This window comes from uncultured Lactobacillus sp. (assembly GCF_948948975.1).
Classification (GTDB): Bacteria; Bacillota; Bacilli; order Lactobacillales; family Lactobacillaceae; genus Lactobacillus.
Map to the genome: position 1 here is coordinate 1 of NZ_CARBVX010000004.1, position 57671 is coordinate 57671.

Consider the following 57671-nt stretch of genomic DNA (forward strand, 5'->3'; position numbering starts at 1 on the left):
TTTAGACATAATAAAAACCTCGAAATTCTTGTCCGAATTTCGGGGTTCATATCAAAACTCCTTTAAATCTATTTTTGTTTAATCATCCAATTATTAATTGAATCCCCAATTTTGGCTAGATCGACATCTTCTTCACTAACCATTGCCATAGTATAAGTCTTCCCATCTTCTTGAATTATAGCTGCTCCTTGTTTTTTATCAGCTATTTTATAAACCACACCATTAATATTTTTCGCTAAGCCTTTTTCAGGAAAATTAGCTAATTGTCCTAAAATTTGATTATCCACATTAGTTCCTAAAATTTTCCCCTGATAAAGCTTTTGCATAGTATTAACTAAATCACTACTACTGGTTTTTCCAACAAAATCTTTACCAAAATTCTCAGTAATCTCTGTATGGGTTGCACCAAATTCTTTTGCAGTTTGATTTACCTTTTCTTTTCCAATTTTATTTAAAATAATATTAGCCGCATTATTATTTTGCTGACGCATCATTAAATCAAGTAAATAGGTGTAGGAATAAGCCATATCAGTCTTTAGTACCTTATCTCCACCACTTAAGTCACTTGATTTAACTTTATAAGGAGTTGCCGAGTTTAAGCTTTTATCTTGAACTGCCTTGTAATAAGCCAGCAACACAAATAACTTTAAAACATTCCCAGCATTTAAATTATCTTGACTAGTATTTGTTAAATCAACAAATATTTTAGGATTATTCAAGTCTTTTACACTCACTTGATAACTTCCTTGAACATTTGAACTAGCTTTAACAATGGCTTTAGCCAAATTCTTATTACTATTTTTTGAAATAGCGGCCTCTCCAATCTCGTTTTCTCCACTAGTAATACGAGTTTGTTTAGTGCCCTCTTTCATTTTACTTTTTTGAGCTACTTTGGCTGTTGAGTTTCCATAAATTTCTAAAGTTTGTGTCTTCATACGATTAATACTAGTCATATAAAAAGCTAATGCACAAAAAGAGGATAAAATCGCCCCTAAAAATATTTTATTTTTCATTAAAAATCTCCTTAATCACATATTTTTATTTTATCATGCTAATACCTAAAAAAGTTTAAAGACTAAGGATTATTCTATTTTTTAAGATTATCTTTTCTTTATATAGGATTTGCTGAATGCGTTCACAAATTGTTCTTTTTTTAGTACAATAATTCCAGTATTAATATTTACAGTGAGGGATTATTATTTATGTTGAAATATATGATCGGTATTGACGCAGGTGGTACACACTCTACGGCAATCGCTTATGACGAAAATGGTAAAGAATTAGGTCGTGCTGAATCTGGCCCAGGTCAAATCAACAATGACTACGAACTCGGTATCAAAAATATTGCTCAAGCAGTTAATGAATTGCGTGACAAGATTGATGGCGATTGTATTAAGGTTTTAGCCGGAATTGCTGGTTTATCTGTTGTTGGTAATGCACCAGAAGTCGCAGCAACTATTTCTTCAATGGTTGGTAACATTCCAACTCGTGCTATTACTGACTCACTTCTTGCTCTTTACAATGGTCTTGAAGGAGCAGATGGTGCTTTAGTTATTGCAGGTACTGGATCCGTTGTTAACGGCCGTCAAAACGGTTCTTTAATCGCTGTTGGTGGTTACGGTTCTTTACTTGGAGACGAAGGTAGTGGTTATGCTATTACCAAGGCTGCTCTTCAATCCGCTCTTCTTAGCTGGGACAAGCGTGAAAAGAATTCTTTAATTGATTTATTCGTTAAAGAATTCAATGTTGATAACATGGGCGAAGTTCCTGCTAAATTCTACAACTTAACTAGTCCAGAAGTTGCTTCAAAGGCTGTTAAAGTTGCTAAGTTAGCAGATAACGGTGATGAAGATGCTCGTAAGATCATTGCAGATCAAGCACATCTTTTGGCTCGTGACATTATCATGTGCTTAGACCGTTATGAAGATCCTAAGCCAATGCGCGTTGCTTTAACTGGTTCAGTTCTTTCAAACAACGCTATGATGCGTTCATACATGGAAGCAGAAGTTAAAGAAAAATACCCAGACGCAGTATTTAGCGTTTCAAACGGTGAAAACGCACGTGGTGTAATTTTTGATAAGAGCAAAGATTACCGCTACTTCACTAATCATAACGATGATGAATAATTAAATTAAACACTATAAAAGCACCTCGATCTCCGAGGTGCTTTTTTTATCTATAGATCCTTATACATTAATACGTGTTCTATACCACCCTCATCAAATGTCTCGCCTTTAACTTGATAACCAAGATGATCATAGAAAGGCTTGGCCGTCATTTGCGCATGGCAGTATAACCTATTAATATCTTTTTCTTTTAGATACTCATGAACTTCTTTTATCATTTTACTTCCAAGATGCATTCCCCGTGCATCTTTTGAGACCACAACTCGACCTAAATACCAATCTCCATTTTCATCTTTAAAAATTCGACAAGTAGCTAAAGCATCATCTTTTCCGTCATTTAAACTAAAAACATGAATTGCATGAAAATCTTCATCATCTATTTCAGGTAAGGTAATTTTTTGTTCACTAACAAAAACTTCATTTCTTAGCCTTTCGACGCAAAAAGCCTCATATCCAGTCATTTCATCAATTGTCTTAAAACAAAATTTCATTACTTCAACCTCTTAACTAAAATCAAATCCGTCTGTGGATCTTCTCCAACTACAAAAGTGTGTTGACTAACTCTTTTAAAACTATCTTTTTCATAGAAAGTCTGAGCCTGATAATTTTTCTCCCAAACTCCAAGCCACATATTGTCCTTATCTTTTTCTTTAGCTATTTTCTCAGCTAATTTGATTAGCACTAATCCTAAACCTTGATGTTGAAAATCTTGCTTCAAGTATATTCTTTCGACTTCTAAAGCATTAGGAACCACCTGCTCTGTTTGCGCATCTCCCTCATTCACCTTTAAATAGCCAGCCACTTTATTATCTACAGTTAAAAAGTAAAAACTACTATTCGCATTTTCAACTTCATCTTTTAATTTTTCTTCTGCATATGCTGTATCCAAAAATTTTCTCATATCTTCGGTACTATTTTGTGATCCAAACGTTTCTAAAAATGTTTGTCTTGAAATTTGTTGTAATTCTCTAATATTATCTGCTAGTACTTCTTTAATCTCATATTTTACTGTTATATTAATACTTCCTCTTTCCACCATTCTTTACAAAATTCCAATTTTCACGTGCATTTTTCTCGAGAACACTTAGATATTTTTGTAACCGAGCCTGTTCAACTTTAGTTAAGCCTTTTGTTACTAACGTATTTGAATAGACATTTTCTCTTTCTATTTCTTTAGCTAATTTTTTACCTGTGTCGGTTACAAATAAATGTTTGATTTTCTTATTAGTTTCATCATCTTCTTTAAAAATAAGTCCCGCTCGTTCAAGTTTTCTAATTCCACGAGCAGTCGTTGTACGATCAATATTTAATGATGTAGCTAAGTGATCAGAAATAATACCTGGGTGTTCAAAAATGCGAGTTAAATATAAGTATTGACCACGATTTAATTCCAAATCTTTAAACTCAATATTAGCAATCGAATCCAAGGCTCGTGAAATTGAACCAATTTCTCTCAAAATATCTTCTGCCATCTTTATGTCTATCCCTCCTATTTGTTCTAGTATATGTGACTATTGTTGCAAATGCGACAATAATAAAAATGATTATTACTCTATTTGATTTCTATGTTAACAATAAGTAAAATCTATCTGAATAGTTAAATAAAGGAGCTTATAAAATGATTTTAAGAAATATTGGAATTCTTCTAACAATTATTGTTGGAATCGAGCATATTGGAATTATGTGGTTAGAAATTTTTGGTAAGCCCGATTTACAAGCTAAGTCGTTTGACATGGATGTAGATTTTGTTAAACAGCCTGCCGCAAAAACAGCTTTAGCTAATCAAGGTATCTATAATGGAATGCTAGGCCTTTTAATCTTAATTGTATTTTTCTTTTTCAGAATGCCAACTTTAATTACTGTATGGCAACTGTTACTTGCCTTTGTTGTAGTTGTTGCTATTTTTGGTGGTTTTACAGCAAGTAAAAAGATTTTTATTGTTCAAATGCTACCTGCATTAATTGCCTTCATTCTACTTTTCTTCTAAAAAATCTATAAAAAATGAGGATTGTCATAATGACAGTCCTCATTTTTTTACTTAATATTCTGTTTTTATTGATTCCAAGCACTTTCGAACTTAGTCTTACCAGCATCAATTTGTGAATTCCAGTTTTGGCCCTTCTTTGCTTGTGCAAAGATGTTTTGCATAATTGAATTCAACTGAGTGTATGCGGCATTACTGTTCTTAACTACAGGAACACTGTATAAGTTCTTCATTGCCTTATCTAATTGAGCAGGAACCTTAGACTTAGTTGAGTCCTTGTAAGCACTAGAGTTAATTACATTGTTAGTTACAGGGATGTATCCAGTTTGATCAGCCCAAGTCAATTGTTGATTCTTACCTAACAAGTACTTAATGTACATGAAGGCAGCTGCCTTTTGCTCTGCAGTACCCTTGTTGAACATGTAGATATCAGTACCTTGTTGCATGTTGTACTTAGAAGGACGAGGGGCAACACCGTATTGGAACTTATTACCAACACCCATCTTAACAAATCCTTCACCAGCACTAGTACCTACAAACATTGCAACCTTTTGGTTAGAGAAGTCACCAGAAAGGTAACCAGCTGAACCAGCAGTCTTGAAGTAACCAGCCTTAATACCATCAGCGTAGTAGTTGATTACTTTCTTAGATTTAGAACCAGTAAAGTTGATGTTCTTAGAGAAGTTTACGCCTTCATCCTTCATACCTAAAACGTAGTAGTTTGAAAGTGAGTCGAATCCAGCACCAACAACCTTGTGGTTACTTTTTTCGTAAATCTTCTTAGATGCTGCTTTTAATTCAGCCATTGTCTTTGGTACTTTAACACCATATTTATCTAATAAATCTTTGTTATAAGTTAACATTTCAACAGATTTATTAAATGGAATACCATATTGAGTCCCCTTAATTTGTGCACCCTTTAATAATTCTTCACGGATGTCACTCTTTTTAGCTGAACCCCAACCAATCTTACTATTGTTAATGTAAGGCGTCATGTCAACTAAACGTTTGCTATTAGCGGCATTTAAAAGCCAGCCAGGATAAGCTTGAGTAATTGTAGGCAAGTTATTTGGTGATTGCAAAGTTGAGTTAATCTTTGCTTGTAAGTCATTATACTTACCTTGGTTTTCAAGTTTAACAGTAATGTTAGGATTCTTCTTTTCAAAATCCTTAGTCAAGCTTTGTAAAGTCTTTTCTTGAGTTCCAGTCATACCATGCCAGAAAACTACAGTAGTTTTCTTGGTAATCTTAGTTGGAATATCAGCTGACTTACTACTTGAGCTATCATTACTCTTAGAATTTGAGCAAGCAGTAGTGCCTACAAGGGCTAAAGCAGCAACTGCAACTGCTGCAAATTTTTTAGTGAACTTCATATGTTCCTCCCAATAAAAACAAACAACAAAATAAAATTTTAATTTTAACTAAGCGTAAATACCTCTCCGCGCTTAGGTAAAATCCTTTCTCCAAATGGGTTTTCTTCTAATTCTGGATGCAATGTGTGCACAGGAGCTAAAATTTTTGGCTCAAAACCCGCAATAATCTCTTTTAATTCAGCTACGTCCGCATGTCCTGAGCAACGTAGAGTTATCAATTCAATTCCACGCTTTTCAATATTTTCAATAAACGGAGCATAAGCTGGATCAAAATCTCCAAGAGGCTCAGCATTACTATGAATGTATAAGCCACCTTTTTGTAGTTGATCATAATGACCCACTACTTGCCAGAAATATTGATGATCGTCTTTTAGAAGATCTTGATAACTGATTTCAAGATTTGGATCGAGCGCATCAATCTTTTCATCTTCTGGCATGTAGTAGTAAGGAACATCCTGCTGTAATGCCAATTTTAATAATTCAGCACGTTTAGCATGAAGGACTACTTTTCGAGGAGAATCTGAAATAATTCTCAAAATTCGCTCTACATTTGTAGGATAAGTATTAAAAGTCAACTGACGCTTTGGATTATCTTTTTGGTATTTAACTACTCCTTCAGTAAGCTCAACCTCATTCTTAACGCCTTTGAACTCTTCACTATCCTCTTCACTACGTTCTGGCCATGAAACACCAGTACCTTCGATAATTAGCATATCACATCCTTTACCCGTCGCCATAAATTGACGCACCCAATCGGGATGATAACCATGCAAACGAATATCTCCAGTATGAACGATTGTTTTATCAGGTGTTTCGACGATTAACCCAGTTGCTCCGTAAGCATCATGGTCACTCGGAACAACTGTTAAAGTTATATCTCCAACTTTAATTGGTTGGTTTAATTTAGCTGCAATTATAGGACGAGTATAATTCTTTGGTTTATCAGCTGCTGGTAATAAAAATTCTCCATCCCGATTCAACACTGGTAACAATACCGCAGTTAATGGACCAGCATATAATGGAATCTCTGGCGCTAAAAGATTCATAGCTTTACTATGATCTAGATGAAGGTGAGAAATATAAGCTGCGCTGTGTTGCCAACGTTCATGATCTATTTCTTTTCCCGTAATCTTTGGATCATAGAAATTCGGTACATCACCAATCAATTGATATTTAAGAAGAGTTGAAAAATCTTCATCTTCCATTTTTAGTCCCAGTTCTGGACGGTACACTTCTCCTAAATCAAATAATACATGTGACTTATCATAAGCTACTTCAATCATTGGGCCGCCAATAGTCGTTAACCCATTATAAAAAGTAACTGTAGTTTTAGGCTTTGAGGTCATTACGTACTACTCCTCGAATAATTTGCTTTCTAAAAATGAAGTAAACAATTAAAACAGGTACTACTGTTAAAGTCGCTGCTGCTAGTTGAAGTTGCGTTTGAGCACCCGCATCAGAAGCAAAAGCAGCTAAACCATTATTCAATAAGCGCATCTTGTCTTCATTTGTTACCAATAATGGCCATAAGAAGGAGTTCCATCCTGAAATAAAACTAAGCAACGCAACAGTAATTAATCCACCTTTAGACATTGGAACTAGAATTTTCCAAATATATTCCCAGTCAGAAGCTCCATCAATCATGGCTGCTTTATAGATTGTTGGTGAAATTGCTGTGAAGTAGCTTTGTAAATAGTACATATAAAAGATAGATGTTAAGAACGGTAAAACCAATCCTAAATATGTATTCAATAAGCCTAAATGAGCAATTGTATTGTAGTTGGTAAAAATTATTGCTTCTCCCGGAACCATTAAGAGTGAAAGAAAAATTAACTGAATAAATCCTTTTCCCTTAAATTTTAAGTTGGTCATTGCAAATGCACCGAGAATTGAAGTAAACAATGTAACAATTGTTGTAGTTGCCGCTGTAATAAATGTGTTTAAGAAGTATCTTGCAAATGGTGCTTGCTCAAATACTTTTTGATAGTTACTCCACCGCAAAGTCTTTGGGATTAAAGTTGGTGGAATAGTAGTGGTTTCTTGATAGGACATCAATCCACCTAAGATCATATAAATAAATGGGAAAACAGTTATAATGCCAAAAATTCCAATGAATAGATAGACAAAAATCATTCCCCAACGTAGTTTTTTCTTCTTCATTCTAACTGTTCACCTTTTTCATTAATTTTCTTTGTAAGAAAGTTACGAACAATATAAATAGGAACAAGACTACTGTTGCAGCCATTGCTACACCAGGCGTACCAACAATTTGGAATTTATTATAGATATAGTAAACTGCCGTCATTGCCGAATTACCTACACCAGCTTGTCCATTAAATAATGCATAAACTTGGGTATAGATCTTAAATGCCCCAATTAAGTTTACAGTTAAAAGAAATGCTAAAGTTGGAACTAACTGTGGCACGGTTATGCGCCAGAACTTTTCCCTACTTGTTGCACCATACATATCAGCTAAAACATAGTAATTTGGTTCAATGTTTCTTAACGCACCCATCAAGATAACGATATTAAATGCCAAAGATGACCAAACACCAAAGATAATCAATGAAACAAGACTTAGACTCGGATTATCTAACCAATCAGGTTGTGGTAAATGAACAAGTTTTAATAAGAAGTTCAATAAACCGTATTCACCATTAAAGATATAGCGAAATACAATTCCAATTGCGATTGTACTGGTAACATATGGCATAAAAAACATAGTTTCAAAGAAGGCAGTATGTTTAATCTTTGAAAAGATAAACCATGCTAACGCAACAGAAATTATTAAGGCAATTGGCACGGCTAAAAATGCATAAATAGCCGTATTCATAATTGCACGCCAGAATTCTGGATCGCTAAAAATATACTGATAGTTAGAGAGTCCATTAAATTGAAGATCAATTAATGGACCACCCTGAAAACTCATCGTAAAAGCACGTAGAATTGGCCAAATGCTAAATACAGTAACGCAAATAATGGCCGGTGCTAAAAATAACCAAGCTTTTTTCTGATTATCTTTCATTAATAGATTCGCTCCCCATCTGGCTTAAATAAGTAAACACGGTCTAAGTTCATCTTGAATTTTACGCTATCTCCAGGTTTTATTTCTTGCTCTAAATTAATCAATGCACGCTGATTTGTTCCAGCATGAGTAAATTTCAATACTCGTTCGCGTCCAATCAATTCGACATCATCAATTACTTCGGAAAGTTCGCCTTCATCACTTAATTTTAAGTTTTCAGGACGAATACTCAATGTATAGTCTCCGGCTACTAAGTCGCCTCTAAATTTTGCACTATCTAATTTTTCAACTGGAATCTCAAAGTCTGTCCCAATAATCTTATTGTCTGCTACCTTTACATCAAAATTATCAATCACTGGATTACCAATAAAGTTAGCGACAAATTGGTTATTAGGCTCAAGATAAAGATCTTGACCCTTATCATCTTGTTGAATCACTCCATTATGGAAAAGAATAATCTTATCACCAATTGAGAGAGCTTCCTCTTGATCGTGCGTAACGAATAAAGTAGTAATTCCTACTTCTTTAACCAAATTACGAATCTCTTCACGAATCTTTAAACGTAAGCGGGCATCTAGGTTACTTAATGGTTCATCCATTAATAAAATTTGTGGCTCTTGCACTAATGCACGCGCAATCGAAACACGCTGTTGCTGTCCACCGGAAAGATTACCTGGTTTTTGATCAGCCAATTCCTCAATATGAGTCAATTTCATAAATTTTTGAGCAATTTTTTCAGCTTCATCTTTTGGCTTCTTGTTCTTTCCTACTGTCATTGGAAACATTACATTCTGTAAAACAGTCATATGTGGGTACAAGGCATAATTCTGGAATACATAGCCAATATTACGATCTTTTGGCGCAACATTAAGAAGAGACTTACCATTTACAATGATGTCTCCACCGGTCGGATTCAATAGTCCGGCAATCATATTTAAAGTTGTAGTTTTTCCACAACCACTAGGACCCAACAAGCACACTAAGTCGCCCTTTTTTACAGAAAAGCTAACAGACTTAATCGCTTGGTAACCATTCTCATAAGTTTTTTCTAGGTTATTTACCTGAATGAATTTATCTTCGTTCATATATCTCTCACTACTACATTTAGATTTAAATCATATTACATCACAAATTTTATGATAAAAGCAACAAAATCACAAATATTTTTTCAATAAATAATTCGTACTTTGTGAATTTTTGTTGCTTTTTTGTGGATAAGATGTGGATAATAATATTATTCCAGGAACAATTTTTCTATAAAAGTAAAAATAAATCGTATTTTACATCTTGCATTTTTTTAGATGTGCCCTTGGGATCTATTTTACCAACATACAAGATAGAGAAAGTCGAACAATAAAAAAACACTACATCTTGTGCAGTGTTTTTCAAAAATTACAAATTGTCGCCACGTTCAAATTGAAATTTAGAAGAATTTAATGCTTGTCTCGTCAAATCACTTATCAATTTCTTGGTTTCATTAGTAATATACGCAGCAGTTTCAGCATTAGCAGCAGTTAAATATTTAGTTTGTTCTTTTCCAGACAATTCGCCTGCTTTCTCATCGGTTGCTGAAATGCGGCTAACAGCGTAACTTTGACATTCATCTCTAAAGTTCTCAACTTGGTAAATAAACTGATGATATCTTGGCTCCACCAAAACTTGCAAACTCTTATACAACCAATATGCACTAGACTCTGGAGTAACCATATGACTAGCCGTTTGATAATTTAATGGTGTGTCATCAATATTTGTATAGAAAGGTACATAAGGACTATAGGCATAAAAACCAAAGTTAACCCATTGAATACCTGCTATTTTTTTAGGAACATCATTTCTAATTTGAAGAATACAACTAGATTGATTTCTGTCTAAAGCAATTGATCTAAACATCTTTTGCTTCTTATCATCCCCTGAAGCAAAAGATCCCATTGGGTCGTATTCAGTACCGTTATAGTGACTAGATAAGAAAAATTCTACATCTTCAACGCCAATCTTCTTTTCTGGCTTTCTAATAAATGGCATTTCTTGACTTAACGGATCTTGCTCAATACTTGGATTAAAAAGCTTTTGCCCATACCAAGTTCTTGGAGTGTTATAGTAACTATCTGCTTCTGCTTTAGTACCAAAAATATCTCTAAAACTCCATTTACCATTAGTACTTGGATTTAAGTGATTCTTTTCTACAAAATCACGAATAGTTGATGCATACATAAAATTATCATGATCATCAAAATCAATATCTTGAATCACCATGATATTAGGACAAATTGCATAGGAATCTTCGGGAATTCTTTGTGCTACCCATTGATGGCCAGCACCAGTTTCAAAATACCAAACTTCATCGTGGTCAGAAAAAGCGATACCGTTACTTTCACCAGTACCATATTTTTCAATTAATTTACCTAAACGCTCTACTCCTTCACGTGCAGTTTTAACAAATGGTAAAACAAGGTAAACCATTGAATCTTCATCTATTCCATCCTCTACTAATGGATCATGACCTAAGCAGCGAGCATTTGTGGCCTCTGTTTCAGTAGCCGACATAGCAACGTTATATTCATTAATTCCTTGTTCATCCCAGCGACCTTCTGATTCATCAGCCGTTGGAGTGGCAGTCCACTTACAACCATGTCCCTTTAAATAAAGCTTTAAACCATTATATTTTGAAACATATTCTTCATCATAATCTTTTGCTTCATGGACAACAAAAGTCTTTTCATTAATGCCGCCATAACCGTCCTCATCACGAGCAATAATAGTTGAACCATCAATTGTAGCCTTTTTTCCGACAATCATTGCCGTACAGTTATCCTTGCTTTTGTTCATTATTTTCTGCTATATAAAACATGGAAATATGTAGAAGAATACGAATTTTCTACATATCAGAAAGATATATTTTTCCCTTCTTTGTTTCATTTACTGTCGTCTGCACTAGTATTCTGATATTCCAAATAGGAGTAATCACATTGACCAGCTCCTACAGTTTAAGGGCTTAGCCAGCCCCGTTATCATTTATCTTTTTTATTCTGCTAAAGCTAAAAGGTTTAAAACTGCATTTTCATCTCGATCATTACTATAGCCGCACTGATAACAAATATACTCATTATGCTTTGTACCATGCTTTTGATTGCCTTGCAAAGTGATTTTTTCATCACCTTTTTTGACATAACCGCACTGAGCGCATCTTTGAGTTGATGGGTATGTTTTATTAGCTAAGATTAATTCTTTGCCATACCAATCACACTTATAAGTTAATATCAGCCTAAATTTGCTAAATAACGATCTCTGCATTCCTTTGGAGGCTACGTGCGTCATCATCATTTCTTTAACCGCTAAGTCTTCAATTACAATTTGGTCGTAATTATCTATAAGCTTAGTAGTGAACTTTTGTAAAAGATCATTTTGGATATTAGCCACTTTACGATAATCCCTTTGCAGTTTGGTTCTCACCGCAAAGTAATTATTTGATTTGGTAGCCAATTTACCGTTAACTTCTCTTTTACGTGCCAACATTCTTTGATAATGCTTAATGCGCTTATACAGTTTTTGCAATTTAGCTGGCAAAACATTGATTTGCCCCTCGGTATAGTTAAAATGACCAACATTAATATCAACTGCTGTCTTTTGATGAGTTTTAGCTTTACTTGAAATCTCTTCTTCATAAGTCAAAGCCGCATAATAGCTCCCTTTTTCTTTGAAGATACTTACTACTTTGACTTCACTCATCTTTAAAGACTCATAACTTACTAGATCAAACCAAGACTCTTTTGAGATGCTTCTTGGTTTATCAAGGCAAAGGTTGCCATTAACAATCTTAGCTCTGTCAGTTTTAAAGCCTTGTCTAGGTGCTTTCTTAGATCTAAATTTAGGTTTACCCCAATCAGACTGAGCTTTATCAAAGAAATTTTTCCAAGCATTAGCTAAGTCTTTAACAGCTAGTTGTAAACATCTAGCAGACAAATCATATTGCCAGTCAGCTTTATTAGCAACTAGTTCATCACGGACTCTGCGTTCATTGGGACTTGGATTATCTTGCTTGTTCAAGCTATGGGCTTCATACATTAATTGCCAAGTTTCTAAGCCTTTATTCCAGCAGTATCGGCGATAGTCGCATAAAGCATCGAGATGCTTTTGCATGGTTTTATTAACTTTTAGCTTTACTACTTGTGTTTTAATCATTGCTTCACCTCCCAGAATGCAAACATAAGTTTACCTAAAGGAGAAAAGCAAAACAAGTAAGTATTGAATTAAAGCTTATTTTCCATGTTTAACTTTCTAAATAAGCTAATTTTTCCATTTTCTTCTATAAGTTTCTATATTTTTGTTAACAGTTAATCAGCTCCCATATAAATATAAAAATTAACTATTGATTAACTACCATATCACGATCTATTTTAGCTCTACCATTATTATAATCAAATACATAATCAGGCTGCACATTATAAATATAGACGTTAAAATCTAAATTATTATTTAAACTTATAGCCTGCAAATTAATACCGCGTGCCATTAATTCATTTCCCCTAAAAATTGGCGTTGCCTGAAAAATAACCTTATTTCCTTGTTTTAAGGCATTACGTACTTTTCCCTCAAACATAGTCTGAATTTTCTGGTTAGAAAAAGCTGTTTGCGTAAATAGGTTTTTGGGATTATTTTGATCGCCTGATTGATTATTAGGATTATAATTTCCATCTTGATCAATTCCTGCGGAAACTGAATAAGCAATTAAGTGTCCACGATTATAAATTTGAGTCCCATTCTCATGATTAGAATGCCATGCAGTTGGATTAATGAACTGTCTTACACGTAAAGAATCATTTGCCACATTTCTTGGCTCTAAGAAGGCAGTATTTGAATGGGAAGTTCTATTCAAATTATCTAAATTAGAATAGATTACTTTATTGACCTTCCAGGCATTCTTTATCAAAGTTGACTTATTATTATTTACATAGACATATGCCTTGTCGCCACTCTTAAAGTTTAAATTAGCCAATTTTTGATAGTCAGCACTAGACAATCCTCCATAATTAGTATCCGCTGTTGTAGCATTCTTTACTACTTGCTGGGAATTATCTTGGTTTTGATTTTGATTCGATACTTGGTTAGAAGAAAACCAACCACCCCAAATAATAATTACTAGCGCTATAATCCAGTTTGCTATTGTATTTGTCTGTTTTTTTCGATATCTTCTTCTCTTTGCCATTTATTTTTCCCCTAACATTATTTCTTTCAGTATAGATATTTGAACGTACGTTTGCAATGCAATTAATAAGTTTTTGTTTATTCAGACTGTTACAATAAACGTAATAAGTATATTGAAAACAGAAAGAAGAGTAAGAATGGAATACTTTAATTTAAATGATGGAAATCGAATTCCTAAAATTGGTTTCGGAACCTATAAATTAAATGGTTCTCGGGGAGTTTTTGCTATTCAAGCCGCATTAAAGAATGGTTATTGTCTACTTGATTCTGCTGTTAATTATGAAAACGAAGGAGCAGTAGGTCGTGCTATTAAAAATAGCGGTATAAATCGTGATGATATTTTTATAACATCTAAATTACCAGGTCGTCATCACAAATACCAGGAGGCTATAGAACAAATTCAAGAATCCCTTTATGCGGCTAACCTTGATTATTATGATCTCTATCTTATTCATTGGCCAAATCCAAAGGAGAATCATTATCTTGAAGCGTGGCAAGCCATGCTAGATGCCCAAAGATTTGGCTTAATTCGCTCAGTAGGCGTTTCTAACTTTGAACCAACACATATTGAACATTTATACCGTGAAACAGGCGTTATGCCCGCTATTAACCAAGTTGAGCTTCATCCTTACTGGTCCAGCAAGACAATTCGTGAGTATGATGATAAACATAATATCATTACCGAAGCATGGAGTCCCCTGCAGCGTGCTGGTGAAGCCTTTCAAGAAAAAGAAATTATTGAGTTAGCTCAAAAATACCATAAGTCACCAGCTCAAATAATTTTACGATGGGAAACTCAACTTAATGTTATTCCTATTCCTAAAGCTAGTTCCTATGAACATCAAATTAGTAATTTAGATATTTTTGATTTCAAATTAACTCCTGAAGAAGTTCAAAAGCTTATCAATTTAGATAAAATTTCTGCAAGAAGATTTGATCCTAATGAACATGAGGAATTTTAGAAAGTAGGTAGGCTGGATGCAAAATATATTAAATAAGCGAGTCTCAAAAATTGCCTTGTTTTATGACCTTGTTTTTGTCTACATGATATCTAAAACAACCGAGATTCTTCATCATCTAGAGCATGGATTAGTTTCACCTACCTCTTTTGCTCTTTTTGCATTGATTGTAATTATTTTTATTAATTCATGGATGATTCAGACTGTCTTTACTAATAGATATGGTATCGGTAGTTGGGCTGACATTGCTTTTTACTTTATTGATATGATGATCTTACTTTACATGTCTAATTCTTTTGATACTAATAATCTAACAGAGATGAAAGTTCTATTTATTTCTGCTGGCTTACTATCTCTTACTCTAGCCAGCCACTATTTAATCAATTACTTTCAGGTTAAAAATCCCGTCGATCAAAATATTTCCCGGGCATTTTTCATGATTTTGATTTTTAGAGCCCTTACCTTAATTATCGGGGGAATTTTAGACAATATTTTTGGCTTTATTTTAGCTGTTATTGGCATCATATTAAGCTGGTTAATGCCGCTTCTCACTACAAAATATACCCTTAGGCATCCAATTATTTTTCCTCATTTACTTGAGCGTTTAAATTTATTAGTAATTATCATCTTTGGTGAAACAATTATTGGTATTGCGGATTACTTTCGACCTAAAACTTTTTCCTTCTATTCTATCCTTATTTTTCTAACTGTTGCCTTGCTCTTTTTCACGTATGCACTACAATTCGATAAATTAATTAATGAAGACCAAGAGGATGTAACGGGTAATATATTAATCTATCTTCACTATTTAATCATCTTTGGCATTAGTTTAATTACTGTAAGTATAAAATTCATTCATGAATCGGATGCTAACTCATGGTTTGCTGTTTTATGTTTATATTGTGGAATTGGGTTATTCTATTTAGGACTATTATTTTCGACTTATTATAATAAACTGCAATTTAAGTTAAAAAAATCAACTATTTTTCTTTTTATTAGTACAACTTCAATTGGAACTATTTCTTGTCTCATCTGGTCAAGCTTTGAAGTTATTACTATTCTCACTTTTATTATTGTTTCAATTAATATTAGCTGGCTCGTACATGTAAATCTTCCCCATATTAAAAAGGGAATCCTGCTCTAGGATTCCTTTTTTAATATAAAAATTATTTTAACTACGTGCCCAATTATCAAGAACATTTAAGAAAAATTGTTCCGACCAAATTCTAATATTTTGTCCTTGCTTCTTTAATGCTCTCGCCTTATTTAATTCAACAATATCACTCCTAAAGAAATCATGGTCTCCAACTAAAATGTAGTCTGTATCTTGACCAACTTCATCCCGAATAAAGCCACCTAAATTCTTTACAGCATTAGCTAGTTCATATTCATCTACATCTAAGTCACCAGCAATTACAACATTCTTATGAGCAAAAGGACTGCGAAAAGTTTGGCTTTGTTTAACAATTTCAGGCCATTCACTAGTTAGATCTAGTGTTTTAACCATTTCTTGTGCTCTAAGCATATGTTCTTGCTTAAACAACTTATGAAATTCGTCAAAAACCTTTTTTGTATCTAGGCAGTCATCTAAACCGCGATGCTCTTGCGTTTCTGCGATATCTAATCGGTGCATGCAATCTAAAAGACGATTGTGTTGTTCTTGCGGATAAAAACTACGAGCTAAACGATAAACATCAACATAGTCATTATTTAAGACAGTTAAGTGATATTTTTCAGCTAGATCATAGACAAAATTCAAATCAAAATTAACATTATATCCAACAATTGGATCACTACCAATAAATTCACGATACTTCTTTATTGCCTCTTGAACAGGTAGGCCCTTTTCTTCAATCGTCGCTTCATCGATCCCATTTAATTTGGTAATAAAAGCAGGCACTTTATTGTTATCAGGAAACTTCACCAATTCTGAAAAAGTTGCAACTACTTCTCCATGGCGAACCTTTAAACCACCCATCTCTGTAATCCGATCACGATATGGACTAAGACCGGTAGTTTCCACATCAATTAAGGTATAGTTATCAGGAAAACCGGGCTTTTCAATGCCTTTTTGACGTATTTTTTCTTGAGCTGCTGGAATTCGTAAAACACCTTGAATAACTGAAATACTCATTTTTTACCTTTCATTATTTTGAAATCTTTTCAATTGCTTCAGGAAGGGACATTTCTAGGGCGGCACTTCTTGTTTGGATATCGTCCGGCAATTCCTCTTGACTTAAGTCTGCTGCTACATAATGCCAATCTTTGAACTGTTCAATCAGTTTTATCATTGGATCAAGAAGCTGAGGACTAGTTGGATCAACTCCTAGTTCAAGCACTACGACCTTCTTAGTCTGATTTCTTGTTAAAAACCAACGAAATCTCGTATTTGCATCTTCATCTGGAAAGAAGTGAGCATTTAACGGCATATGAGGTTCCATTGGCGAATTACAATCCTCACATCTTGGAACCTCACCTTGGCCATTAACGTATCTCTTCACTGTTGACAAATCAGAACGTGTACCGTGATTTAAACCACTAGAACACTGCATCATTGTCCAGTCACCAAAAATATTAAAGATTTTTTCTTGATCAAAACCAGTCTTTTCAAAGAAATGGCCAAAAGTACTAGTAGCAATAAAGTAATTCTTTCCATTTAAAAGTTCCTTTAATTGCTTCATTGCTTTACTTGGTTCGTATTCAACTGAATACTCATTAATTAGTTGACTCCAGAATTGCCACTTTTCATCCCAAGAATCAAAATCTTTATCTAGAGCATCCGCAATTGTTTTTACATGATATTTTTCACTTATATTTTTATATTCAATCGGAAAAGCCAAATTGTCAAACATATCAAGGCCTTCCATTTGTGCAAACCCATTACCTGCAGTCACAATAACCGCATCGGCATCCGCTAACCATTTTTTTATTTCTTTAAAATCTTTCATGATCATTTCTTCCTTTTTATTTTTCAGAATATCCTATCAGACGTAACTGTCCATTAATATACTCTCCTAAAAAGACATCATCAGGACTATTATAACCAGCTTTAGTTACTTCCTGTTCAAGCCAAGCATTAGATTTATGAATTAAATCTAAAACGTCTTCATTTATTTGCCCATCACTAATAATCGGAAAGCGAATATTATCTTCATCATTTTCAATTATCGTTAATTGGCCATTTTGTTCAAAAATACAATTTTTCACTTTTTCAACTGAATAAATTCCGCGACTTCTAAGTCTAAACATTAATTCATTGGCAGAAATACCAGCTTTCATACAATTTCCGACCAACACATGACCATTTTTAATTACTTGAACCGGTTTTCCATCAATCAAATTACGAATCCAATTACTGCGCTCGCGCCCAAATTTCAAAATAAAAACTACTAAAGTCCAAACAATTAACACCAATAAAAATTGAAGAACGGTAATACTTTGATTATATATTAAACCACCGATAATACCGCCCAGTACATAATTTTGCAGCTGATCCAAAGCTGTTGTTGGAGCTAAATTACTTTTTCCAAAAACATTAATTTGAATAATCAGGGTTAATATTCCTAAAGAAAACTTAATAAATAATTGTGTATAATCCATCTCTTACCTACTTTTGTACATATATATGATGATCAATGACATGCGCCTGATTTAAGGTATAACTATTATTGTCTTCGTTTAAATTCAATTGATAGTCTTCATTCTTTGAATCAATTCGAACAATCATTCCATCCTGTAGACTCATCGAACTGACCATTACATCGCTTTCTTTAACGTTTTCATCATCAGCAACTGATTTAATAAAGGGAACGATTTGAGCAGCTTTTGATTTCTGTTCATTATTTTGCACATACTTTTCATATTGTGTGCCAGCAAATAGTAATAAGAATAAAAGAGCAATTATTCCTAAATCTCTGTATCTTGTATTAAAACGATCACGTAAATATAAAATTGTAAAAATAATCATCGCACTAGCAGCAACAATTATTAAAATATATAAAGCTGTTCGATCTGTATTTTGATGATTCTGAATGTAATTTATCGTATAGAAATTCATTTAAATCTAGTACTTTCTCTTTAATGGACTTTCGTCACGTTTATCATTTAATAAAACATGCTGCTTCGTAATTTCAATTAATGTTTTAGCTAAAAGAGCCATACTTTCAGTTGTTACATATTCATATGGTCCATGGAAATTTGCCCCACCATTAAATAAGTTAGGTGTAGGTATTCCCTTTTCCGAAATAAAATCACCATCTGTTCCTCCCCGAAACGGGATAATTTTTGGCTCCAGTCCAAGGGACTTATAAGCATGTAAAACTAAATTTACTACATAGGGATGCTCCTTAATCAAATCTCCTGGACTGCGATATTGATCATGCATTTCAAAAGTTACTCGATTTGCTCCATATTTTTTATTCAACTTATCTACTGTACTTGTGATTAACTTTTTCTTTTGTTCAAAACCATCAGTATCAAAATCTCGAATAATCAATTGAATTTTTGCATGATCCACATTGCCATTATTGGATAAAATCATAAAATAGCCATCAAAATCTTTACTATTTTCAGGCACATCACTTGCTGGTAAGCTTTGGATAAATTCACTAGCCATCAACGCTGCATTAACCATAAGCCCGTATGCCTCCCCAGGATGAACTACTGTCCCATGAAAATCAATCGTAGCAGCGGCAGCATTAAAAGTTTCAAAGGCAATATCTCCTGGATCGCCATTATCTAATGTATAAGCAAATTCAACAGGAAAACGTTCCACGTTAAAACGAGCAGCCCCCTTACCAATTTCTTCATCCGGACCAAAAGCAACCCAAATATCTCCATGTTCAAGATCAGGAGTTTCTTTTAAATATTTGAGCATTCCCAGTAATCCAGCAATTCCCGCCTTATCATCTGCACCAAGTAAAGTCGTTCCGTCAGCGGTAATCAATGTTTCACCTAAATGTTTTTTTAAGCTAGGAAATTCACTTGTGGATAAGACACGTCTCTCTTTTAAGAAAATATCCTTTCCATCATAGTTCTGATGCACTAGCGGTTTTACATTTTCTGCATTAAAATCAGCCGTATCTACATGTGCTACAAAACCAATTGGAGTTACTTCTTTATTAGTTGTCTTTTTTAGTTTTCCTACTAAATATGAATCTTCTTCTGAAAAAGAGATATCTTCTAAGCCTAGTTTTTCTAATTCTTTCTCAATAATCTTCAACAAATCAACCTGACCGTTAGTTGTCGGCACAGCTGTACTTTGTTCATCTGAACGAGTATTTACTTTACAGTATTCTATAAATCTATCTTGAATATATTTTTGATCGATTTCAGGCATTTTTACCATCCCCAAACTATTTTTAATTATATTTTAAGAAAAAATAGTTTTCTGTCAATTCACTATAGTTCAGATGCACCACTTTCTGCATCAATTTTCTGATTTTTACGATAAATATCTCCTTTAGGGTTATTGGAATCATCAACCAATTTTTGTCCAGTTTCTTTTAAGTAGTATTCCACAAGTGGATAAATATCTTGAACAGTTTCATTAATTCCAGCAAAATGATGGTCTTTATCAAAAATAGCCCGATATGTGTCCACCATAAATCTTTTTTGAGTATTAGTTTGATCTGCAAAATGCAATTCTTTTGCTTCACCTGTGCTTAACTTGTGGAATACTTCTGTTAATTGCTTCTTTTCACTCTCTGTTTGGCCAAGAGACGTAATATTTTCTCCAAGTTCTGGTGGATTATAATTCATCTCTGGTAATTGTTTATAATATGTAAATTCTCCAGTCTTATTAAAACTGAGCAAACTGCTGGGAAACGAAGAAAGATAATTATCGAGGTCTTTTACTTTCATTAGTCCCGCATTTAACTTTACATAGTCATTACCTTGTGCAGCTTTTTTATAATTTTTAGTCCAATTTTCATTCATTTTTGATACCTCACAAATAAAAAAAGCATGTCGAACTCGACATGCTAATTTTAACGTATTTAATTACATTTAGTCTTTAATAGCTTTTAACCCTTCACGCTTTCTTCCCATGTTAAACCATGGTGAAACAGTAAAGGCTAAAACGTCATTAACAACGTAAATTAAGGAGTTAACAGCCATTGCTAAAGTTGCATCTCCCTGTGCATAAGTCACACCCCAAAGAATTAATTGGAAAATTCCACTAGCAGTCCACCAGAAATATTGGTTATTGTAGCGTAAAAAACACATAATACCAGCAGTTAATGAAATTGCAAAGCTAATAGCATCGATCCAAGGACGTGGATCGTTAGTAAACTTACCAATTAAATAACCAGATACTGCATAAACAACTAATGTACCAACAATAGCAACAATCCATTCTTTAGCACCAAACTTACGTAAGTGATTCTTAGTATCGTCATTCCAAGATCTAACTGAAATAATAACTGGTAAATCTAAAGTTAAAATATAAGCAATTTGTTCAAAAATTGAAAGATAATTCTTAGCAGCTAGTCCTGCATAAATAAAACAAGCTGCAGAAATCAAGCCTAACCATCCATTAATTGCTTTAGTTGCATTAATGGCTAAAACACATAAAGTTCCAAGCAATGTACCAATAAAAGTAATAACGGTTAAAGCAGTGATTTTATTTTGAATCAAAATAGCTAATTGGAAACCGAAAGCAAAGAACCAAAGCATATAATTTTGAACTGGCCATCCGTGCAATTGCTTAAATAGCCAAACGAAATAGTTATCCTTTCTTTCTTTATGATCTTCTTGTAATGATGTGGAATTGTCCATTTACTAACTCCTCTTTCTTTATATTAGGTCACACAATATATTGTGCCTTATCCGCATTTTTCTCAAAAAAGCATCTGTATCTAGTATAGTAGTTAATAAATTGAAAACAAGAGTTTACAATTTTCGTTAAATATGCGGGTAAGTGTTATTCAAATTTTAGATAGCGCTTACTTTATTATCTTAACTGTTTTCATTTGCATTTATATATATTTTTTATTTTTATACTTGAATAAATCACGTATTTTTTTGTGTTTATAGCTACTTTTTAAAGTCGTTTTTTTACTTTTAGCTAGATCTTTTCACTATTAGCAATAGACTACTTTCCCTATCTAATAATCTATTATTTAAATCTGGAGTATAATATTATTTTAGAAAGCTAAAATGTTATTTTATTAAAAAATCATTCATAATCGAGGAAAGAATTAAAATGAAACATAAAAATGATTTATTTTTTATTACTAAACTTAATGGGAAGGAAAAGTTTAGCTTTAGAAAAATTTCAGTTGGATTAGTTACTGTTGCTTTAGGTACCACCTTCTTTTTAGAAAGTGGACAAACTGTACAAGCTGCGGATCAATCTAATAACGATTCTCAGCAAAATACAACTATTAATCAAAACTCTGCCAATCCTGATAATTCTCGAACATTAACTATTCAAAAATCAGAAACAACAAATACGGCGAATAATACTACAGGCTCTTCAAACAATGAGACGAATTCTTCATACGAAAACAATTCTAAACAAAATACGACCAATAATTTAAAAAACGATAAACCAACATTACAGCAAGAAGCTACGGCTCCAGTACAAATTACAGGAAGCTCAACCAATACTTCTCTGATTGCTGACGTAACTCAAGGCAGCTTTAGCGTTCATGTTGCTAACGATTCAAGTCATCCAATCATTATCAATCATAATCAGCAAGTCAACGTTTCAGTAGCAGATTCTGATAACTTGCTAAAATTTGATGTTAATGCAACTAAAATTGGCAATTTTGATGTTGGCGTTAATAATAATTCTGGTACTAAAAACTTCACTTTTACCTATACGGGAAGTGATAACGGTGTTTTATCTGGTTTTGATGCAACTTTTCCATTTGTAGCCGTTAATTCAGCTGCCCAAGTATACCATGAACAAAATGGCGCATATCCGGATTTCAATTTACCAATTACTGTAACCTTACCCAATGACCAATCCTATACTCAAACTCTTCCAATTAAAATTAATCCTTATGAAGATAAAGTTGTAAAGGATGAAATTTTACATGGATTTATCATGGGACCTAAAGTTATTTGGACGCCAGGTCAAGATGGTAATCCTGGTACTGATGGTATATATACTGAAAATGGTGCAAATTATACGGGACCTGAACCTAGTGCAGCAGCCGACATTCCAGCTGATCAACAACAAGATGCTCGATTAATGCAATATGGAATTGACTGGAACTATGGCTCAGTTGCTAATGGAAATTCACCTTTAAATCCCTTATCCGATGTTTTAGCTCATATTAAATTTAGCGATCATCAAAAAATTCTTCCATCTACCATTAAAGTATTTAAAATTCCTAATGATGTAAAAATAATCGATGCTGATGGTCACCGGACAAATATTAATAATTACTACAATAAAGTTGTTAATTATCAACCAAGCTTAGAAGATACTAATTTTGAAGACTTTTTAAGAAAATCAATTTCTGATAATAATCATCAAATTGTTATTGATCAAAAAGGACCTTTTACAGTTAATGGGCAAGATTATTCTAAGGAAGGACCTTATTTTATTCAATTAGATACACAACTTGATACTAACTATATTCCAGACTGGATTAATAATCCTAATGAGGGTCCATCTATTACTACACCAATAAAGAATGAATGGAATTTAGATGGCTCGGGAGTTACTAATTCTTTTGTTCAAACTTATACTAATTTCAAATTCGATCCTAAAGTAGATTTAATGGTTAATATTTACTTTATTGACGAAAATACTGATCAAGAAATTGCTCATACAAGTCGTGATATTATTGCTTCTCCTAACAGTTCAATAACTAATCCAACTCCAAATATAATTAAGACTCTTGAAAGTCAGGGATATAAAGTGGATGAAGCTGCAACTAAGGGTCAAAATAGTATTAAACATTTAGTTAATTTTGATCCTGCTAAGCAAAACTTTATTAACTATGATAGTAACAATATCGATGTTTCCACTAATTCACTAAAGTATTATGTTTATCTTTATCACAATACTAGTTCTCAATCTGAAACCCAGACAACTTCAGTAATCGAAAATATTAATTATATTTACGCTAATGGAACAAAAAAAGGTCAAATAGCAGCAACTCCATACACCCATAAAGTAACGTATATTCGACAAGGAACTAAAGATCTTGTAACTAATGAGATTAATTGGAGTGAATGGACACCAGATTCTGCTTTAGATGCTGTAGTTTCTCCAAAAGCTACTGATTCAACTTATAGCTTAGTTGCTCCCCAGCATATACCAGCAATTAAATTAAATATTAGTTCAAATGGAACGATTACTACTCAAAATGATGTTCCTCTAAATTACACTGTAAAGTATTATGCTCCAGAAAAAGCTACTCTCCGTTTCTACGATGATACTGATCACGAGTATCTAGATAATTACCTAATTCAGTATAATCAAAATTCTTCATTAAGTGATATCTATGCTGATCCAAATGATCAATCTTCTGAACAAGCTATTTCATTTGCAGGTGCTGATAAAATTGTTAACTTTTTAAACGATGAACACTATAAGTTTGCAGGCGTTAGTGGGCTTGGTTCAACCACTAACACTGATTATTCAAAGATTTCTTACGGGAATTTTGATGATGATGAAACTAAGAATCAAGATTTTGTCCTTCATTTCACTCATGAACTTAACCAAGTTAGTGAAGACAAGACCATTTCTGAACAAGCTATTCTTTACGCAGAAAATGGTCCTAAACAAGGTCAAACTTTCAGCACTCTAAATCTAGGTAACATTAAATTTACTAGAACTGGACAAGAAGATTTAGTTACTAATCAAACTTCGTGGAATAAGTGGACTGTTGAAAATAATGGAAAGGTTCTTTCTCTTCCTCTTGTAGTTTCTAAGGTCTATAAGATTAATCCACAAAACATTACACAAGTAGCTCCTGCTTCTAAGGAATTCGAAATTAATAACAATCAAATCACTCCTTTGAACTTTGACGCACAGAATAACCAAAGTTTAATCAATAGTCTTGAAGATAATAGTACTTACTTAGTTAAAGTTCCTTATGCACTTAGTGAAAACATTACGGTAACTTACATCGATGACACGACTGGTGCAATTTTAGAAACTAAGAAATTATCTGGTGAACCAAATACTAGTGCTAACTATTCTACTAAAGAGACAATTGATAAATACATAGCTAAACATTACGTTCTAGTATCTGATCAAACTAACCAACAAACACTGATATTTGATAATGATGAAGATCCTGATGATCAAAACTATGAAGTTCATTTCACTCATGAACTTAGAGCTTTAAGTAATTCTAAAACCATCCATGAAACTATCATTTATGTTTATGAAAATGGTCAAGAAGCTGCTCCAAATTACACTGCTTCAACTAACTTTTCACAAGCTGGTAATCTTGATTTAGTTACCAATGTTGAAAGTTGGGAAAAGTGGACACCTGATTATACTGTTTTCAAATTAGTGGAATCCCCGATTATTGCTGGTTATACCGCTGATCATAAACAAATTGACCAACAACTTGTTACTCATGGTAGTGCTGACTTATTATTTAAAGTAATTTACACTGCTAAGCCTGTTCAACCTACTAAACCGGTCGAGCCTACCAAGCCAGTTCAACCTACTAAACCGATCGAGCCTACCAAGCCGGTTCAACCTACCAAACCGGTTGAACCTACTAAGCCGGTTCAACCTACTAAACCGGTCGAGCCTACTAAGCCTGTTCAGCCTACCAAACCAGTTGAACCTACTAAGCCGGTTCAACCTACCAAGCTAGTTGAGCCTACTAAGCCAGTCGAACTTATTAAACCGGTTCAACCTACTAAGCCCATTCAATCTGCTTCAAAAGGTAAACTATCTCATCAGAATAATGTAGTTGTCTCAATAAAAGAAGATAAGCAAAATATCTTACCTCAGACCGGAACTAAAAAGAATGGAGCTAGTCTCTTAGGATTGGCTTTCAGTGCCGCATCCCTATTGCTAGGCTTAATCGGTAATGATCTCAAACGGAAAAAGAAAAATTAAGCTTTAAGAAACTGTTCTGAGAAAGTTCAGAAACAAAATATCCTACTAAATCAAGATTTATCAATCCTAGAATTTAGTAGGATATTTTTTATCAGGTAAGCATGTTCATACATTACTCTTTGAAAGCATTTTACTAGCAAAAATTGGATTCCTTTCGATATACTTTTTAATTAATAGCTATTTTTGAAAGGATATCATATGGTTAAAGAATTCAAAGAATTTATTTCTCGCGGTAATATGATGGATTTAGCTGTTGGAGTTATTATAGGAGCAGCTTTTACAGCAATTGTAAATTCCTTAGTTAAAGATTTGATTAATCCTCTAATCGGACTATTTATTGGAAAAATTGACCTTTCCAACTTAAAATTCACTGTTGGGGAAGCTACATTTAAATACGGCAGTTTCTTAAATGCTGTGATCAACTTCCTAATTATTGCCCTAGTTGTATTTTTCTTAATTAAATTGGTTAATCGACTAACACCTAAAAAAGAAGTAGAAGAAGACGATCCAGCTCCGACGAACGAAGAAATATACCTTCGCCAAATTCGCGACTTATTGCAAGAAAAGAATAAGTAGATATTGCACCCCCTTAATCTATAAGGGATGCTTTTATTTTTCAAAAATCATTCTATTTTCATGACATTGTCTTAATTTACTAATAAACAAAAAATAGCTTATGTGTTCCTATTTAACACATAAGCTATTTTAAATGCATATAAACATATGCTTTTTGTCTTTCCTAAACACCTAAATTTAAGATGTTGCTTAAATACCATCAGATAATTTTTCAGTAGCCGTAGAATGATTAGCAACACCAAACTGCCGTATTCCTTGTTTAGTTGACTCAATCAAAGCTTGGGCTAACTCCGTAGAATCGCTAAATTTATCCAATCCAGTCAAGCCATTCTCTAATAATGAACCAACATTGCAACCACAAATTACAGAAATATCTTTTTTAGATTTTGTAGATAAAATAGCTGCTTGTTTATATGGAGTTCCTCCTAAAAGATCACAGAAGAAAACAATATGTTCATTTAATTTGATTGCTTCTTCAAATTTTTCCATTAAATTCTCTTCATCCATATCTTCTGTGAAATCGACATATTTAACATTTTTAATACTTCCAGCAAGTAGTTTTACAGTAGACTCAATGCCACTTGCGAAGTTTCCATGGCCGGTAACAATAATTTGCATTTTAAAGCACTCCTAACCATGATAGCAAAATTGCTAATACAAAAGTAATGACATCAGAATTACTGGATTAATATTCTTTTTCTTAACTAAATAATATAGTAAAAATGTATATCCTAATGGAAGAATATTAGGGAAAATATTATCAAAGAAAGCCTTTTGAATAGAAATTGACTTTGTAGCTGTAACTGGAATTTTCCATTTTACAGTAATTTGGACATAAGTAGCAATTAAACCACCAATTACAGTACATCCCAATACACTAGCAGCATGAGAAACAATAGCCGAGTCTCTTCTAATTTTAGAAACTGCTTTTGTTCCTGCGGAGTAGCCTAATTGTGCAATAGGCATTCTTAGTAAAAACATACCAACATATACTAAGAAGAATAGTAGTGGGCCTAAAATACTTCCTTCTTTAGCAAATGATGCAGTAATACCAGCTACAATTGGTAAAATTGTAAACCAAGTAATCGCATCTCCAATACCAGCCAATGGACCGAATAATGCGACTCTTAATCCATCAATAGTTGATCTACTTTCACCATTTTCTTCAAGAGACATTTCCAATCCCATTAACAATGGAGCTGCATAGTTATTAGTATTCATAAACTCAAGGTTACCTTTCATAGCAGCACTTAAGCCCTTTTTATCTTTTCCATAAATTTTCTTTAAAGCTGGAAGAATAGCTAGTGTCCAGCCACCAGCCTGCATTAACTGATAATTCATCTGAGATTGGTTAAAAATTGACATTAAACCAATTTTTCTAACATCATGCTTCGTTAGCTTTCCTCTCTTAGATGGTTGCGAAACATTAGATTCCATCATTATCGCCTCCACTATTTGAATTTTGCTCAATTTCTCTTAATTTTTCATTAGTATCACGATCTTTTTTAGCTCTTGCAAATTCAATCATTGCTAATGCAACCCCGATTACAGCGACGGGCATTAAATTACCAAATTTAATGAAACAAGCTGCTGTAAATCCAAGTAACAAATAAGGAACATATTTGTTCTTTAGCATATTCTTTAGAAGCATAGCAAAACCAACAGCTGGTAAAATACCACCAGCAATTTCAAAACCATGACTTAACCAACTAGGCATCGCATTTACTAAATTGCTCATTGGTGCTTGAGCTGCATATACACATAAGAACGTAAAAATACCATATGTAAGAGCAACAATAAATGTTGGAGCTAGTACAATCCAAGTAAATTTTTTAGTTTCTGCTTTTCCCGCGTATTCAATTGTTTTTCTAGTTAACAATGAAAATGCTGAGTAATAGAACAAAACAATATACTGCATCAAAATTGAAAATGGAAGTGATAATCCAATTGCAGTATCTGGATTATGTCCTGTAGTGTACGCTAAAACAACAGTCATAATTCCAGCCATAATTGGGTTAGGTGGCTGCGTCCCACCAACAGGAGTTAGTCCTGCAAACGCTAATTCAGTCAATCCACCAGCAATAATTCCTAACTTTAAGTCTCCAAGTAATAATCCAGTTATGGTACAAACAATCATTGGTCGGAAAATATAGAAACCTTCTAGCCAAAAATCCGCACCCGCGATAATTGCAAAGAGAGAAATAATTAAACCTTGACCTAAACTAACAGTCATAATGATTACCTCTCACCAATTTAAAACTTACTCAAAACATCCCTTTTATCTTCTGGAACATCTTGAATATAGCATTCAACACCTACATCAATTAACTCATTAAATGCATTTTTATCTTCTTCATTAACAAACACTTTCTTGGAAATTTGTTCTTTTCCCTCTGAAAAATGCATATTACCTACATTTACTGACTTTATTGGTACTCCACCTTTAACTAGCTTTAATACATCTTCTGGGGTTTTAACAACTAGAAAAATATGTTGACGAGGACTAGCTTTAGAAATTGTAGAAATTGTTTTATCTAACGTCCAAAATCTAATACTTACTCCAGAAGTTTCAGCAGTCATTAATTCTTGTTGAAGTGGATCATTTGCAGCTGCATCATGAATTTCTGCATCAAGATATCTATGATCATTTTTATCAACTAAAGCTGCTCGAGCTTTTGACTTAAAAACTCCACCTACAAAATTATATTTTCCACTAAGTAAAGGAATGATCTCCTCATGCTCTAATTCATCAAGTTTTATTTCTGGAAAACGATCAAAGGCAATAAAGATATGCCTATACATTATCTTTTGACCATCTCCGGAATAAATTTTTTTGATCTCATATAGATAATCAACAGGGACTAGACCTATTTTTTCTTTAATTTCTAGGTAGCGTTCATCAGCAATAATATTGAATTCTAAAATTTGACTAGAAGGTTTTGCTTCCATTTCACGAATCTTATTTTTAATACGAAAAATATCTATAATATTTATTTCTTTTGCTACGTCCAAGGACAAATGAGCCCTGGCGTTGCTTTTTATAAATAAAGTTTCTATTTTGAAGTTCTTCTAAAGCTTTTCGGACAGTAATTCGACTAATATTAAATTGATTTCTAAGCTCTTGCTCAGAAGATAACTTATCATTCTCCTTCAAAGCGCCTATTTCAATTTTATGGATTAAAACCTGCATCATTTTTTGATAAAGTGGTACTGCATTTGTCTCCATAAAGTTAATTCACGCCGTCCAACTTGTTATGCTGTTATAATAGCAACACACGTATATACCCTAAAAGGTAATTTTGTAAACGATATCATAATGTAAAAATTATTATTTAAAAAACTAAAATGGACATTAAGTAATAAAAAAGCCGTTAAATCGAGGTTTTCTACCAAGATTTAATGGCTTTTTTTATTTTCAACTTTAATTTTAATTAATACTCTGAAGCACCAGAACTTGTATCAGTTTCTTCTTGCTTCTTTTCCACATGCTCTTCATGCTTAGATGCACCAGTTCCCGTATCAACTTCATCTCTCTTATAAGTTGCACCAGTGGTAGCATCCGGATCATCTACTAGCTTTTGACCAGTAGTTTCACAGAAGTACTTCACAAATGGATAAAGGTCTTGTACCCATTCATAAGTTCCCACGTAATTTCCTTCGTCATCTTCAATTCGCTTATAATCATGCAAAATTAATTTATGACGATTGCCATTAGGAACTGGCATTTTTACCTCATCATGCCCATCTACCTTGTTTCTTAAAGCATAAATAACTTTCTTGGCTTCAGGAATAACATTACGAATATCTGGATGCACAGCGCCCATTGTATCACCAACTTGATCTGGTGTACGTTTAGCTAACATTTTCTTATTTGGATCAGTCGGTCTGTTGTACCACAAAAATTGATTATTATCGTCTACATAAGTTAATTCACCAAATGCACGACGAAGCATCCAATTAATTTGGTTAACAGTAAGAAGTCCTGCATCCAATTTTACATAATCGTCTCCTTCAGCTGCATTTACTTTTTTAGCAGCTTTATTTAACCAATCTGGATCATTTTTATCTACACCTTCGACCGTGTAGCGTGATTTACCAGTAGCATCAAAATCCTCTTTAATATAATCTTCTTCTTTTAAGTCTTGTAACCATTTAGGTTCTGCCATTTTACTTCACCTCATAAATCTACGTCTCTTCAACTTGATTATACCCACTAACGAAAGGGCTTGCAATGCTTATATGCAGTATTTTATATATAAAGTTGGCATAATATATATTTATGGAATATAATTTATTTTTAAAATTAGATGTTGACTAAAAGTAAGTTATACGATAATATAACTTGTGAAAAGTAAGAAAGGAGCTAATGAGTATGTTTAATGTACGTCAAGCAAATTCTTGTTGTTGTAATTGTCAAAAAATTTGGCAATTATTTGGCGTACAGTCATTAGTTCATTCAAGAATTTCTCTAGTTAGAAACTAGCTTTTCAAAGTTATAACTATGGTTTTTCTCAAGAGCTGTTGGCATTAGGCCAATGGCTCTTTTTTGTTTGCTTAGAATTGGAGTTGAATAAAGTGCAAACTACTCTCGTTGTTTTAGTAGCCATCGCGATTCTCGCTGGTATGGCTTACTTACACAAAAAGAATTGGGGATTTACTAAATTAGTATTCCTCTCACTTATCATCGGAATTATTTTTGGTGTTTCTATTCAATTAATGTTCGGTGCTAATAGTAATATTGTAAAAAATAGTATCGACTGGATTTCCATTGTTGGAGATGGCTATGTTTCCTTACTACAAATGCTAGTAATTCCTCTAATCTTTGTTTCTTTAGTGGGGGCCTTCACTCAACTAAAAATGACTACTAAGATTAGAAAAATTGCTACCAGTGTTTTAGCTATTTTATTAGGAACTACAGCTGTTGCTTCCTTCTTAGGTTTCAGTAGTGTAGCTATTTTTAATTTAGGTGGGGCTGGCTTTGCTAAAGGAATGTCTGCATCCTCCACTGCTCTTACCTCTATTAAAGATCATCAAGCTCAATTAAAAGGCTTGACCCTTCCTCAACAAATAACATCCTTCTTCCCACAAAATATTTTTGCAGATTTTGCTGGAATGCGCTCAACTAGCACAATTGCAGTAGTAATTTTCTCTATTTTTGTCGGAATTGCCTTCTTACAAGTTAAGAAAGAAAAAGCAGATGTAGCTGCTACATTTGCACGCGGTATTCAAGCCTTACGTGCAGTTATCATGCGCATAGTTAAGATTGTACTTGAACTCACTCCTTATGGAATTTTTGCTTTAATTGCTAGAACTACTGCAACTAACAGTTTTGCAACAATGAGTAAACTACTAGTCTTTATCGTTGCTGCTTACCTTGCAATTGCTGTTATGTTCATTGTTCATGCAGTTCTACTTTTAATTAACGGAATTAATCCAATCACCTACTTCAAGAAGGCATGGCCTGTCTTAGTCTTTGCTTTCACTTCTAGAACTAGTGGCGGTAGCTTGCCACTTAATGTACGTACTCAACGTGAATCAATGGGAGTAAGTGATACGATTGCAGACTTTGCCGCTAGCTTTGGTTTAACTATTGGTCAAAATGGATGTGCAGGTCTTTATCCATCAATGGTAGCAGCAATCACTGCCCCACTTGTTGGAGTTAACATTTTCTCATGGCAATTTGTTTTAAGTTTAGTTGTAATTGACGTTATTTCTAGTTTCGGCGTTGCCGGTGTTGGTGGCGGCGCTACATTTACCACGTTAATGGTCTTAGGTGCTCTTAACTTACCAGTAACAGTTTTAGGTGTTTTAATTGCTATTGACCCAGTTGTTGATATGGCTAGAACTGCCCTTAATGTTAACGACTCAATGGTTGCTGGTGTTATTACTGCTAAGCGTACCGGAGAACTAAACTGGGATACTTTTAATAATGAAAAATCTGATGTAGATGCTGAAGTTGAATAGTTTACTAGAAATTTTTCTTGACATTATTTTTTAAGCGTTGTAGTATTATGACAACAAAATTAATTAAAGCTTAGAAAAGATGAGTAATTACTTAAGGCATCCCCAGAGAGTCGGATTAGGTGCAAGCCGATGTTGCTGATGTAATGAAGATGGTCTTGGAGCTAAATTAAAGTGCAAGCTAATTTAAGTAAGCAATTTACGATTGACGTTCGTTACCATGTCCGAGTCTTCCAAATGTTGGAGTACTTAGTGAGGAATTAATTGTAAGATTAATTCGAATGCAGGGTGGTAACACGCTATTAAGCGTCCCTAGTGTAGTGTAATAACTATACTTGGGGCGCTTTTTCTTTTGCTTAATTAGTTTATTAAATTCAAAGGAGAGATTATTTTGAATATCAAAAAAGAATATTTTAGTGAACAGGTATTTAATCGAATGTGCAGCTTACATTCTATGATCCCTCTTGTCAGCGGATATTCAGATAATATTTAAAAGACATTTTTAGTTAGAATTAAGAGGTAGATTTGATGACAAAATTAGCACATTACGATATTGTTGGTAGTTTCTTAAGACCAGAAGAATTAAAAGAAGCAAGAAAGAATTTCAACCAGGAAAAGATCTCACAAGAAGAGTTAACTAAAATTGAAGATCAAGAAATTAAAAGATTAATTCAAAAAGAAGAAGAATTAGGATTAACAGCAGTCACAGACGGTGAATTTCGCCGTAGTTGGTGGCATCTGGATTTCCTATGGGGATTAAATGGCGTGGCCAAATATGATTACAAAGAAAGCTATAAGTTCCACGGAGCTAAAACTAGAACCGATAATGCAGAACTATCTGGAAAAGTTACCTATAATCCTGACCATCCATTTTTTGATGCATTTAAGTTTGTTAACGCTAATGTAAAAAATGCAATTGCTAAGCAAACTATCCCTTCCCCAACTCTCTTATTTAGGGACAATCGCTCTGATAATTGGCCTAATTTCTACGATAATAAAAAAGATTACTTAGACGACTTAGCTACAGCCTACAATAAAACAATCAAACATTTTTACGATTTAGGTTGTCGCTATATTCAAATTGATGATACTACTTGGGCTTTTTTAATTAGCAAGTTAAATGAATCTCAAAATGATCCAAAAGAGCATGAAAAATACGTTCAATTGGCGCAAGATTCAGTTTATGTAATTAATAAATCACTAGAAAACCTCCCTAATGATCTAACAATTGCTACACATATTTGTCGTGGTAATTTCAAATCTACTTTTCTTTTTTCTGGTGGATATGAACCCATTGCCGAATACCTAGGTCAGTTAAACTATGATCGCTTTTTCTTAGAATATGACAGTGATCGTGCTGGTGATTTGAAACCAATTAAGCAAATTTGGAATAATCGTGATAATGTCACCATTGTTCTAGGCTTGATTACTTCAAAAAATGGCAAATTAGAGGATCCGGTTACAATCGCAAAACGCATCACGGAAGCTGGCCGATTAGTACCCTTGGATAATCTGGCTCTAAGTACCCAATGCGGCTTTGCTTCTACTGAAGAAGGAAACATTTTAAGTGAAGCTGATCAATGGAAAAAGATTAAATTTGTTGTTAAGATAGCAAATAATATTTGGAAAAGTTTTTAACGGAGGGAAATATTATGGGTAAAGTTGAAAGTTTTGAATTAGATCATACTAAAGTTAAGGCACCTTATGTTCGTTTAATTACTGTTGAAGAAGGACAAAAAGGCGATAAAATTAGTAATTTTGATCTTCGTTTGGTTCAGCCTAATGAAAATGCAATTCCTACTGGAGGCTTGCATACCATTGAACACTTATTAGCTGGATTATTACGTGACCGCATTGATGGTTATATTGATTGTTCACCATTCGGTTGCCGTACCGGCTTCCACCTCTTAGTTTGGGGTACTCCATCAACTACCGATGTAGCTAAGGCACTTAAAGAATCACTTGAGGAAATTCGCGATAATATTACCTGGGAAGATGTTCCAGGAACTACGATTGAATCCTGTGGTAATTACCGCGACCACTCTCTTTTCTCAGCTAAGCAATGGTCAAGAGATATTTTAGAAAAAGGTATTTCCGACGATCCATTTGAGAGACATGTTGTAGAATAATTTTTCTGAATAAATATAAAAATGCATTATTACTAATTTCAAACTAGTAATAATGCATTTTTTAATTATTTTTCTTATATCTATTCCACAAAACTATATTGCCAATCACTAGCATACATACCCAGATTAATGATAGAACTATGTTGTTTTGATAATTTTGTTTATTTTGAATATTAACCCAAATCACACTAAAGTATATTCCACTCAGAATTGCACTTACGGTAACACTAGTTAAGATAACTATTAAATTTGGTATTTTTTTCTTATACTTTAGCAGCTGAAGCCAATTGTAGACCATCTCACAGATTACAATTAACACTACCAGTAGGTCATACCACCAATCTTGCTGCTTAACAAACATATTTATCGTATCAATAAAATAATAGCCACAAATAATTGCAAATAAATCTAAAGTAAGCAATTGTCCTACAATGGTGTTCTTTTCTTTTTCTTTCATAAAAGTTCCTTTATAAATCTTTATTGTTACTTTTAATTATAGAACAATAGCCTTCATTTCAGTATTAAAAATACTAAGACGATTTTTTAGGCACTTAAGATATGGAAGTAACTTAAAACAATTCCTAAAATCAAAACAAACCAGATCATCTTAGTGGATGTCACATGTTTCTTTCCTAGCAACCAGTAAACTAAAGCTACAAGTAAGACAGGTACTAAAGATGGCATAATTTGATTTAAAATTGTTTGCATCTTTAATGTTACTTTACCTGCACGATATACAAATGGCACTTTAACATTCACTACTGTTGGTATCAAAGCCCCAACGACGGTAACCCCAAGTAAAATAGCAGAGTCGGTAATTGCATTTAACTTACCTGAAGCAGAATCAATTAATTTTGCTCCCTGTGAATAACCGAGGTTTAAAAAGCCAAATCTTGTGAATAAAACAATCAAATTAACGATTATCCACAAAAAAGCTCCAAAAGGATTTCCTCGTAATCCCATATATGCACCAATTGATCCACAGATTGTAGGAATAATAGCTCCAAAAATTGTGTCTCCTACCCCAGCTAATGGTCCCATTAAACCTGTCTTTAAGCCGGCAATTGTTTCTTTAGCTTTACTTCCCTGCTTTTCTTCAATTGCTAAATCCATTCCAATGATAAAGTTTCCGTCAAATGCATTCACGTTGAAGAATTGTGACTGCATCTGCATCATTTCAACTAATTCTTCATCTTTATACCAGCGTCTTAAAAATGGCAAAACAGTATAAAAGTAACCCGGAGCCATCATTTTTTCATAGTTCCAAGATAACTGACTAGCCCAGAGCCAACGCCAATTTGCTCGGAAAAGGTCTTTTTTTGTTAATTTATTTGAATTAGTTTTCATATTCTCCCTCTTCATTTGTATATTCTTCACTCTCAGTTACTTTTTCTGAACCATTTTTCTTTGTATTTAATTTTTCTACTTCACGAGTGTAGTGGAGATAAGCCAGAGCTGCTCCTAATAAGGCTACCCCTAGCATCGGCATTTTTAAGTAAGCTGCTGCAATGAAGCCTATTGCTAAATAAGAAATAAATCTTTTAGTGGGTAAGTATCTAAGCAAAATTGCAATACCAACAATTGGCAAAATATGCCCCGATACTTTTAAACCATCAGTCAACCAAGCTGGAATTATTCGTAGAATTGCTTTAACAACATCATTTCCTACTACAAGTAAGATAAAAACTGGGATTGCACGTGAAAAGCCCCAGGTAAAAGTTCCCCACAATGCATTTCTTGCTGCCGCATTCGGTTTATTTTCCTTAATAAAAGTATCAATTCGATGTTGAAAAATAGTATTAGCAAATCTAGCTAAAACATCTAATTGCACCATTAAGAGTCCTACTGGAACTGCCAAACCAATTGCAAACTGCACACCTTTTCCTGAAATAACGGCGTAAACTGTACCAACAATTGCGCCAGTCATAAAGTCGGGCATTGAGGCTCCTCCGTATGTTGAGACTCCTAAGACCATTAATTGTAGCGTTGCTCCAACTGCTAGCCCAGTTGTAATATCACCCATAATAATTCCTGAAATCATCCCAATTGCTAAAGGATTATTCACAATTGATACAGTCAATTGATCAATAATTGCCCAAAATGCTAGGCAAGTTAGTAATAAAATCTGCCACCATTGTATTGTCATTGTCTTATCTTCCCTTTACTTTTCTAATAACTCCATAAATTCTTCCTTGTCTTCCGCAGGCACCATTTGGTGATAAAGATGACAACCATGCTTATTTAAGTAGTTAAAATTATCCACATCTTCTGCCGTAACAGCCACACTCTTAGCAACTTGACGTGAATCAGCCTTAGTAGACATGTTTCCTACATTAATTTCAGGCAAGTTCACACCATTATCAACCATTTGACGTAAAACTCCAGGATTTTTAACTAACACTAAAACGGTTTGCCCCTTATATTTTCCTTCATTAATTCTTCTAGCTGCACCTTTAGCAGTCAAAATACTCAAGTGAATACCATGCGGACAGGCAGTTTTTAAGGCCGTTTTCTGAATATCGTTCTTTACAATATCATCCCCAACTACCATAATTCGCGTTAATCGCAATGCATTTGTCCACATCGTCGCAACTTGTCCGTGGATAAGTCTTTCATCAATTCGAACGTTATGCATAGTTTGTGGCTCTATTTCTGCATTTTCATTTGGTTCATTACTTTGATGAGACTCTTTCTCGGTTTGAGTGGAGCTATCTTTAGTTTGAGTTCCAACAGGAGCTATATTTTCTTTAGCCTGTTTAATCGCTTCCTCCATGGGCGTTCCCATTACCGCTGCTAATAAAAGCGGCAAGCACAATCCGCTGTATACTTTGACTTCAGGATGTTCTTGCTGATAGCGTAATGCAGCATTAGCAGGAGTTCCTCCGGCAATATCCACAATAATAGTTGGTACTTGTTCAAAACTTTCGGCAGTTTGAGCAATCTCATCAAGTAAATCATCTTGATTCATTGTTTGTTTAAAAGCAATCGCTTTTACGTTTGATAATTTTCCTGCAATCATTTCACAGCTAGCTAGAGTTGCCTTAGCATATTCACCATGACTAACTATTAAAAAGTTATCCACATTTAATTCCTCCAGAATTCACAATGTTTATATTTTATCCTAATTGGTATATAAATTAAAGCTAAATATAATAGCGCTTTGTAGTCTATTATCAAGCATTGGTATAGTTCAATTTTATTTTTTTATACTTGTAATCGGTATCATTATTGATACAAAAAGAAGACCCTACTTGGCAAAAGTAGAGTCTTCTGAAGGAATATAACTATGAAAATTTAATTTAAAGAAATATTATTTAAGAATTTAATTTGTGTTGATATATGAGGATTATAGGAAAATTTATTTTAATTACTTAGTAAAGCCAACATCATACCATGAATTTGCTGATGGCTTAAGTGACCAGCCAGTTACCTTGTCGTTAACTGCAGTTACTGACCAACTGTTTGTGGTAGGTACAACATAGGCATTGTCATACATCCATTGTTGCCACTTATCAAATGCTTGTACACGGTACTTGTGGTTAAAGGCCTTAGTTGAATCAATGTTAGTAAGAAGTTTAGATTGAGTTGGAGAAACAAAACGAGCCATGTTGTATGGAGCACCTTCACTGTAAAGGTCCATTGGTGATGGTTCAGATGATAAACTCCAACCACCTTCAAAGACATCAATCTTAGGACTATCCGCTTGAACGTCTTGTACCAAAGAGTTGAATTCCATTGGACGACCACCAACAAATCTAGCATCTAAGCCGATCTTTTGCCATTGTTGGAGGTAGTTAGTCCAGATCTTTTCAGCGTTTGGTTGTGTATTACGAACAGCAACGTTAATAGTTAACTTCTTACCATTTGGTTGACGACGGTATTTTTCACCCTTCTTCTTCTTGTATCCAGCCTTGTCTAACAATTCATTAGCCTTCTTCAAGTTGTATGGGTATCCCTTGATACTCTTATCAGAAAAGTCGCCAAATTGTGCTGGAATTAATGTGTTAATTCTAAATGACAAACCATTGCCGTAACGCTTGGCAACAGCGTCAATGTTCATTGCGTAAGCCATTGCCTTACGTAATGAGACATTGTTCATCTTAGCGTTCTTATCCTCAACGTTCTTGCCGGTCTTCTTGTCAAACTTACCTACCTTAAAGCCTAAGTAGTTGTAAGATAGAGGAATCTTACCAATGAAGTTAACGCCCTTAGTATCCTTAACATTGTTCCATTGAGTGTTAAGCACACCAGTAACATCAAACTTATGACTCTTAATAGCTTGAGAAACAGAGTTAGTTCCGATTACTTCCATAGTAACCTTGTCTAAGTTTGGCTTACCACGCCAGTAATGTTCATTTGGTACATAAGTAACTGATTGACCACGAACAACTTTTTGAACCTTGTATGGACCAAAGAAAAGTGGTTGTTTACGAACCTTATCATCTGATAAAAGTTTATCAAATGGAACGTCTTTCAAGTAGTGGTATGGTTCTGCACTTTCAAGGAAGTAACCATTACCAGATTGAAGCATACCTGGTTTCATTTCCTTAAAATGAAGTACAACTTTTCGACCATCTTCACCATTTGGCATTTCAATACCGGAAATCTTGTCGCTCTTTCCCTTGTGGTATTCTTCTAATCCAACAAGGTTAGCTAAAGAATCTGTATATCTTGAAGTCTTAGTCTTAGGATTACCAACAATTTCGTAAGCATATTCAAGGTCCTTAGCAGTTACTTGCTTACCGTCTGACCACTTAACGCCATCTTTAACTTCGATAGTAATTGTCTTAGCGTTCTTATCTAACTTAAAGGTAGCTGCGCCCTTGTTGTTGATCTTATAGCTGTCATCAGTTGCGAATAAACCTTCTAAACCTGGTGCTTGAATTTCACTATCAGTATCAGTATCAGATAACTCTGGCAAGAAAATACCTGTGAACGGTGAGTCACTTTCAATTGCGTACTTTAATGTTCCGCCTTTTTTAACTTGTTTCTTAGGAACCGCTTCCTTAAAGCTTACTTTCTTATCGCTAGCATTATTACTGTTGTTATTCCCACAAGCAGTTAAAGTTAATGCCGCACCGGACAATACTGTAATTGCTCCTAACCACTTAACTTTTTTCAATTTGTTCTCCTCCTTTATGAGATGACTTAAATTTCTTGTTTTTGATTATATGATATTAAAATGAAAAAAGCAATACAAAACTTAAATATTTTTTGATAATTTTTGATTTAATTAAAATTACAATAAAATATATACTTTATGTAATCTATCAAGGCTCAGCACTATTAAAATAAAGTCGAACAAATAAAAAAACTGCTACATTTTTCTTTTCAAAGCAGAAAGTATAGCAGTTTTTTCATATATTTTTTCTTAATTAAGATTTCTTTTTAATATTTCTTTTGGGAGTAAAATTTAAAGCCAATACTGAACCAATTACTAATAAGGTTCCCAGCCAATCCATCCCAGACATCACTAAACCGAAAATCAAAACTGAACCAACTGTGGCTGACAATGGTTCAAAGGCATCTAATAAACTTACAGTCGATGGTTGTACATAGCGTAGAGCGTTAGCCATAATTTGAAATGGAATAATCGTTCCGATAATAATTATTGCACTTACGTCCAGCCATACTCCAGGGGTATTTGGAATTGCTGGAAACTGCGGATATACAATCATCAAACCAACTCCCGCAAATAGCATTCCCCAGCCAGTTACAACCAAACTTGATACTCTTTTAACAAGTTTAACGGGAATTAGTGTATAGCTTGCCTCTCCGACGGCAGATAATAATCCAAAAACTAAGGCCAGCGGAGTAATTGCTAATTGATTAAAATTCCCATGAGTTGATAATAAAAATACGCCAATAAAAGCTAGGATAGCAGCTAATACATCCAATTTTCTTAATACTTGTTGATGAGTGACAGCCAAATATGTAAGGACGAAAAACGGCCCAATAAATTGTAAAATCGTTGCAATTGATGCATTTGCCATTTCAATTGCAATAAAGTAAAAGACTTGTACTGGTAACAAGCCAAAAACCCCATAAGCAATAATGGGAAGAGTATTTTTCTTATCTTTTAAAACTGAAAATGGCTTTTGGTGTAAGACTGTCGCAATAATTAATAAAACAATCCCAGAGATAATTAATCGGATTTGTGTTAACCAAATCGGTGTAATCTTACTACTCACTTTAAATAAAGATTCAGCAAACAATCCAGAGATTCCCCACATTACTGCTGCTAAAGCAGCTAAAATTGTCCATAGACTACTTTTTGACTGTTTATCCATCCAACTTTTCCTCACAAATTAAATTTGATCTAAACCATCATAACATACTTAATCTGTGAATTTACTTTTATCTAAAGTAATTACTTACACATATTTTTAGTGAAGAAAATTCTGCAACAAAAAAGGTGGTTCTATGACCACCCACAAGACGTCTTTTGGCAAGTAATCAGCTTACCTTTGTTGCGCGCCTGCTCAACATACTTTAATTGCTAGTTATATTATAGCATCTTTTGAAAAATGATAAAATAGCTATGCGCGCTAGCAACGTAGCCTAGAGAACCCTAATCAAGTGCATTATAGATTTTATAATTATTAGTAATCGATGCTTATATGCATCTTTTATCGCAAAAATATTTTCTTAATTTCAAAATTAGTTCCAAATAAAAATGCTATGACAGTATTAAACGTCATAGCAAAATTCTATTTTTTAATTCAACTAATCTAAATCTTTTCCATTGGATTCAATAACTTTCTTATACCAATAGAATGAATCCTTTGGCATTCTTTCTAAAGTGCCTTTACCGTTATCGTCACGATCTACATAGATAAAGCCGTAACGCTTACTCATTTGACCAGTACCAGCAGATACTAGATCAATACATCCCCAAGTAGTGTATCCAATAAGATCTACCCCATCATTAATTGCACGTTCCATCGCCTTAATATGCATTCTTAGATAGTCAATTCTATAATCATCGTGAATTTTTCCATCTTCACTAATTTTATCGACTGCACCAAGGCCATTTTCAACAATCATCATTGGAATATCGTAACGGTCATACAGCAGTTCAAGGTAGTATTGTAAACCATCTGGGTCAGTTGCCCAGCCCCATGAAGAATATTGTAAGTATGGGTTCTTAGCACCAGCAGCAAAGTTGCCGCCCACTTTATCCTTTACTTCATGAGTTGTAACAACATTAGACATGTAGTAAGAAAAAGTGTACATATCTACTTTTCCATCAAGTAGATCTTGCTTATCTTGATCGGTAATATCCAGGTGAACATTATGTTCATTCCATAATCTCTTAGCAAATGTTGGATATTTACCTTTGCAGTGCACATCGCCGCAGTAGAAAATATTCTTTTCCCAAGAATGGAAGTTAAGCAAAATATCCTTTGGATCAGGAGTAAGAGGATAGTTGACAATGCCACAAATCATATTTCCGATTACATAGTTTGAATCAATCTCATGAGCTGCTTTAACTGAACGAGCAGAAGCCACAAATTGATAGTGTAATTTTTGATATGCATGTTGATAATCTTCATCTGTTCCGTTGCCGCCAAACATATCTAAGAACATAACTGCAGTGTTAATTTCGTTAAAGGTCAACCAGTATTTGACTAGTCCTTTATATTCTTTAAATAAAGTAGTGGCATATTTTACGTAACAATCAATCATGCCGCGATCTTGCCAGTCATTATACTTTTCACTTAAATGAAGGGGATCTTCATAGTGAGAAATAGTTACAAGAGGTTCAATACCATATTTCTTACATTCTTCAAAGACGCGTCTATAAAAATCTAATCCCTTTTGATTTGGTTCTTTATCATCACCATTTGGAAAAATTCTAGTCCAAGCAATTGAAAGACGGAAGGTCTTAAATCCCATCTCTGCAAACATTTTAATGTCTTCTTTGTAATGATGGTAGAAATCAATTGCTACATGGTTTGGATAATATTCGTTTGGATCAATTGCACCAACTGCACCCTTTGGAAGACCTGCTCCAGGAACAGAAGCAGTTTTTTGCATTTTATTATTTAACTTATAAGTAAGCATGCGCGGATGATCTAAATTGCCCGCAGTCATAATATCAGTTACTGATAAGCCTTTACCATCGACATCGTATGCACCTTCAATTTGATTTGCGGCAGTAGCTCCGCCCCATAAAAAGTTCTTTGGAAATGACATATAATATTCTCCTTTTTAACACTAATCATTTTTATTATATATGAAATCGATTACATTAACTAAGCCATTTGCGGATTTTCATTAGTTGAAGTTTCTTTTTCACGTGTTCCTTCTAAGTCTAAAATTTCTTGACCAACTTTAACTTCACTGTGACGAACTACTGAAACTCTTTTATAATCTTTAGAATTTGTAACAACAATAGGGGTAGTAACAACATAGCCAGCTGAATGAATTTCATCGATATCAAACTTAACTAGCTCATCGCCGGCCTTAACTTCGTCACCCTTAGCAACTAAAGTTTCGAAGCCTTTACCTTGTAAGTTAACTGTATCCATACCAATGTGCATTAGAATTTCTGCACCATCTTTTGTCTTCATACCAATTGCATGGCCTGTTGGGAAAGCTATCACAACTCTACCATCAGCTGGTGCATGTAAAACTCCTTGACTAGGTTCAATAGCTACACCTTCACCCATTGCACCACTTGAAAATACTTCATCTTTTACTTCAGATAATGATAATAATTTACCATCTAGAGGACTAACCAATTCAGTCGATACATTCAAATCAGTATTACTTGCTAAACTTGGAGCAGCTTTAGCAATTGTATCAGCTTGATTTGCAACTTCTTGAACCGCCTTAGCTTGCTTTTCATCATAAGCAGCATCAACACTCTTCTTACCTAGTATTATTTGTAGGATGAAACCTAAAACAAATGATACTGCCATTGCGATCATCAAGCCGTAGACACTCATGTCAACTCCACTCTTTGGACCGATAGTAGCTGGAATAGAGAAGATTCCCATACCACCCATCATATACATTCTTGTACCAAAGAAGCCGATTAAACCACCGGCAGCAATACAACTTAAAATAAAAGGCTTTTTACGTGGAAGAGTTACACCATAAATAGCTGGTTCAGTAACACCAAAGATTCCAGAGATAAATGCTGGTAAAGCAATTCCCTTTAATTTTTGGTCTTTTGTTTGTAATAAAATTGCTAAAACAACACCAATTTGTGCAAAAGAAGCACCTAAGGATAGACCAAGAATTTGATCATATCCCATTGCAGCTACGTTAGACATCATAACTGCGACAAATCCCCAGTGAACACCGAAAATAACAAATACTTGCCAGAACCCACCAAGTAAAACTCCAGCCAAAACTGGACTAAAGCCGTAAATAGCTGAAGTCATAGCAGCTAATGCATTACCAATCCAGGTAGCAATTGGTCCAATGATCAAAAAAGTCAATGGAACAACAATTAACAAGGTAACAAATGGTACTAAGAAAGTTTTTACAACAGTTGGAATCCACTTTTTACACCATTTTTCAATAATTGAAGCAAACCATACCGCTAAAATTATTGGAATAACAGTTGAGGTATAGTTCATAGAAATAATTGGAATACCTAAGAATGTTGCATGCACTTGTGAATGTAGAAAGGTACCATTAAATAAATCGAATAAAACTTTTTTACTGCTGTTCATAGCTACCATTGCTGGATAACACATAGCAGCTCCAATTGCATATAATACTTGATAAGTACGAGAACTTTGTGAAAGCCAGCCAAAGTATGCACACATCGCAGTTAAACCTTTAATCATACCGGCTGCAGCCATTGGGCCTAAGATTGGTGTAAAAATGCCTGAAATTAAATCGATAGCTTTATCCATTACATTCATATTACTATCTTCAAGATCGTCATCGGCTACTTGGCCTCCGCCAGAAAAGCCACCTTCTTTTAAGATAGCGTCATAAACATCAGCTACTTCATTTCCAATAACAACTTGGTATTGGCCACCTGCTTTAACCACAGTTACAACACCATCTGTGTCTTTTAAGGCATCATCGTTTGCCTTTTTCTCATCTACGCAAACGGGTTGTACAGTGAACTACACTAATCACGTTGTCTTTTCCGCCAACGTCTTTAATAATTGTTTTTGCTAGACCATCGTAATTCTTAGCCATAGCTCTTCCCTCCCAATAATAAAATCCAAGCTACTCAAAAACTAAAGAACATAACTGTTCAATGTCTTTCAGTAACTTGGGTTCTTGCCTAATCGAATTAGTAACATACCTAAGTATGAAATATTTATTTTTCTTGACGACTTGTTACCCGCCAAATATGTAAAACCAGGTAGAACTTATCATCTGATTTTAAAGTCCATCCTTTTTTTACTGTGTAAATAAGTTGCAATTCGTTCAGCTGTATCATAAGCATGATTATACTTAATTTTCATAAACCCTAATAGAGAACCGTCAAGTTCTCCGCTCTTATGATGCTTATTTCTTAAAAGTCTTACTAATAATACTCTCAAGTGAGTAATAAACCGACTATAGTTAAATGACTCTGTATCTAAGGTCATTTGATATTGGTATTGAATAATATCAATAATCCCGCTTATTAACTCAGTTATTTCAACTGTCTCTTGCACTTGATCATTATCAGATGCTGCATTAACAAAGTGATAGGTCATAAAAATACTTTCACTTACTGGCAAGTCAACCTTCACTTCTTTATTAATTAAAGCAATAACTTTTTCACTAATTTTATATTCCTTAGGAAAAAGATTCTTAACTTCCCAACGTGTATTGGCAGCACTAATATCAATATTATCTTCAATTCTTGAAAGGGCAAAATCAATGTGATCAGCTAAAGCCAAGTATTGAAAATCGTTAAACTTCACATTCAATAGCGGCTCCACCATCTCGATTACCTTATTAGTTAAATCGATAGTCGAAGCATTTATTTCTTTTACTTGGTTAACCTCATCTTGATGAGAGTTAGCAATGAAACGTCTTTCAATTTTGCTCTCATCAATCTTATCACCCTTTTTTAGACCAAAGCCTACGCCTTGGCCAGGACTACTTGTTCTTGACCTTGGTCGTCCTGAACCAAGGCTGCACTATTAAATGTTTTAAGAAATATCATCCGACGAATCACCTTTATATAAAAAAAGCTACCACAAACTAGAATATACCTGTCTAAGTATATCATCTTTATTTGTAGTAGCTCAGACCTGATCGCATCAGTAATCCGCTTATTTACAATAATTATAATTGCGCTTACATATAATTGTGTCAATAAGTATTTAAATAAAAAATACTTATTTTTATGCAACAAAAAAGAAGAGGCCTCTAGTCTCTTCTTTCTTTGTCTCTATTTAGAAAATCAAACTTTTACAATATTTACTTATCTCTACGCTTCTTACCAGCGCCTAAGCCGAACAAGCTACCTACTGCTGCAATAGCTAAACCTAAGATGCCAGCTGTATTTTCAGACTTAGCACCTGTTTGTGGCAAAGTAGCCTTTTCAGAATGCTTAATTTGTTGTGCTGGAGTTGTAGTTGAAGCCACTTTGTTTTCAGTAGTTGTTGCTACATGCTTAGTAATAACTTGAGCAGTATTATTATTGTTATTTTCCTTTGCGACAGCATCAACGTAAACCTTAACAGTCACATCTACACTTGTACCATCTGGGTAAGTTACAGTGATAACACCAGTATGTTCACCAACTGTAGCAACATCTGGTACTTCCTTCCAAGTGTACTTAGTGCCTTCTGGCATTTCATCCTTGTTCTTGATACCTTCTGCTGGATTTGGAAGAACGCCTGGAGTAGTGTGAATTGGTTGTGTTTCTGGTGTTACATTGTTTGCATTAACGATTACCTTCACAGTTACTTCGTCCTTTGAACCGTCTGGGTAAGTTACAACAATCACACCAGTACTTTCACCTGGTTTAGTTACATCTGGCGTCTTTTCCCAAGTGTACTTAGTACCATCTGGTAAGTCACTCTTGTTCTTAATGCCTTCTGCTGGATCTGGTACAACACCAGTCTTAGTGTTTACATCTTGACCTTCTGGGGTGTACTTATCGGCATCAGTTGTTGGGTTTGTTACGTGGATGGTTACTGGGACTTCGTCCTTTGAACCATCTGGGTAAGTTACAACAATCACACCAGTACTTTCACCTGGTTTAGTTACATCTGGCGTCTTTTCCCAAGTGTACTTAGTGCCATCTGGTAAGTCGCTCTTGTTCTTGATGCCTTCTGCTGGATCTGGTACAACACCGGTCTTGGTGTTCACATCTTGACCTTCTGGGGTGTACTTATCTGCATCAGTTGCTGGATTTGTTACATGGATGGTTACTGGAACTTCGTCCTTTGAACCGTCTGGGTAACTTACTACAACTGTGGCTGGCTTGTCTCCTGCAGTAGTTACATCTGGAGTGTCTTTCCATGTGTACTTAGTGCCATCTGGTAAGTCACCCTTGTTCTTGATGCCTTCTGCTGGATCTGGTACAACACCGGTCTTGGTGTTCACGTCTTGACTTTCTGGAGTGTACTTGTCTGCATCAGTTGCTGGATTTGTTACATGGATGGTTACTGGAACTTCATCCTTTGATCCATCTGGGTAAGTTACTACAACTGTGGCTGGCTTGTCTCCTGCAGTAGTTACATCTGGAGTGTCTTTCCATGTGTACTTAGTGCCATCTGGTAAGTCACCCTTGTTCTTGATACCTTCTGCTGGATCTGGTACAACACCGGTCTTGGTGTTTACATCTTGACCTTCTGGAGTGTACTTGTCTGCATCTGTTGGGTTCTTAGTTACAGTTACGGTAACTGGAACTTCAACAGGTGAGCCATCTGGATAAGTTACGATAACTACAGCTGGTTTTTCACCTTCAGTACTTACATCTGGTGTTGTCTTCCATGAGTACTTAGTACCATCTGGTAAATCACCCTTGTTGGCAATACCCTGGTCTGCATCTGGTACTTCACCGACCTTAGTAGTTACATTTTGACCAGTTGGAACTACTGGAGCATAGTTAATGTCAACAGTAACATTCTTAGTTTCAGCGGTAACTTCTTCAGCAGCTACTTTAGCATGACTTGGAGTATAGCCTTTAACAGTTGGTGCGTTAAATTCTGCCCAAGTACCATTTGCTTGGTTAAGTTCACCTGCCACATGCCATGCGTTCCAAGTAATCTCGCCAGTCACTGGATCAGTGTAACCGGCATTACCTTGAGCATCTTCACGAGTAAAGTGAACAGTTTGGTCATGACTTACTGGATCTTGACCTGGTTCATGAACCACAATCGTACGAGTTACGTATTGGTTCATGTCATCGTTTACGCCTTCTTGACCTGGCTTGTATGGTACTGGAGTGTCAGCTTGCTTTTGGTAACTTACAGTAACGTTTACACCGTTTTGTGGCACACCATCTTTTTCTGTTACTGCAGCAGCTGCTACTTCGGTTGACTTTGTACCATCTACGTATGAATCATAACCTTTAATTTGTTCTACACTAACTGAAGCAAATTCGGCTTTACCACTCTTAACGTGCCATGCGTTCCAAGTAAACTCGCCAGTCACCGGATCTTGGTAACCTGCGACGCCGTTAACATCACGAGTGTATTCTACAGTTTGCGTTACTGGGGCAATTGCCTCATGTCCTGCTGGTACTTCGTAGTTAATGGTACGAGTTACTGACATGTCATCTCTAGTTGGATCGTATGGTACTGGAGTTGCATCTTGTTTTACATAAGTAATGGTGTCAGTAATATCGCTCGAATCTGGATTTACTGTCACTGCGGCTACTTCTGTTGCTTTAACATCATTTACGTAACTGTCATAGCCTTTTTGTTCTTTAATATTGTAAACTGGGAAAGTTTCGCTGTTTGAGTTCCATGGGTTCCAAGTAGTTTCACCAGTTACTAAGTCCTTCACACCAGTACGTTCAAATTCAACTGAAGTAGTTCTTACAAGAGTCATGTCAGCATTAGTCTTGCCTGCTGGTACTTCTTGGATGGTTTGGGTAATCTTGCGGTAAGTATTCTTGTTGTTCTTGTCAACTGGAACAACTTCAGTACCGTGTTCAACCTTGTAAGTTATAGGTTGTGGATCATCTGAACCGAACTTGTAAGATCTGATAACTTGTTGATTTGGAACTAGTTTCCAGTTAGTTGGGACATTTCCAGGTACATCAACATTAACAGTTTCATCAGTCTTACCAGGAACGTTATAAGTACTTACCACATTACCATTGCCGTCAACATAGTTAATTACTAAAGTATGTTCGTTAGCAGCGTAAGTTACATTAACAACTTCATTTGCTGAATCTTCAGTAATTGTTCCTGAAGCTGGAACATATTGCTTACCATCAATAGTTTCAATAGTTGCACCAGTTGCAGTAGCTGTGTAGCCAGGTTTAGTTACTTCATATTGTGGGAAGTTAGTTACTACTTGGCCTTCACTATTCTTAGCAGGTGCCCAAGCAGTATACGTTACTTGTTGATCTGCTGGTTTAGAAAGATCAGTTATCTTAGCACGACTGTAAATTACGTGTTGTACAACTGGAGCAGTTTCACCTTGAACAGTAATCGTACGAGTTATATCACGATAAAGGTCATGGTTAGTCTTGTCATCAACACCTTGATCAACCTTGATTACATTGACAGCTACTGGAACATCAAGGTAACTACCATCAGTAAAGTTGATCCGAACAGTTGCAGGCGCCTTAGCATCAGCTTTATCAAGACTTGGTAAAGTTTGCCAGTCAACTGAACTAATTTCAGCGTTATGAGCAACAGTTAAATCACTAGTATTTACAAGCTTTGAAGCATCCCCTAAAGCAGCCTTCAAATCAGTAACATCAGAGTTAACATTTGGAATAGTACCGTTAGCTTCTGCACCATAAATGTAAACTGATGGGAATGGGTAAGTTGACACAGGACCCTTACCATAAATTGGCCAAATTACACTTGAACTGTCAACAACAGCTGAATACTTAGGATAGCCAAATTGATTATTCTTCCAGTTAGTGTATTCAATAGTACCCGTACCGCCATTATTGGCTGCAGTATCCAAACTTGTTGGCTGACCATTACCCATGATGGCACCTAGGGCATTATTGAATAGAACAGTGTTTGCTTCAGTCCAGCTAATCTTAATGTCACTAGCATTAATAGATTGTGGCGCGTTAACAGTTACACCAGCTGGATTATCACCAGTTTGGGTAAGAACATATGCAGTCTTATCGGCATTCAAAGTGTAAATGTATGGCTTACTGTAGCTTTGACCACCTTGGTAGTAGCTTAACTTGAAGCTTTCAATTACTGGACCACCGATAATGTTCTTATCAGAAGTCTTGTGAGTTACGACATCATTAGCGTGAAGACTGAAAGTATGACCTTTATCGTCAATAATCGTAACATCGCCGTTGCCACTTACAGCAACCGGGATTGTAACTGTTTCAGTTGTACCATCTGGGTAAGTTACGACAGCAGTACCAGTAGTTGCGCCAGGCTTTGAAGTATCTGGCTTAGTAGTCCAAGTTGCACTTGATGGGTAGCCGTCAACTGGGCTAGTTCCACCATTATTTAAGTTGGCAATACCTTCAGTAGCTGCTGGAGTACCGTCAACAGTAGTAGTAATCGGCTTAATTTCTGGCTTAGCGTTAACAATTACATTAGTTGGCACTTCATCCGTAGAGCCGTCTGGATAAGTTACGACAATTGTAGCTGGTTTCTTACCTGGAGTAGTAGTGTCTGGAGTATCCTTCCAAGTGTACTTAGTGTCGGTTGGTAAATCACTAGGGTTCTTAATACCTTTTTCAGCATCAGGAACTTCGCCCGCCTTAGTTGAAACGTCTTGACCTGCTGGTGTGTACTTATCTGCATCAGTAGTTACCTTGATTGAACTTTCTGGAATATTAACATTCAAGTAAGTTGGGTTACCATTAGCATCTTTATCAGTAAAAGTAATCTTGATTACTCCACCTTGACCATTTGCATCAGGCTTAGTTGCCCAAGTAGTAGAAGCAATTTCATCAGTTGGAATGTTGTTATCTACTAATTGACTGAATTGTTCACTAGTCAAGTCTGAACCAAGATCAACATTAACTGGAGTAGTTACATTCTTAGCACCAGCACCCTTAGCATCAATGGTAAATGGATTAGTAGTTACAGTACCATTCTTTGAACCTAGAATATTCTTAGCAGCATCATTGTTAGTAAAGTCAACATTTACACTAGTAGTGATTTCCTTACCAGCTGCAGTTGCAGTATCAACATTAGTATCTGGAGTAGTAGTCCAGCTTACTGTTGATGGATCAATAGTAATTGGAGTTGTAGTAGTTGAAAGCTTACCATCTGTTAGTTCGTAACCTTCTGCAGTTACAACACTAGCAGCAGAAAGAACTTGTGAATTATCTGTAGTTTCGTGAGCGTTAAGCTTAGAAGTATCAACTGTAGTTACAACTGCACCGTTGTCACCCCAAATTACAGTTTGACCTGCCTTAGTAACAATTACTGGAACAGTAATTTCATCAGTACTCTTATCTGGGTAAGTTACAGTTACTGGAACATTGTAAGCACCTGGAGTTACATCAGTACCCGGCTTAACAGTTACAGTACCAGTTGATGGATCAATTGTAGCCCAATCTGGTGTATCTGTACCTGTAGTAAATGTAGTTCCAGTTGGAGCAGTAGCATCTTTATCATCTTGAGTAGTAAATGATGGGTCAACAGTCGCAGTTTGGCCTTGTTCAACATTTACTGGCTTGTATGATGGCGTGTAAGTTTCTGCATCAGTCTTATTGGTTACTACAAATGGAATATCAACGAAATCAATTGAACCATCAGCATAAACAACTGTAGCAGTTTGGTATGCTGGGGTAGTACCAGTTACTTCTAAATTACCATTGCTACTTGTTGGAACAGATTTTGGTTGAACTAGTGGGTAATTCTTGTATTGATCGTTGAATTCTTTCCCATCGGTAGAAGCATCATACCAGTGAGTCTTAGTCCAATCTACAGTCTTATCATTATCCAAAGCACCGGCAATAATACCATCTGGTCCTTGAATATTTTCAATACCATCTTTAACTGTAAAGTCAGCTAACTTATGTTGAGTATTAGTATCAATTTCCTTTACAGTTGGTTGGTACTTGATATTATCCTTAATGTTTTGGTCTTGGTTTAACTTAGTACCCATTGCCAAACGTTGTGGTTGCCACCAGCTAAAGTTGTTGAGCAATTGGTTCATGTAAAGCATTTGAACTGTCTTATCAGATAAGTTATTCAAATCAACACCGCTAGTAATACTTTGACCACCCTGATTCTTACCGAAGGTAACTGCGTTAGTATCAGAGTTAATTAGCTTATTAGTACCTTGACTAGCTGCTGGTTTAGAAGTACCAGGTGTAAAGGCATCTGCATAGTTTCCCCAGTTGTTGGTTGTCATTAAGTTTTGCAAGTACCAAACATAGGATGGAGCGTCACTAGTATTAGCTTGGTCCCATTGAGCAATTGGCGTGTTGTATTCTCCTGATGCAGTACCTAAAATCTTATCCTTATTGCTGTTAATTTGAACACCATTGTAATTCAAGTAAGCGCCGTTAACTGTACCTTCAAGACGAATGAAGTTACCAACGGAATCACTATTTAAGCGTTGGAAGTTTAAGTAGTATGGATTAATGATATCTAAAATTGCTTCATTACTGGTACCAAACATTGTAATTAGACCAGTTTGAGAAATCTTTGGATTATTCAAACCAACTGCATTCCAGCCTTTTGGAATAGCTGCATTATCTTGTAAGTCTAAAGTAGCACCATCGCCAACTTTTAGTGTATACGTATCGTTGTTAACACCACCTGAACCAAAGGAAATTAATGGTTGTACAGCTGGCAAAATAGTACCATTAGCATCTGTAGTATCACGGATAATTGTTAAACTACCTTCGTTAATTAAGCTAGCGTCGTGACTGATAGTATTGCTTACATTACCAACGGCAATTGAAATTGGCGCATAGTGGTAACCATTTAATGTTGCGTTACCGTTGCTTCCCATTGCAACCCCATTGTTATCTTGCTTAGTCTTGATATTAACTACACCGGTCTTACCAATATTTACGCTACCTGTGGTCATTACAGCGGAGTGACCCGCACCCATATTTGCATTCAATGTACCATTAACAGTAATGTTCCCATCTCTACCGTATTTAAGATAGGCTGCACCCGGATCATCATTAGTCCAAATTCCGCGTACATCTGTTGCAGTAGCTCCATCACGAGAAACTGCATTTAAGTTAAGGGTGGCACCTTCATTGATAATTACTTTACCCATGTCGGCTTCGATCATATTACCACCGACATTGCTACCATTATTAGTCTTGTAGGTACCAACATTCATAGTGGTCGTACCAGATTCAACTGTTACGGTACCAGCTTGAATAGTAGAAGCATAGTTATATTGGGCATCACTGTTAGCGTTAACCCCTGTATTATTAATAGTGTTATTGCCTTTTAAGACTACATTGATAGCGGCATTATAACCAGTTACCCCATGCTGGTCTCCAGCAATAAGTGAACCTTGCTTAATGTTCGCAGTAACACCATCTAAAGTAATAGTATCTTTTTGACTATTAGTAGCATTTACATTACCGAAATAGAAGGTACCATATCCACCCTTATAAATAGTACGTTGGTAACCATCACCATTAACAGTAAGATCTTTTAAGGTTAAATCCCATGCAGAATTATTGTCACCTTGGTTAGCGTTAGTAAATGCTAAGAAATTAGTACCAAAATCAAGTGCATACTTGCCTTGACCATCAATAGTTACCTTACGAGCAATATCCTTTGCTGTTACATCTAATTCACCATAATTATCCTTAATCGCATTGGCAACATCTCCGTTAGCGGTAATATCGTTTGTTAAGACAATATTACCAACGTTAGGATTAATTAAAGCCGCACCAAATGAGCTCCAGTCTGATGCTTCTTGAGTTTGACCTTGACTAGCATTTGCTGATGTTTGAACAAAGGAAGATCTCAATAATGAAGTCTTGTTCTGTTTGTTTGCATTATCCACATTAGCTTTAACGTTAAAGTTAGTTGTCTTCTGATCACTAACTGAATTTGATGAAGCAACAGAAGATGAAATATCGTTGTTCTTTACAGCTGCAGTTTTAGTTGTATCTTCTTTAGCAGCATCAGTTTTAACTTCAGTTGCTTCTTTTGAAGTGGTAGAAGATTCTGGTTGAGTTGCTTGCTTGTCTTGTTCAGCAGCAGTAGCTGATTGGACCTTTTGAGAAGCGGTGTCAACGTCAGCTTGAGCAGAATCAACGTTGCCCTGTGCGGTAGTTGGATTTACCTTCTCTGCATCAGTTGCTTTATTAGTTTCATCAATCTTTACATTTTGTTGAATATCATTTGATTGATGCTCATTATTTTTAGTATTGTTTACTACAGGATTCTCTTCAGTAGCAGCTTGAACTTTTTGATTTCCAGCCATACTCATAAAGCTGAAACCAATTAAAACAGAAGCGGCACCAATAGAAAACTTTCTAATTGAAAACCGTTCTTTTCTCGGTTCCATTTTACGGAGTTTTTCATGATAATTATTTTTTGATAGCATTATCTGCTTCTCCTTTTTATAAATTGATAAATCATATTACAGGTCCAGTAGAGGTCTTTTTTAAATAAAAGATAAAATAACTATATCATATCTAAGTTTTTGTAATTAGTATAGTTTAATATTTCTTTTATTTTATACATCGCTCCAACAAATAGTTATGCGCTTGCACACGTTGGTAACTATAACATTTTTACTAAGCGAGACACTGAATCCAGTAAGAATATCTAACTGCCGTTTTTACAACTCATACTGTTGCTAAAATAACAGTTAATACACAGCTATTTTAACCTCCCCATTTACTTTTTGTCAACATCTCTTTACCTATTTAAGTTATTTTTTCCACAAAAAAAGCTACCCAATTGGGTAGCTTAATATAACTATCTACTAATACTATCTGCACGGCCTTTATAATCACCGGTTTCAGTTCCAATAATTAATTCTTCGCCTTCTTTAATAAAATCTGGTACAGTTACAACTAAACCTGTATCCATTGTTGCAGGTTTGCCACCACCAGCAGCAGTAGCACCTTTTATTTCTGGTTGAGTTTCCTTTACAGTCATTTTTACAGTAGATGGTAAGTTAATTCCAATTAGTTTACCTTCATCAGTAAACTTAAGATCAACATTAATGTTAGGAATTAAAAATTTAGCTTCTGCCTCAAGATGTTCCTTAGGAATTAAATACTGCTCATAAGTATCTGTATCCATAAAAATAAAGTTAGTGTCATCGTCGTAAAGATATTGTGCTTTTTTCAAGGAAACATTAACTAACTCTACTTTTTCGCTAGGACGCATTGTTTTATGCACAACAGCTCCACTCATAACATCACGCAAATCCATTTGCATAACTGTATTACCCTTACCAGGTTTATGGTGATTACTCTTTAATACTTCAATTAACTTACCGTCTTGATTAAAAATCATGCCCTTTTTTAATTCAATTGCTTGCATTAACAAATACCTCTAAAATTTCTTAATATACATATCACTAATTTCATGATTACCGTACTTTTTAATAATCATGTCTGCTCTTTTTTTAGTTGGTTCAATATACTCGTGTAAGTTTTTCAAGTTCACATCTCGCCAAACTTTTTTGGCAAAAATATCGGCTTGCTCACGTGGTACATTAGCCCATTGATAAAAATAATTATCTGGATTATTGCGATTAATTTCTAGCATTAAATGATAGCGATCAAGATACCATCTTTCTAAATCTTCTTCAATAGCATCAAGATAAATCACATAATCTAAGAAATCACTTGGTGGCGCTTGCCCATTAGGTGGAACTTCAAGTAAATTTATTCCTTCTACGACTAAGATATCGGGTTGTTCAACTGACCCAACTTCATTAGGCACTAGATCAGAAATTTCCTGTGAGTATAATCGATATGGTACCCTTTCTTTACCAGCTTTAACACTTGATAAAAAAGTAGAAAAGGCATCCCAATTAAATGAGACTGGGAAGCCTTTTTGATCCATTAAGTTTTTAGCTTTAAGTTCTGCATTAGACATTAAAAAGCCGTCAGTAGAAACCTGAGCAATTTTTTTATCCGGTTCAAGGCGTTCAAATAACCGAGTTATTTTCTTGGCAAAAGTAGACTTACCAACAGCAACAGATCCAGTTACTCCAATTATAAAAGGAATCTTTTGCCATTGGTCTTTATAAAATGTTTGTTGAGTATGATAAACAGCATTTTTTTGACTCATGATATATTGAAGATTCTTCATCATGAAAATTTCTGCACTAAATTCATCACTTGGAGGAATTAATGCCTGCCACTTATCAGGTGTCAAGTGTAAAAATTGCTCTTGCATAAAAAGCCGCCTTCCTTCTGCCTTGTTCCTAGTATTTTTACATTGTTCAGCCTATCATATATATTGAGAGAAAGAAAAGAAGATATCTATGAAAAAATTAATTCTTTTTGGTGATTCCCTACTTGCAGGGTATATTGATGGACACGCAACTAATATTGTAACTCAAGGACTGCAAGAAAAATTACCTAATTTTACAATTATTAATAATTCTGTACCTGGAAGTACAACTGAGGAAGCAATTGATTTTTATGAATTAAGAATTAAACCTTTCGATTACGACTTAGTTGTCCTTGCCTTAGGTACTAACGACGCAAACATGCAATTTGGTTTAAGTGCTGGCCGTTATGCACATAACTTGCAAGTTCTAGTAGATTTAATTGGTGCCGATAAAACAATTTTAATGGGACCTTCCTATACTAATTGGAAAATTGCCAAAGATCAGGGATGGCCAAAAACATTGCAATTTGAATTAGTAGCTAAGCAATGTCATATTGATAATGACATTCTATTCTTAAATTTTGCAAAAGTAATGCGTGAGACAGGTCATCCTAATAAGCTGCTGCAAGAAGATGGTATTCACTTAAATCAAGAAGGAAATAAATTATTAATTGAAGAGCTTGCTGAATTAGTCAAAGAGAAAGAAATAGCTGCTATACCATAAAAAAGCATCCCAGTGTGGGATGCTTTTTTACTGCTCTATTCAGCTATACTTTCTTGCTTTCTTAATTCATTTTGTTCAGCTACCTTAAAGAAAGGTAAATAGATAAATATACCTATAATGATTAAAATAATTTCAAAAATAATATTTCTCCAGTCCATTGAACTCATATATGCTTGGAAGAAAAATGGAGTAAATGAGGGATCAACAATGTATCCCATTCCAATCCAATGAAGACTTTCAGCTATATATGTCAAAATAATATTAACAATCGGAGCAATTAAAAATGGAATTCCTAAAATAGGATTAAAACAAATTGGCGTCCCAAATATGATTGGCTCATTAATACTACAAATTCCTGGAATAAGCGATAATTTACCTAAAGCTCGATATTTTTCTACCTTACTTCTCATCATCAAAATTACTAAAGCAAGTGAGTTTCCTGATCCACCTAAAACAGCAATTCTAAACATTTGTAAATTCATCAGATGAGTAGGTGCCAATCCTTTTGCCACTAATGCTGCATTAGCACCAGTAGCCGCAATACCAGTTGCAAACACAATTGGGAAGATAACGTTACTACCATTGACTCCAATTAACCATAGTAGATTTCCTAAAGTGACTATCAAAATATAGCCCCACAAACTATTAGCTAAAAAAGTTGCTGGAGTTAAACATTTCATAATAAAAGTTGTAAAATCGGCATGCGTTACACTAACTAAAATCAAATTAGCTCCATAAAAAATAAAGATGTTAGCTAACAAAGGAATCAGAGAATTAATAAAATTAGCAACCATCGGAGGAATTGAATCTGGTAATTTTATCTTTAATTTACTTTTTTCAATACCACGATTAATTTCAACAGCTAGGAGCCCAATAATAATTGCTACAAATAACCCGTTTGTTCCTAAATTATTGAGACTAATTTTATTATTCTTATCAACAGTAGTTGCTACCATTAAAAAGGTAACTAATGAAATCATTCCATCTGTTGCAGGATGAAGACGCCGATATGCCTTGCTTAATTCATAGGCAATACCAAAGGAACAAATCATCCCAAAGATGCCCATAGTCATATTATATGGAATAGTTATTTGTGCATAATGTGCCATTGCCCAATATTTCCAACCTGCAAGCCACTGCATAAAAATATTAGCGGTTCTTGGATTATACCGATCAAGTATAATTGGAGGATTA

45 protein-coding genes, 3 pseudogenes and 1 other annotated feature (1 of these 49 running past the window's edge) are annotated in these 57671 nt (G+C 34.7%); of the genes and pseudogenes, 10 read left to right on the forward strand and 38 right to left on the reverse strand.

Annotated features, from left to right (window positions below):
• Positions 1-68: 68 nt before the first annotated feature.
• Positions 69-1013: a serine hydrolase gene (locus Q9R40_RS02640; RefSeq protein WP_061400840.1), complete on the reverse strand. Its 945-nt coding sequence runs from the start codon at positions 1011-1013 to the stop codon at positions 69-71.
• Positions 1014-1202: 189 nt separating this feature from the next.
• On the opposite strand from Q9R40_RS02640, the gene Q9R40_RS02645 reads away from it, so the two are divergent.
• Positions 1203-2126, forward strand: coding sequence for a BadF/BadG/BcrA/BcrD ATPase family protein (locus Q9R40_RS02645; RefSeq protein ID WP_061400841.1), 924 nt, complete (start codon positions 1203-1205; stop codon positions 2124-2126).
• Positions 2127-2176: 50 nt separating this feature from the next.
• Here Q9R40_RS02645 and Q9R40_RS02650 read toward each other — a convergent pair whose 3' ends face one another.
• From Q9R40_RS02650 to Q9R40_RS02660, 3 genes are read right to left on the reverse strand one after another with little or no spacing between them, the layout of a single operon-like run.
• On the reverse strand, positions 2177-2617 hold the full coding sequence (locus Q9R40_RS02650; RefSeq protein ID WP_061400842.1) for a GNAT family N-acetyltransferase: 441 nt from the start codon (positions 2615-2617) through the stop codon (positions 2177-2179).
• Complete coding sequence (locus tag Q9R40_RS02655) at positions 2617-3165, reverse strand: GNAT family N-acetyltransferase (protein ID WP_304676199.1); 549 nt, start codon at positions 3163-3165, stop codon at positions 2617-2619. The genes Q9R40_RS02650 and Q9R40_RS02655 overlap by 1 nt, the downstream gene beginning before the upstream one ends.
• Positions 3143-3598 (reverse strand): MarR family winged helix-turn-helix transcriptional regulator, encoded by a 456-nt coding sequence (locus Q9R40_RS02660; RefSeq protein WP_304676200.1) that lies wholly within the window; start codon positions 3596-3598, stop codon positions 3143-3145. The genes Q9R40_RS02655 and Q9R40_RS02660 overlap by 23 nt, the downstream gene beginning before the upstream one ends.
• Before the next feature lie 146 nt (positions 3599-3744).
• On the opposite strand from Q9R40_RS02660, the gene Q9R40_RS02665 reads away from it, so the two are divergent.
• The gene (locus Q9R40_RS02665) at positions 3745-4113 is read left to right on the forward strand and encodes a DUF1304 domain-containing protein (protein WP_300593390.1); all 369 of its coding nucleotides are present in this window, start codon (positions 3745-3747) and stop codon (positions 4111-4113) included.
• A gap of 65 nt (positions 4114-4178) precedes the next feature.
• Here the strand turns inward: Q9R40_RS02665 and Q9R40_RS02670 are convergent, their stop codons facing one another.
• The 8 genes from Q9R40_RS02670 to Q9R40_RS02705 form a co-directional block, all read right to left on the reverse strand.
• A complete protein-coding gene (locus tag Q9R40_RS02670) occupies positions 4179-5483 on the reverse strand; it encodes an extracellular solute-binding protein (protein ID WP_300593388.1) in 1305 nt (434 codons plus the stop codon).
• 44 nt (positions 5484-5527) lie between these two features.
• Positions 5528-6829 carry an MBL fold metallo-hydrolase gene (locus tag Q9R40_RS02675; protein WP_304676204.1) on the reverse strand — a complete coding sequence of 434 codons (1302 nt, stop codon included), beginning with the start codon at positions 6827-6829 and terminating at the stop codon, positions 5528-5530.
• Complete coding sequence (locus Q9R40_RS02680) at positions 6813-7643, reverse strand: carbohydrate ABC transporter permease (RefSeq protein WP_004896621.1); 831 nt, start codon at positions 7641-7643, stop codon at positions 6813-6815. Before Q9R40_RS02680 ends, Q9R40_RS02675 begins: the two co-directional genes overlap by 17 nt.
• 1 nt (position 7644) lies before the next feature.
• On the reverse strand, positions 7645-8508 hold the full coding sequence (locus Q9R40_RS02685) for a carbohydrate ABC transporter permease (protein ID WP_061400847.1): 864 nt from the start codon (positions 8506-8508) through the stop codon (positions 7645-7647).
• Positions 8508-9593, reverse strand: a complete 1086-nt coding sequence (locus Q9R40_RS02690) for an ABC transporter ATP-binding protein (protein ID WP_300593381.1) — start codon at positions 9591-9593, stop codon at positions 8508-8510. Before Q9R40_RS02690 ends, Q9R40_RS02685 begins: the two co-directional genes overlap by 1 nt.
• 307 nt (positions 9594-9900) lie before the next feature.
• Positions 9901-11334 carry a C69 family dipeptidase gene (locus Q9R40_RS02695; protein ID WP_304676208.1) on the reverse strand — a complete coding sequence of 478 codons (1434 nt, stop codon included), beginning with the start codon at positions 11332-11334 and terminating at the stop codon, positions 9901-9903.
• A 195-nt stretch (positions 11335-11529) separates the two neighbouring features.
• Positions 11530-12687, reverse strand: a complete 1158-nt coding sequence (locus tag Q9R40_RS02700) for a transposase (protein ID WP_300722572.1) — start codon at positions 12685-12687, stop codon at positions 11530-11532.
• A gap of 184 nt (positions 12688-12871) precedes the next feature.
• Positions 12872-13711 carry a DNA/RNA non-specific endonuclease gene (locus Q9R40_RS02705; protein ID WP_304676209.1) on the reverse strand — a complete coding sequence of 280 codons (840 nt, stop codon included), beginning with the start codon at positions 13709-13711 and terminating at the stop codon, positions 12872-12874.
• Between the two features lie 136 nt (positions 13712-13847).
• Here Q9R40_RS02705 and Q9R40_RS02710 point away from each other — a divergent pair, with 136 nt between their 5' ends.
• Together Q9R40_RS02710 and Q9R40_RS02715 are read left to right on the forward strand one after the other, a co-directional pair.
• Positions 13848-14672, forward strand: coding sequence for an aldo/keto reductase (locus Q9R40_RS02710; RefSeq protein ID WP_304676210.1), 825 nt, complete (start codon positions 13848-13850; stop codon positions 14670-14672).
• Positions 14673-14688: 16 nt separating this feature from the next.
• Positions 14689-15813, forward strand: coding sequence for a low temperature requirement protein A (locus Q9R40_RS02715; protein WP_297940982.1), 1125 nt, complete (start codon positions 14689-14691; stop codon positions 15811-15813).
• 27 nt (positions 15814-15840) lie between these two features.
• Here the strand turns inward: Q9R40_RS02715 and Q9R40_RS02720 are convergent, their stop codons facing one another.
• From Q9R40_RS02720 to pnuC, 7 genes are all read right to left on the reverse strand, one after another.
• Positions 15841-16803 carry an exonuclease domain-containing protein gene (locus Q9R40_RS02720; RefSeq protein WP_297940983.1) on the reverse strand — a complete coding sequence of 321 codons (963 nt, stop codon included), beginning with the start codon at positions 16801-16803 and terminating at the stop codon, positions 15841-15843.
• 13 nt (positions 16804-16816) lie between these two features.
• On the reverse strand, positions 16817-17617 hold the full coding sequence (locus Q9R40_RS02725) for a Sir2 family NAD-dependent protein deacetylase (RefSeq protein WP_297940985.1): 801 nt from the start codon (positions 17615-17617) through the stop codon (positions 16817-16819).
• Positions 17618-17633: 16 nt separating this feature from the next.
• Positions 17634-18269 (reverse strand): DUF421 domain-containing protein, encoded by a 636-nt coding sequence (locus tag Q9R40_RS02730; RefSeq protein WP_192005837.1) that lies wholly within the window; start codon positions 18267-18269, stop codon positions 17634-17636.
• A 7-nt stretch (positions 18270-18276) separates the two neighbouring features.
• On the reverse strand, positions 18277-18726 hold the full coding sequence (locus tag Q9R40_RS02735) for a DUF3290 domain-containing protein (RefSeq protein WP_304676216.1): 450 nt from the start codon (positions 18724-18726) through the stop codon (positions 18277-18279).
• Positions 18727-18732: 6 nt separating this feature from the next.
• Positions 18733-20007, reverse strand: coding sequence for a peptidase T (gene pepT / locus Q9R40_RS02740; protein WP_304676217.1), 1275 nt, complete (start codon positions 20005-20007; stop codon positions 18733-18735).
• Between the two features lie 62 nt (positions 20008-20069).
• On the reverse strand, positions 20070-20606 hold the full coding sequence (locus Q9R40_RS02745) for a PAS domain-containing protein (protein WP_304676218.1): 537 nt from the start codon (positions 20604-20606) through the stop codon (positions 20070-20072).
• A 69-nt stretch (positions 20607-20675) separates the two neighbouring features.
• Entirely contained in the window at positions 20676-21446 is a 771-nt protein-coding gene (gene pnuC / locus Q9R40_RS02750; RefSeq protein WP_004897947.1) for a nicotinamide riboside transporter PnuC, read from the reverse strand.
• Between the two features lie 427 nt (positions 21447-21873).
• Here pnuC and Q9R40_RS02755 point away from each other — a divergent pair, with 427 nt between their 5' ends.
• Complete coding sequence (locus tag Q9R40_RS02755) at positions 21874-25713, forward strand: YSIRK-type signal peptide-containing protein (protein ID WP_304676220.1); 3840 nt, start codon at positions 21874-21876, stop codon at positions 25711-25713.
• 198 nt (positions 25714-25911) lie between these two features.
• Entirely contained in the window at positions 25912-26289 is a 378-nt protein-coding gene (gene mscL / locus Q9R40_RS02760; protein WP_304203966.1) for a large-conductance mechanosensitive channel protein MscL, read from the forward strand.
• A 189-nt stretch (positions 26290-26478) separates the two neighbouring features.
• Here the strand turns inward: mscL and Q9R40_RS02765 are convergent, their stop codons facing one another.
• The 6 genes and pseudogenes from Q9R40_RS02765 to Q9R40_RS02790 form a co-directional block, all read right to left on the reverse strand.
• The gene (locus Q9R40_RS02765) at positions 26479-26907 is read right to left on the reverse strand and encodes a PTS sugar transporter subunit IIA (protein WP_304676225.1); all 429 of its coding nucleotides are present in this window, start codon (positions 26905-26907) and stop codon (positions 26479-26481) included.
• Between the two features lies 1 nt (position 26908).
• Positions 26909-27726 (reverse strand): annotated as a pseudogene (agaD, locus tag Q9R40_RS02770) (PTS galactosamine transporter subunit IID).
• Positions 27716-28522, reverse strand: a complete 807-nt coding sequence (gene agaC / locus Q9R40_RS02775) for a PTS galactosamine transporter subunit IIC (protein ID WP_304676227.1) — start codon at positions 28520-28522, stop codon at positions 27716-27718. Before agaC ends, agaD begins: the two are co-directional and overlap by 11 nt.
• A gap of 20 nt (positions 28523-28542) precedes the next feature.
• Positions 28543-29238 carry a PTS sugar transporter subunit IIB gene (locus tag Q9R40_RS02780; RefSeq protein ID WP_304676229.1) on the reverse strand — a complete coding sequence of 232 codons (696 nt, stop codon included), beginning with the start codon at positions 29236-29238 and terminating at the stop codon, positions 28543-28545.
• Positions 29239-29254: 16 nt separating this feature from the next.
• Positions 29255-29515: a GntR family transcriptional regulator gene (locus Q9R40_RS02785; RefSeq protein WP_304676231.1), complete on the reverse strand. Its 261-nt coding sequence runs from the start codon at positions 29513-29515 to the stop codon at positions 29255-29257.
• Positions 29516-29720: 205 nt separating this feature from the next.
• Positions 29721-30455, reverse strand: a complete 735-nt coding sequence (locus Q9R40_RS02790) for a PAS domain-containing protein (RefSeq protein WP_297940584.1) — start codon at positions 30453-30455, stop codon at positions 29721-29723.
• Between the two features lie 409 nt (positions 30456-30864).
• Here Q9R40_RS02790 and Q9R40_RS02795 point away from each other — a divergent pair, with 409 nt between their 5' ends.
• The 3 genes from Q9R40_RS02795 (at position 30865) to Q9R40_RS02805 (ending at position 34379) form a co-directional block, all read left to right on the forward strand.
• Positions 30865-32253: an L-cystine transporter gene (locus tag Q9R40_RS02795; RefSeq protein ID WP_304676234.1), complete on the forward strand. Its 1389-nt coding sequence runs from the start codon at positions 30865-30867 to the stop codon at positions 32251-32253.
• Positions 32254-32315: 62 nt separating this feature from the next.
• Positions 32316-32567: a binding site (T-box leader), on the forward strand.
• Positions 32568-32778: 211 nt separating this feature from the next.
• Complete coding sequence (locus Q9R40_RS02800) at positions 32779-33888, forward strand: vitamin B12 independent methionine synthase (RefSeq protein WP_304676236.1); 1110 nt, start codon at positions 32779-32781, stop codon at positions 33886-33888.
• 14 nt (positions 33889-33902) lie between these two features.
• Positions 33903-34379: an S-ribosylhomocysteine lyase gene (locus Q9R40_RS02805; protein WP_004897959.1), complete on the forward strand. Its 477-nt coding sequence runs from the start codon at positions 33903-33905 to the stop codon at positions 34377-34379.
• A gap of 61 nt (positions 34380-34440) precedes the next feature.
• On the opposite strand, the gene Q9R40_RS02810 is transcribed toward Q9R40_RS02805, so the two are convergent.
• The 12 genes and pseudogenes from Q9R40_RS02810 to coaA form a co-directional block, all read right to left on the reverse strand.
• Positions 34441-34836, reverse strand: coding sequence for a hypothetical protein (locus tag Q9R40_RS02810; RefSeq protein ID WP_304676239.1), 396 nt, complete (start codon positions 34834-34836; stop codon positions 34441-34443).
• 86 nt (positions 34837-34922) lie between these two features.
• Positions 34923-35741, reverse strand: coding sequence for a PTS system mannose/fructose/sorbose family transporter subunit IID (locus Q9R40_RS02815; protein WP_370648935.1), 819 nt, complete (start codon positions 35739-35741; stop codon positions 34923-34925).
• Complete coding sequence (locus Q9R40_RS02820; protein WP_304676243.1) at positions 35716-36525, reverse strand: PTS sugar transporter subunit IIC; 810 nt, start codon at positions 36523-36525, stop codon at positions 35716-35718. Before Q9R40_RS02820 ends, Q9R40_RS02815 begins: the two co-directional genes overlap by 26 nt.
• Positions 36526-36540: 15 nt before the next feature.
• Entirely contained in the window at positions 36541-37461 is a 921-nt protein-coding gene (locus Q9R40_RS02825; RefSeq protein WP_304676244.1) for a PTS mannose/fructose/sorbose transporter subunit IIAB, read from the reverse strand.
• A 285-nt stretch (positions 37462-37746) separates the two neighbouring features.
• Positions 37747-39501, reverse strand: a complete 1755-nt coding sequence (locus Q9R40_RS02830; protein ID WP_304676247.1) for an oligopeptide ABC transporter substrate-binding protein — start codon at positions 39499-39501, stop codon at positions 37747-37749.
• A 253-nt stretch (positions 39502-39754) separates the two neighbouring features.
• A complete protein-coding gene (locus Q9R40_RS02835) occupies positions 39755-40669 on the reverse strand; it encodes a DMT family transporter (RefSeq protein WP_304676249.1) in 915 nt (304 codons plus the stop codon).
• A gap of 436 nt (positions 40670-41105) precedes the next feature.
• Positions 41106-42578, reverse strand: coding sequence for a glycoside hydrolase family 1 protein (locus Q9R40_RS02840; protein WP_304676252.1), 1473 nt, complete (start codon positions 42576-42578; stop codon positions 41106-41108).
• A gap of 59 nt (positions 42579-42637) precedes the next feature.
• A pseudogene (locus Q9R40_RS02845) lies at positions 42638-44549 on the reverse strand (beta-glucoside-specific PTS transporter subunit IIABC).
• Between the two features lie 124 nt (positions 44550-44673).
• Positions 44674-45513 (reverse strand): annotated as a pseudogene (locus Q9R40_RS02850) (transcription antiterminator).
• Between the two features lie 257 nt (positions 45514-45770).
• The gene (locus Q9R40_RS02855; RefSeq protein WP_304676255.1) at positions 45771-54002 is read right to left on the reverse strand and encodes a Rib/alpha-like domain-containing protein; all 8232 of its coding nucleotides are present in this window, start codon (positions 54000-54002) and stop codon (positions 45771-45773) included.
• 377 nt (positions 54003-54379) lie between these two features.
• Entirely contained in the window at positions 54380-54952 is a 573-nt protein-coding gene (gene efp, locus Q9R40_RS02860; RefSeq protein WP_298506737.1) for an elongation factor P, read from the reverse strand.
• Between the two features lie 12 nt (positions 54953-54964).
• Complete coding sequence (gene coaA, locus Q9R40_RS02865; RefSeq protein ID WP_304676260.1) at positions 54965-55816, reverse strand: type I pantothenate kinase; 852 nt, start codon at positions 55814-55816, stop codon at positions 54965-54967.
• A gap of 88 nt (positions 55817-55904) precedes the next feature.
• Here coaA and Q9R40_RS02870 point away from each other — a divergent pair, with 88 nt between their 5' ends.
• Complete coding sequence (locus Q9R40_RS02870) at positions 55905-56477, forward strand: SGNH/GDSL hydrolase family protein (RefSeq protein ID WP_297937499.1); 573 nt, start codon at positions 55905-55907, stop codon at positions 56475-56477.
• A gap of 35 nt (positions 56478-56512) precedes the next feature.
• On the opposite strand, the gene Q9R40_RS02875 is transcribed toward Q9R40_RS02870, so the two are convergent.
• A protein-coding gene (locus Q9R40_RS02875; protein ID WP_304676264.1) for a PTS sugar transporter subunit IIC crosses the window boundary here: on the reverse strand, positions 56513-57671 show its 3' portion. The gene runs 167 nt beyond the window's last position; only the last 1159 of its 1326 coding nucleotides appear in the window; its start codon lies beyond the right edge, outside the window; the stop codon is at positions 56513-56515.

What these genes read in the sequence shown, in the direction of transcription:
- Q9R40_RS02655 (WP_304676199.1), bottom strand. Translation starts at nt 3,165, where the DNA reads ATGGTGGAAAGAGGAAGTATTAATATAACAGTAAAATATGAGATTAAA.
- Q9R40_RS02805 (WP_004897959.1), top strand. Translation starts at nt 33,903, where the DNA reads ATGGGTAAAGTTGAAAGTTTTGAATTAGATCATACTAAAGTTAAGGCA.
- coaA (WP_304676260.1), bottom strand. Translation starts at nt 55,816, where the DNA reads ATGCAAGAGCAATTTTTACACTTGACACCTGATAAGTGGCAGGCATTA.
- Q9R40_RS02650 (WP_061400842.1), bottom strand. Translation starts at nt 2,617, where the DNA reads ATGAAATTTTGTTTTAAGACAATTGATGAAATGACTGGATATGAGGCT.
- Q9R40_RS02820 (WP_304676243.1), bottom strand. Translation starts at nt 36,525, where the DNA reads ATGACAATACAATGGTGGCAGATTTTATTACTAACTTGCCTAGCATTT.
- Q9R40_RS02660 (WP_304676200.1), bottom strand. Translation starts at nt 3,598, where the DNA reads ATGGCAGAAGATATTTTGAGAGAAATTGGTTCAATTTCACGAGCCTTG.
- Q9R40_RS02725 (WP_297940985.1), bottom strand. Translation starts at nt 17,617, where the DNA reads ATGAAAGATTTTAAAGAAATAAAAAAATGGTTAGCGGATGCCGATGCG.
- Q9R40_RS02745 (WP_304676218.1), bottom strand. Translation starts at nt 20,606, where the DNA reads ATGAATGAAAATTGGACTAAAAATTATAAAAAAGCTGCACAAGGTAAT.
- Q9R40_RS02785 (WP_304676231.1), bottom strand. Translation starts at nt 29,515, where the DNA reads ATGGAGACAAATGCAGTACCACTTTATCAAAAAATGATGCAGGTTTTA.
- mscL (WP_304203966.1), top strand. Translation starts at nt 25,912, where the DNA reads ATGGTTAAAGAATTCAAAGAATTTATTTCTCGCGGTAATATGATGGAT.
- efp (WP_298506737.1), bottom strand. Translation starts at nt 54,952, where the DNA reads ATGCAAGCAATTGAATTAAAAAAGGGCATGATTTTTAATCAAGACGGT.
- Q9R40_RS02665 (WP_300593390.1), top strand. Translation starts at nt 3,745, where the DNA reads ATGATTTTAAGAAATATTGGAATTCTTCTAACAATTATTGTTGGAATC.
- Q9R40_RS02680 (WP_004896621.1), bottom strand. Translation starts at nt 7,643, where the DNA reads ATGAAGAAGAAAAAACTACGTTGGGGAATGATTTTTGTCTATCTATTC.
- Q9R40_RS02800 (WP_304676236.1), top strand. Translation starts at nt 32,779, where the DNA reads ATGACAAAATTAGCACATTACGATATTGTTGGTAGTTTCTTAAGACCA.
- pepT (WP_304676217.1), bottom strand. Translation starts at nt 20,007, where the DNA reads ATGCCTGAAATCGATCAAAAATATATTCAAGATAGATTTATAGAATAC.
- Q9R40_RS02700 (WP_300722572.1), bottom strand. Translation starts at nt 12,687, where the DNA reads ATGATTAAAACACAAGTAGTAAAGCTAAAAGTTAATAAAACCATGCAA.
- Q9R40_RS02640 (WP_061400840.1), bottom strand. Translation starts at nt 1,013, where the DNA reads ATGAAAAATAAAATATTTTTAGGGGCGATTTTATCCTCTTTTTGTGCA.
- Q9R40_RS02815 (WP_370648935.1), bottom strand. Translation starts at nt 35,741, where the DNA reads ATGAAGAGGGAGAATATGAAAACTAATTCAAATAAATTAACAAAAAAA.
- Q9R40_RS02670 (WP_300593388.1), bottom strand. Translation starts at nt 5,483, where the DNA reads ATGAAGTTCACTAAAAAATTTGCAGCAGTTGCAGTTGCTGCTTTAGCC.
- Q9R40_RS02790 (WP_297940584.1), bottom strand. Translation starts at nt 30,455, where the DNA reads ATGGCAGAACCTAAATGGTTACAAGACTTAAAAGAAGAAGATTATATT.
- Q9R40_RS02695 (WP_304676208.1), bottom strand. Translation starts at nt 11,334, where the DNA reads ATGAACAAAAGCAAGGATAACTGTACGGCAATGATTGTCGGAAAAAAG.
- Q9R40_RS02840 (WP_304676252.1), bottom strand. Translation starts at nt 42,578, where the DNA reads ATGTCATTTCCAAAGAACTTTTTATGGGGCGGAGCTACTGCCGCAAAT.
- Q9R40_RS02705 (WP_304676209.1), bottom strand. Translation starts at nt 13,711, where the DNA reads ATGGCAAAGAGAAGAAGATATCGAAAAAAACAGACAAATACAATAGCA.
- Q9R40_RS02870 (WP_297937499.1), top strand. Translation starts at nt 55,905, where the DNA reads ATGAAAAAATTAATTCTTTTTGGTGATTCCCTACTTGCAGGGTATATT.
- Q9R40_RS02675 (WP_304676204.1), bottom strand. Translation starts at nt 6,829, where the DNA reads ATGACCTCAAAGCCTAAAACTACAGTTACTTTTTATAATGGGTTAACG.
- Q9R40_RS02690 (WP_300593381.1), bottom strand. Translation starts at nt 9,593, where the DNA reads ATGAACGAAGATAAATTCATTCAGGTAAATAACCTAGAAAAAACTTAT.
- Q9R40_RS02780 (WP_304676229.1), bottom strand. Translation starts at nt 29,238, where the DNA reads ATGGAAGCAAAACCTTCTAGTCAAATTTTAGAATTCAATATTATTGCT.
- Q9R40_RS02645 (WP_061400841.1), top strand. Translation starts at nt 1,203, where the DNA reads ATGTTGAAATATATGATCGGTATTGACGCAGGTGGTACACACTCTACG.
- Q9R40_RS02715 (WP_297940982.1), top strand. Translation starts at nt 14,689, where the DNA reads ATGCAAAATATATTAAATAAGCGAGTCTCAAAAATTGCCTTGTTTTAT.
- Q9R40_RS02735 (WP_304676216.1), bottom strand. Translation starts at nt 18,726, where the DNA reads ATGAATTTCTATACGATAAATTACATTCAGAATCATCAAAATACAGAT.
- Q9R40_RS02730 (WP_192005837.1), bottom strand. Translation starts at nt 18,269, where the DNA reads ATGGATTATACACAATTATTTATTAAGTTTTCTTTAGGAATATTAACC.
- Q9R40_RS02685 (WP_061400847.1), bottom strand. Translation starts at nt 8,508, where the DNA reads ATGAAAGATAATCAGAAAAAAGCTTGGTTATTTTTAGCACCGGCCATT.
- Q9R40_RS02855 (WP_304676255.1), bottom strand. Translation starts at nt 54,002, where the DNA reads ATGCTATCAAAAAATAATTATCATGAAAAACTCCGTAAAATGGAACCG.
- Q9R40_RS02765 (WP_304676225.1), bottom strand. Translation starts at nt 26,907, where the DNA reads ATGCAAATTATTGTTACCGGCCATGGAAACTTCGCAAGTGGCATTGAG.
- Q9R40_RS02710 (WP_304676210.1), top strand. Translation starts at nt 13,848, where the DNA reads ATGGAATACTTTAATTTAAATGATGGAAATCGAATTCCTAAAATTGGT.
- Q9R40_RS02720 (WP_297940983.1), bottom strand. Translation starts at nt 16,803, where the DNA reads ATGAGTATTTCAGTTATTCAAGGTGTTTTACGAATTCCAGCAGCTCAA.
- agaC (WP_304676227.1), bottom strand. Translation starts at nt 28,522, where the DNA reads ATGACTGTTAGTTTAGGTCAAGGTTTAATTATTTCTCTCTTTGCAATT.
- Q9R40_RS02835 (WP_304676249.1), bottom strand. Translation starts at nt 40,669, where the DNA reads ATGGATAAACAGTCAAAAAGTAGTCTATGGACAATTTTAGCTGCTTTA.
- Q9R40_RS02755 (WP_304676220.1), top strand. Translation starts at nt 21,874, where the DNA reads ATGAAACATAAAAATGATTTATTTTTTATTACTAAACTTAATGGGAAG.
- Q9R40_RS02810 (WP_304676239.1), bottom strand. Translation starts at nt 34,836, where the DNA reads ATGAAAGAAAAAGAAAAGAACACCATTGTAGGACAATTGCTTACTTTA.
- pnuC (WP_004897947.1), bottom strand. Translation starts at nt 21,446, where the DNA reads ATGGACAATTCCACATCATTACAAGAAGATCATAAAGAAAGAAAGGAT.